The organism is Kluyvera genomosp. 2 (assembly GCF_036759865.1).
In the GTDB taxonomy this organism is placed as follows: domain Bacteria; phylum Pseudomonadota; class Gammaproteobacteria; order Enterobacterales; family Enterobacteriaceae; genus Kluyvera; species Kluyvera ascorbata_B.
This window is the reverse complement of sequence record NZ_JAPKIA010000006.1, coordinates 115,343-173,013: the sequence shown is the minus strand read 5'-3', so window position 1 is coordinate 173,013 and position 57,671 is coordinate 115,343. Positions and strand designations below refer to the sequence as shown.

The following is a 57,671-nucleotide window of genomic DNA, read 5'->3' as shown; positions in this document are numbered from 1 at the left end:
TACGGCTCGGTTGGGGGTGAATTTGACGTTGCCTACCGAATCGGTAAGCCATCGGATGATACCTGTATTGGGCGCCACCTTGGGACCTTTAGCCGCTTCATTGTCTGTACGCCAGCGTATCTGGCGCAGCGCGATATCTCGCGTCCGGAAGCGCTTCAACGCGGCGATCTCATTACCCATCGTACCTGGAAAAGCATCTCGCTGTTCCGGAACGATGAATCCTATGAGCTCATCATGCCGCTACGGCATACCAGCGACAACCTGACCTACATTCTGCAGCAGGCGCTTCAGGGAACCGGCATCGCTATCCTCCCGGAGTATATTATTAAGCCTTATTTGCAAAGTGGCCAACTGGTCACGTTATTGCCACAATGGGCTGTGCAAAAAATAGATCTGTGGATGATTTATCAGAGCAAAACGCATAATCCCGCAGTACTACGCGACTATATTAACTTTATCACCCAATATGACGTTATTCATAACGTCATATAAAAATCGATGCCACTGCATCACATATTCCACCCATCAAATTGAATAAGTAACAAAAATGACAACAACCTCTCTCTCTTTGGAAGAAAAATCGCTACTGATTTTCAACCAGCAAATTAAAATGGATAAATACTGGAATACCTATTCCATGGAGCTTATCACTCAAATCACCGCAACCGGCCGGGTATACCATCATCATATTCAGCCCAGCGAAAAAGGCCGCCTGTGCGTAAATGTCTTTAACGGCGTGAACATCAATATCATTCGTTCACGCGTTTTTGGTGAAATTCAGATTCGGTTCGAAGTGGAATCCGAGGAGCTGGGACGCATCGATTTGCAGCCGGCCTGCATTGACGTCCACGGTCATCTCGATCGGCATATCCCGGTACAGGATAAAGTGAAGGTCTTCGAGCACTATCTGGAACGCCTTCAGGTAGTGTACGACACCATTTTAGCGCTATCACCCGAGAAGGCATAAAACCATGATCGTCAGGCCGGAGCAAAGCTGGTTGCGCAAACTGTTCTCATGGCGCGGTTCCATCATGAGAAAAATCGCTCCGCAGCTTTGTTTCTTTATCGTACTCAATATTGCCTATCTGTACTTACTGCCGCTGCTGCATCTGCACGGCATTATTGCCAAAGAAAGCTCGTTCTATTTTATCGGCATCTCAATATCCATCTCAGTGTTTCTTGGATTTCGCAACAACACCGCGTGGCTGCGTTACTGGGAAGCCCGTAAACTGTGGGGCGACCTGCTGATCGTCAGCCGCTCGCTGATGCGGGAAGCAATCAATACCACGACGGCAAGTACGAAGGATAAGAAAGAACTGCTGGATTTGGTCGTGACTTACTGCATCACGCTAAAGTCCAGGCTGCGCCACGGCCCGGTGCCGGTTTCCCGCATGCTGGGCTATCAGCAGCTCACCACCCCCTGCAACGCGCTACTGCAAAATATCGGGCTATGGCTTTATCAGCACCGGCCAAACGAACTGGTGTACCGCAACTTTAACCACTATCTCAATCAGATGGGGACCATTCAGGGCGGCTGCGAGCGCATTAGCAACACGCCAATCCCCTACGCGTATTCGCTGCTTCTGCATCGTACGATAGGCATCTTCTGCGCGATCTATCCGCTGCTGCTGATTCATGACTTCGGTTTTTTGACGCTGCTATTCTCCATCTTCACTACCTACGCGCTGCTGGCGCTCGACGCAATTGCCACCGAGCTGGAGGACCCTTTCGGTACCGAAGATAACGATCTGCCGCTCAGCGCCATTTGTAATGCCATCGAGATAGATCTGCGGGAGATGCTGCATGACGGACTCATCCCGCCGAAAATGAAACCGGACGCAAACTATCGCCTGCTGTAAGTGCGTTACGCGACGACGTCGCGTAACTCCGGTTAACGAATGACCTCGTAAATCGCCTTCTGTATCCTCAGCCATTTTTTACTCTCGGCATCGCCCGTCGCCTTGCTACGTCGCTGCGCGTTATCCACTGCCAGCCGCTGGCGGGCCACTACCGCCGGCGTGGTGCAAAAAGCCTGCAGATAGGATTTTCGTACCGTATTCAGCGGCGCGCCCTGAGACAGCTCGTGGGTCAGCGTGTTGATAAAGCGTCGACACGGCTTCGGCTCATTCATCTGGCGCCGATAACGCAGCAGCAAATTCAGCACTGTCTCGTGCCCTGCGGACATGGCCAGCTCGGTCCATGACACCTGCCAGTTCATGCCGCCGCGTAAAAACAGTTCGGCCACTTCGATATTGTTGCTATCGATAGCCGAACGCAGGGCGTTGCTGTCCCAGAGAATACCGCGGCGGGCCAGTATTTCCCGAGGAGAGACCGCTGCGAGCGGCTCGGCGACGATCGCTGCGCTGGCGACCGCTAGCGGCTGCGTTGGCTCCGGTTCCGGCAACGCCGTCAGCAACCCAATCGCCCCCAGCGTCATTCCCAGCACCGTGACCCCCACTGCACACCACAGCGTCACCGCGATCATCCGTTCACGCACATCAGAATGCCGTCGCGGCTGGTGTAACTCGCGCTCAATACTGTCTGGGATCGGCCGCGTATCCGGCCCATAAGCGTGTACGTAGTCCTGCGCCCGAGCCCAGAATTGCTGAACCTCACCGCCACCGGCAGCCATTAAACTTGTCGGGTTAACGCGGATGCGCCCCTGTTCATAGGCTCGCTGCACCGGCGCGGTGATCTGCTGGGCATAAAGATCCAACAGCAGGCATTCCATTTCACTCAGCGAATGACGGGCCAGCGCAGAATTGCGCATGCGGCGGATATCATCAAGAAACAGATGCAGCGTTACGCGCTGCTCAACCAGAAAAGTCAGCGCCGTCGCATAGTTAAACAGCGCGGCGTAATGGCGAGAGAACACCTTTTTATCGACAATCAGCAGCGCCACCTCACCGAAAGTCATGCCGCCCAGGCTCTCGCCCGACGGGCTACGAGAGGACCAGCGGGCGCAGGCCTGCGGGCCAAACAGCGACTTTAACGCATTGTGCAAATGCGCTTCGTCGGGCCAGGCCTGAACCACCAGGCCGCGCAGCGTCAGCTCGATAGTACGAATCTGGCGCAGCGCATGTTCCTGAAGCTGTTCGGCATCGTCGTCATAGCCCGTGTTATACATCAGCAGCGGCTGCTGCCGTTTGATGTGCTCTAACGTCACGACAAAACGCAGCGCGGCAATCAGCTGATTTTCCGTGGCCCCCTGCCCGTGTTCGTAGGAGGGAATGCCCTGTTGCAGATGGCGAAGTTGCAGCATAAATTCGCTCAGCTGGCTGTCGTTAATACGCAGCTGTCGGGCCACCGCGCCCCAGCCGCCAAGGTTCATCCGTGCCTGGTCTAACTGTTCCAGAAACCAGCGGGGATCTTTGCCTTCCGTCACGCGAAGCTTAAGCAGTGTGAGTATTTCAATGGAGGCCTGACGAATGATGCTCAAGCAATGTTCGAAGTGCTGAGCAACCTGACGCGATGACGTCGACATCTTCACGTTCCTTAACCAACAGCAAGGCCATTTCGCCTTTGGATTAATATGTTTTTTTTTTGTTATTTTTGTCGTTACACCATAGACCAAATCAGGCAAATTAGCAGTCCTGCCCCCTCCATGAGAATGTGAAATTATGACCGCGCTCACCACGAAACGATTAGTCTGCACTCCGCTTGTCGACAGCGACTGGCCTTTCTTCCTCTCTCTGCAGCAGGACCGTCAGGTGATGCGCTTCGTGGCAGACGATCGCCGCGAGCAGGAGATCCGCGCCGCCTTTGACGCCCGACTGCCCCACTGGTCCCCCGGCGATACGCACTGGCTGTGTCTGCTGGTGCGCGACGCGCAGAACAAGCCGCTGGGCATTACCGGCTATATCCATCGCGACGTCGACTGCGCAGAAGTCGGCTTTTTATTTGCACCGGTCGCGCAGGGCAAAGGCTACGGCAGCGAATCGCTGCGCGCGGTGTGCGATTTCGCTTTCAGTACGGGCGGTATACGCCGCCTGACCGCCACGGTGACGGCGGGCAATATCGCCTCCCGCCGCACGCTGGAAAGGCTTGGTTTCCGTCTGGAGGGCGAGCTACGAGAAAGCTATTTCCTTGCCGGTGAGTGGCGCAACGACTGGCTGTTTGGCCTACTCAGTCACGAATATGATAGTTCACCGTCATCCGGCCAATAGTCGGGGGCGCACGACTCTTTTACACTCCTTTCTTCACCAGAAGAGAGGGCTTCATGTTCACAGGCATCACCACGCCCAGCGCACAGGGGCTGGCATTGATTAAGCGCTTTCAGGGACTTTCGCTGGAAAAGTATCGGGACGCGGAAGGGATATGGCTGATCGGCTACGGGCATCTTATTCGCGACCAGGAGCGTTTCGACACACGCTTAACCTGCTCGCAGGCCGAAGCGCTGTTCCTGCAGGATGTGGAAGCCTATCGGCAGCGGCTTTGCCAGTGCATCGACGCGCCGCTGGCGCAGCATCAGTTCGATGCGCTGCTGTCGCTGGCCTTCAGCCTCGGGCCAGAAGGCATCGTGCGTTCGGCCATCGTACAGGCTATCCAGCGACGGGATTTTCACGCGGCGCGGGTAGCCTGGCAGCAAGAAGGCGAGCGGAAAACCAGCCTGGCTGTACAGCGCCAGGCTGAAGCTGTGTTATTCCAGACAGCCCGGTGGTAAATCCTGACAATGGTTGAGCATCATCGCCGCCTGGGTGCGGTTTTTCACATCCAGCCGGCGGTATAGCGACTCAAGATGCGCTTTTACCGTACCGGCGCTGATATTCAGGGTTCGGCTAATCTGTTTATTGGTTTCACCGTTCGCCAGCAAAATTAATATTTCCCGCTGGCGCTGGCTTAAATGATATAGCCCCTGCCGGGTTTGTTCTTCATTCACCTGCCAGTCGCCCGGCAGGCAAATTAAGCCGCGCAGCACGCTTTTTATCGTCTGCACAAACACTTCCACGCTGGCGTCGCGCGGAATAATAGCCTGCACATTCAACGCCAGCATATTGCTGAGCCATGCCTGGCGGTATTCATTAACAATGATGATGCCTTTCGATTCCGGAAACTGCTGGAACTTCTCTTTTAACAGCCACTGACAGAAATCGTGGTCTATCTCGCCGTCAAGGATGAGCAGCGCATCCGGATTCTGCAGCAGTTGCCGCCACAGGTCATCGGCCTGGCTGACGGCGAAAATATCAATTCCCGGAATATGTTCCTGTAAGCTAACTTTCATTCCATGAATAAATATTGACTGCCTGTCAAACATGACTACCTGCATAACGCTTTCCCCATAGAAAAATCAACGCGTCTTATTGGCCGAAAGAGTAATCCTCGCGGTATAAAATAAGAACTCGCCGTTTGGCCTGGGGCATTCTACGTAGATATTGAGTAATCTAAACATTACGATTATGAATGCTTACAACCCTTGCTTTGCAAGCATACATTCATATAGCTCATTACATCTGAATTAAGGAAAAGATTAAGGCAAGGGCAAGGAATGAATATTAATTTTGAGGAATATAGCGAGTAGCCGGGCAAATAAAAGCCGGAGGCTGAAATAAATCCGGTTTCAGACTTATTTCAGCACAATTCGTTCAGCTAGCCCGATAACAGGGCCTGTGACCGTTTACAGGAACATGCCGCCCGAAACTTCAATCCGCTGCGCGGTCATCCAGCGTAGGTTATCGCTCAACAGCGCGGCAATTGCACCACCAATATCATCCGGCAAACCGGCGCGTCCCAGCGCCGTTTGCGAGGCGACGTATTTGTTGAGTTCTTCGTTATCACGCAGACGCCCGCCGCCGAAGTCGGTTTCAATCGCGCCCGGCGCGATACTGTTCACCGAGATTCCGCGCGCGCCCAACTCTTTCGCCTGATAGCGGGTCAGTACCTCCATCGCCCCTTTCATCGACGCATAGGCCGCATACCCCGGCAGAGCAAAGCGCGCCAGGCCGGTCGAAACGTTAAGAATTCGCCCACCGTCGGCCATCAGCGGTAGCAGCTGCTGAGTCAGGAAAAACGGCCCCTTAAAGTGGATGTTCATCAACTCATCAAACATGGCTTCCGACGTCTCGGCAAACGGGGCGTACAGGCCGATACCGGCGTTGTTCACTAAATAATCAAACGTCTCGCGTCCCCATACCTGCCGGAGCTGTTCTTTAACCTGTTGGGCAAAGCGAGAAAAGTCTGCGGTATCGCTGACGTTCAGCTGTAATGCCGCCGCTTTCGCGCCCATTTGCTCCACTTCGGCGACGACCTGTAGCGCAGCATCGCGCTGGCTGTGGTAGGTAAAAATAATATCCGTGCCCTGTGCGGCGAGCTTCAGCACCGCATTTTTTCCCAATCCGCGGCTGCCGCCGGTCACAATCGCAATACGCTGGTTCATAGGAAACCTCATTTCAGGTGGTGTGTACGTTGAGAACAAGCTTATTAGGTGATAAAAAAACAATAAATGCCCAAAATTGCGCTTCACTGTCTCAATTACGACAACAATAGGTCATCCTGATGGATAAAATTCACGCAATGCAGCTGTTCATCCGCGTGGCAGAGCTGGAGAGTTTTTCACGCGCGGCAGAGACCCTGGGCCTTCCTAAAGGTAGCGTATCGCGGCAGATTCAGGCGCTGGAAAACCATCTGGGCAGCCGCCTGCTGCACCGCACCACCCGGCGTGTGCTGCTGACCCAGGACGGTATGGTCTACTTTGAGCGCGCCAAAGATCTGTTGAGCAACCTGGAGGAGCTGGACAGCCTGTTCCAGACCGACCCCAGCAGCGTTAGCGGACGTCTGCGGGTGGATATGCCGGTTGCCATTGCGCGCAACGTCGTCATCCCCCGGCTGCCAGATTTTTTACAGCACTATCCGGGCATTGAGCTGGAGCTCAGCAGCAGCGATCGCCTGGTGGATGTCATCCGTGAAGGTTTTGACTGCGTGGTGCGCGTCGGAGCGCTGAAAGACTCCGGGCTTATCGCCCGCCCGCTGGGAAAACTCACCGTCATTAACTGCGCCAGCCCGTCGTACCTTGCCCGCTTCGGGTATCCTGAATCACTGGAAGATCTCAGTAGCCATGCGCTGGTACACTATGCGGTAAATCTCGGCGTGCGGCCGCAGGGCTTTGAAGTGGCAAGAGATAACGGCAGCCAGTGGGTCAAAACCGGCGGCGTACTGACGGTGAACAGCACCGAGACCTATCATGCCGCCTGCCTGGCGGGGCTGGGGATTATCCAGGTACCGCGCGTCGGCGTACGCGAGGCGCTGCACGGCGGTAAGCTGATCGAGATACTACCGCAGTATCGGGCAGAGCCAATGCCCGTATCGCTGCTCTACCCGCACCGCCGCAATTTGTCGCGCCGGGTACATCTGTTAATGGAATGGTTAACCGAGGTGCTGCGAGACTATGTTGATTGAGCTTTTCCGGATGGCGGCGTAAACGCCTTATCCGGTCTACAACCCCGTAATGCGCCAGCGTAGGCATGATAAGCGAAGCGCCACCAGGCGAGCCGAACGAGCCGTGCACGCACCGACGTCGGGGAACCCTCTATACTTAAGTAAACGCAATAAAAAGGACATTCTTCCTGATGACGTCGGAAAACAACGACAAACGTCTACAGCAAAAGGCCAGCAAAGCGCTGGATACCGTCACCAGCACGGCGCAAAAAGTTCAGCGCAACCCGGTTATCGCCCACCTGCTCCGCGCCGCCGAGCGCTTTAATGACCGCATGGGCAACCAGTTTGGCGCGGCAATCACCTACTTCTCGTTCCTATCGATGATTCCGATTCTGATGGTGTCGTTTGCCGCTGCCGGTTTTATCCTCGCCTCGCACCCGACGCTGTTGCAGGATATCTTCGATAAGATCCTCAACAACGTGAGCGATCCGACGATGGCGGCTACGTTAAAAAGCACGATCAACACCGCCGTACAGCAGCGCACAACCGTCGGGCTGGTCGGGCTGGGCATTGCCCTTTATTCGGGCATTAACTGGATGGGCAACCTGCGCGAAGCTATCCGCGCGCAGTCGCGCGACGTCTGGGAGCGTACGCCGCAGGATCAGGAAGCGATTTGGCTTAAATACGTGCGCGACTTTATTTCGCTGATTGGTCTGCTGATTGCGCTGATCGTCACGCTGTCGATTACCTCCGTCGCCGGATCCGCCCAGCAGATGATTATCTCTGCGCTGTATCTCGACAGCATCGAGTGGCTTAAGCCTGCCTGGCGACTGATTGGCCTGGCCATCTCTATTTTCGCCAACTACCTGCTGTTCTTCTGGATTTTCTGGCGTCTGCCGCGCCATCGGCCGCGAAAAAAAGCGCTGCTTCGCGGCACCTTTATCGCCGCCATCGGCTTTGAGGTGATTAAAATCATCATGACCTGGACGCTGCCGACGCTGGTGAAATCCCCCTCCGGCGCGGCGTTTGGCTCGGTACTGGGGCTGATGGCCTTCTTCTACTTCTTCGCCCGCCTGACCTTATTCTGCGCCGCATGGATTGCCACCGCCGAATACAAAGACGACCCGCGCATGCCGGGAAAACCCCAGCGTTAACGGCGCCGCTGGGCTGAAAATTTCAGTCCAGCGCTTCGTTTTAGCATATAAATCCAGTTAGTAACTTTTATTTAACCAAAAACCAGTTTTATCATCCAAGTTATAAAAAATGTGAAGCATTTCATGGATGCTAAATTCCCGGTATAAAAATTATCCACTTTTTCGCCCGTTATACGCCATTTTACAATCCTGTTACAGATTGAAATGTCGCTTTTGCTATGTCTAATATGGCCTTTCGTTCGCTATAAATATTAGAAATCACTATGACCAGCACAACACTCGACAACGAACAGGCCACCGTACCGGTTAACTCGCGTAATAAGGTCGTCGTCGCTTCACTCATCGGCACTGCCATTGAGTTCTTCGACTTCTATATCTACGCTACCGCAGCGGTAATCGTATTCCCCCATATCTTCTTCCCGCAGGGCGATCCGACGGCGGCAACGCTGCAATCGCTGGCAACGTTCGCTATCGCCTTCGTCGCTCGCCCTATTGGCTCCGCGCTATTCGGCCATTTCGGCGATCGCGTGGGGCGTAAAGTCACGCTGGTTGCCTCGCTGCTGACCATGGGCATTTCAACCGTGGCGATCGGCCTGCTGCCGAGTTATGAAACCATCGGCATCCTGGCACCGGTACTGCTGGCGCTGGCGCGTTTTGGTCAGGGCCTGGGGCTGGGCGGTGAATGGGGCGGCGCGGCGCTGCTGGCCACCGAAAATGCCCCGGCGCGTAAGCGCGCACTATACGGCTCATTCCCTCAACTGGGTGCGCCAATCGGCTTCTTCTTCGCCAACGGGACCTTCCTGCTGCTTTCATGGCTGCTGACCGACGAGCAGTTCATGTCCTGGGGCTGGCGCGTGCCGTTTATCTTCTCTGCGGTGCTGGTGCTCATCGGCCTGTACGTACGCGTATCGCTGCACGAAACGCCGGTGTTTGCCAAAGTGGCCGCCGCCGGGAAACAGGTCAAAGTGCCGATGGGCACGCTGCTCAGCAAACATGTCCGCGTGACCGTACTCGGCACCTTCATCATGCTGGCGACCTATACGCTGTTCTATATTATGACCGTCTATTCAATGACCTACAGTACGGCTGCCGCACCGAACGGTCTGGGGCTGCCGCGTAACGAAGTTCTGTGGATGCTGATGCTGGCGGTGATTGGTTTTGGCGTGATGGTGCCAATTGCAGGCCTGCTGGCGGACCGATTTGGCCGTCGCCCAAGCATGATCGTCATCACCAGCCTGATCATCCTCTTTGCCCTGTGCCTCTTCCAGCCGCTGCTGGGCTCCGGTAATCCGGCGCTGATTATGCTGTATCTGCTGGTGGGCTTGAGTCTGATGGGTCTGACCTTTGGTCCTATGGGGGCGCTGCTGCCGGAGCTGTTCCCGACAGAAGTCCGTTATACCGGAGCCTCCTTCTCCTACAACGTGTCGTCTATTCTGGGCGCATCCGTGGCACCGTATATCGCGGCCTGGCTGCAAAGCAACTACGGATTGTTCTACGTGGGTGTGTATCTGGCCGCCATGGCGGCACTGACCTTAATCGCACTGCTGTTGACGCACGAAACGCGTCACGAATCCCTGTAGGCACCTCTCCGCTGGCCTACGACGGCGTGGGCCAGCGTCATCCTAAATCAATCATCAGCGTGTCCAGTGTCGACATCGGCACCGGCCGGGACAGAAAATAGCCCTGTGCCGCATGCGCCGGCGATTGCTGAACTTCTCGCCACTCCTCCAGTGTTTCAACGCCTTCAACGATAACGCCTTCGCAGTAGCGGTTCATCAGCTCCAGCAGCAGGATAAACAACTTGCGACCTTCCGGGGTTTTGCGCAGCATGATGAACAGATCGCGCGCCACCTTGATATAGTCGTAGCGCACCTCATTGAGCGCCGAGAAGTTCGCCATCCCGGTACCAAAGTCATCCAGCCACAGCGGGCCGAATTCGCACAGCGACGCAACCGTTGAGTCCTGCGGCAGCGGCATATGTTCAACCAGCTCAAAACGCAGCCACGGCAGCGTTTCAATCATCGTTCTCAGGATCCTGTCCTGGCGCATTTCCAACAGCGTCGGCGCGTCGACGTTAACCGACGCCAGCACCTTGTTCTGCACAAAAAAGTGTTTCTTTTTTGCCAGCATCGCCACCTGTTCTTTGATGACGTGGATCCGCTGGCCGATAGAGACGGCGGCAAAGTAACGATCCGGGGCAATACGCTTTTGCGGTTGAGAGGGATGGGTCACTATCGTTAGCACTTCGATCGCCATCAGGCGGCCTTGGGTGGTGTAGATAGGCTGGTAGGTATAGACGCGCTCACACTCTTGCCAATAACGCAGCTGCTCGAGGCTTTCTCGCTCCGCATCAGGAACTCTCGCCCGCTGGCTCACCTGCTTTAACGTCATTTAAGCTTCCTGTGAATAGAGGGTCAGAGGGTCTGGTGTTTAGGTTATCGGCGTGCCGATTGAGAACTTTATGTTCAATGTCGCCATTTTATTTTTCGTAGACGATGACAAATACGTCGTAATACGCGCTAGCTCAAAAAAAATAATGGAACGTTGTTTTAATATAGTTGACCACCGATTAGCCACAGCGCACACTACGAAAAATTTACCGAATCAGGTTGATGACTATGTCTAAAAAAATTGCCGTGATTGGCGAATGCATGATTGAACTGTCCGAGAAGGGCGCACAAGTTAACCGCGGCTTTGGCGGCGACACCTTAAATACGTCCGTCTATATTGCGCGTCAGGTCTCCCCTGCAGAACTCAGCGTCAGCTACGTCACCGCGCTGGGTACCGACACTTTCAGCCAGCAGATGATGGACGCCTGGCAGGCAGAAAACGTTAAAACTGACCTGATTCAACGCATGAATGACCGTATGCCGGGCCTGTACTACATCGAGACCGATGACACCGGCGAGCGCACCTTCTACTACTGGCGTAACGAAGCCGCCGCCAAATTCTGGCTGGAGAGCGAGCAGTCTGCCGCTATCTGCGAGCAGCTGGCGAACTTTGACTACCTGTATCTGAGCGGCATCAGCCTGGCGATCCTCAGCCCGTCCAGCCGTGACAAGCTGCTGGCGCTGTTGAAACAGTGCCGCGCCAACGGCGGTAAGGTTATCTTCGACAACAACTACCGTCCGCGTCTGTGGGCTAGCAAAGAAGAGACCCAGCAGGTTTACCAGCAGATGCTGCAATGCACCGATATCGCTTTCCTGACCCTCGACGATGAAGACGCGCTGTGGGGCGAGAAGCCGGTAGAAGAAGTGATTGCCCGCACGCACGCCGCTGGGGTGAGTGAAGTCGTCGTGAAACGCGGTGCAGATTCATGCCTGGTCGCCATCAAGGGCGAAGCGCTGGTCGATGTCCCGGCAGTTAAGCTGCCGAAAGAGAAAGTCGTCGACACCACCGCCGCTGGCGACTCCTTCAGTGCGGGCTACCTGTCCGTGCGTCTGACCGGCGGCGATGCCGCTGCGGCGGCAAAACGCGGTCACCTGACGGCGAGTACCGTGATCCAGCACCGCGGAGCGATTATTCCACGCGACGCGATGCCTGCTTAAGGTTTCGGGTATAAAAAAACCTCTTCCGGTTGGGAGAGGTTTTTTTTCGTCTGGAGGGAGTGCCAGGAATTTGCACGCTCGGTTCCCTCTCCCCTTTGGGGAGAGGGTTAGGGTGAGGGGATACCGCGTGCTCACTGCGCCGGCGGAATATCCGTCACATCCAGGTGGCTATCCTCCGTCACCGCCCCGCCTTCCGGTTTGATGGCCAGCATGATCTTGTTCCAGGTGCTCTGTAGATCCTTCATATTGAACTCGGGCTCACCCGTCGGCTGCTGTAAAATCAGCGCCATATCCTGCGACAGCTGCTGGCGAAGATCCTGATTCAGCATCTCCAGCGTCAGCGAGTCAAGGAAGCTCTGACGCAGCTTCTGGTACTGCTCCGGCGCGATATCCACCACCTGATTTTGCAGCGAACGCATACGCTGGCTAATCAGCACGTCGGTATCCATACGCGCGTAGGTCGTAAACAGCTTTTGCAGCTCCAGCTTTTTCTGCGCCACCAGCGCATCAAACTCATCTTCCGGCAGGCCGTTCTCACGGACCTCAGCCAGCTCGCGCGCCACCAGCCCCAGATTGCCTTCCAGTTTTTCACCCGGAGAATCGAGATTAATACCGCACTGCGCACGCAGGTACAGCACGCGGCAGTCAAAGCCGAGGCCGATATCCTTCATGTTAGTGCGGCTCAGCTTCTGCTGAACGTGCCAGAACAGCGCCTCGCGGGCCAGGTCTGCGCGCCAGTAGCGCAGCAGCGCTGCCGACTCACGAATCGGTTGCCACGGCGCATCCCACATAATCGAGAGACGGTCCTGGCGCACGGCATTGGTCATAATGCTGACCGCTTCCGGGCGCAGCGGTGACAGCGTCGGCACGGCCGCCGGCGTTTCGCGTTTGCCCTTCAGCCCGCCGAAGGCTTTGCTGATTTGCTCGATGGTTGCACGGCTGTCGACGTTACCCACCACGATCAGCGTCATCGCGTCCGGGGTGTACCATTTCTGGTAAAACTCCGCGACCTGTTTGGCATCCACCGGCATTTTCAGCGGCTCAGCCGGATCGTGCCCCAGCATGGTGGAGCCTTTCAGGCGATAGCGCCACCAGCCTTCTTTGGTATCCTGCGGCCAGGTTGCCACCATATCCTGCACGCCCAGCGCGTAGCTGACGGTTTTCTGGTCGATCTCGAGCTTACCCAGCGAACTGGACAGCCAGTTCAGCGCCTCTTTTTGCAGGTCGCTGCGGCTGTTAGGCAAGCTCAGGTTAAAACGGGTGTAATCATACGAAACAATCGCCGGCGGCAGCGGGCGCTTTGGGTCAATGCTCTGCTGCCACAGAGAACGCGCCTGCATGGTTGGCAAACCGCCGCTTTGCGTCAGCGCGATACGAGGAATAAGGTGGCTGTAGCCAATTTGCTGCGCGCTTTCATTAAGCGAGCCAATATCAACCGAGAGCCGGATTTCGACACGGTCACTCGGGCGCTGCGGCGTGGCCAGAACCTGCCACTGGAAGCCGTTAGGCAGCGTACCTTGTTGCCAGGCCGGGTCCGGCTGGAGCGTTTCTGCCTGCACATAGCTGGCTGCTGCCATCATCAGCAAACCACCGGCTAAAAGTCGAATTTTTGTGCCCTGCATGTGAACCCCTGATGAACGTTCCTGGTTACAAAGGCAACCGCACGCGGCGATTGCCTAAAATAATGAAGTAAATACGTCAGTTAGACCACACGATCGCGAAAACGTCACATGGCTGATAAAAATAAAATGCGCGACAGCCCCAGGCTATCACGGCCAATCAATGACGCCGCCTAATTATGCGCAGGAGCCCGCACTCCAGCAAGGGAGTACGGGCGTAACAGGAGGGATTAAGAGGATAATTCGTGCGATTTGTTCGCGGTCGGACGGTTATTGAGCACGTCGTCCATCTGTTTCGCATCAAGCTGCTTCACGCGCTTGGCAACGACGATGGTCGCCACGCCGTTACCAATCAGGTTGGTCAGCGCACGCGCTTCAGACATAAAGCGGTCAATCCCCAGAATCAGCGCCAGACCCGCCACCGGCAAATGCCCTACCGCCGAAATGGTGGCCGCCAGTACGATAAAGCCGCTGCCGGTAACGCCCGCCGCGCCTTTTGAAGACAACAGCAGCACCACCAGCAGCGTCACCTGGTGGAAGATATCCATGTGGCTGTTGGTCGCCTGGGCGATAAACACCGCCGCCATCGTCAGATAAATCGAAGTGCCATCGAGGTTAAACGAATAGCCGGTTGGAATAACCAGCCCCACCACCGACTTGCGGCAGCCCAGCTTCTCCATCTTATCGAGCATACGCGGCAGCGCCGATTCCGAAGACGAGGTCCCCAGCACAATCAGCAGCTCTTCTTTGATGTAGCGGATAAATTTGAAAATGCTGAAGCCCGTCGCCCGGGCAATAGAGCCCAGTACCACGACCACAAACAGGATACAGGTGATGTAGAAACAGATAATCAGCTGCCCCAGTTGCACCAGCGTACCCACCCCGTACTTCCCGATGGTGAAGGCCATGGCGCCGAAGGCACCAATCGGCGCAAGGCGCATAATCATGTTGATAATGCCGAAGATCACCTGTGAGAAGCTTTCAATCACGTTGAAAATCAGCTGACCTTTACTGCCCAGACGGTGCAGCGCAAAACCAAACATCACCGCGAACAGCAGCACCTGCAGGATGTTACCGCTGGCAAACGCGCCGATGACGCTTGACGGGATAACGTCCATCAGGAAAGCGATAATTCCCTGATCTTTCGCCTGTTCCGCGTACATTGCCACCGCTTTTGCATCCAACGTCGACGGATCAACATTCATGCCTGCGCCGGGCTGAATCACGTTAACAATCACCAGGCCAATAATCAGGGCAATAGTACTGACCACTTCAAAATACAGCAGCGCCACCGCACCGGTACGGCCCACCGCCTTCATGCTTTCCATGCCAGCGATCCCGGTCACCACGGTACAAAAGATAACCGGCGCGATAATCATTTTAATCAGTTTGACGAAGGCATCGCCGAGCGGTTTCATTTGCGCGCCAATTTCCGGGTAGTAGTGACCGAGCAGCACACCGATCACTATCGCGGTCAGCACCTGGAAATAGAGGCTTTTGAAGAAAGAGGTTTTCATAGGATGTCCTTAAGCTATAGACACAGGAAAAGTAGGGTTTATTTTCGCCTGTGCGCACAAAATAACATCCAAGAAACATAATCGAAATATTTGTACGTTTATTTGATACTTAATTGTTAAATCTTTGAGCTGACACGCACAATCACAATCTTCAGTCGCTCGGCAGCAGTGATTTCTCCTGGCCCAGATAATCCTGCTCAAACACCTCCATCGGCACCGCGCGGGCAAATAAGAATCCCTGTAGGACATCGACATCTGCGGCACGCAGCCAGGCATATTGTTCTTCGTTTTCAACGCCTTCAGCAACCATTCTCAGGTTAAGGCTGCGCCCCAGCTGGATGATGGCCGCGACCATGCTGGCGTCCTCCGGCAGCGTATCAATAAAGATTTTATCAATTTTCAGGATGTCGACCGGAACCGACTTCATATGCTGGAGCTGACGCAGCCCGGCATAACCCATGCCGAAATCATCCAACGCAATGCGTACTCCGGCATTGCGTAACGGACGCAGAATAGCGACCGCTGCTTTCGGATCGTCAATGCGGCGGCTCTCGGTCACTTCCAGTACCAGAGTGCCCGGCGCGATGCGGTAGCGGTTAAGCAGCGCCAGCATGTCGGACACCATATCGTGATGCAGCAGCTGCAAAGCAGAAATATTCACCGACAGCGGCAGCATAATCCCGCGCGATTGCCATACCGCCAGCTGACGACAGGCTTCTTCCAGCACCCAGTGACCAACGGTAACCATCAGCCCGCAGGATTCAATGCTATCAATCAAATCGTTCGGCAGCGCCCAGCTGCCGTCCGGCTGGCGCTGGCGCAGCAGCACCTCGGCGCTACAGACTTTACCGGTGGCCGTTTCAACCTGCGGCTGAAGCCAGAGAGAAAACCGCTGGTTATCGAGCGCCGTCAGAATATCGCTCTCTTCGGTGAGCCGTTTCTGCGCATTGGCCATCTGTTCCGGGTCGAAGAATTCAATCTGATTCTTCCCCTTGCGCCGCGCGGTAAAGGCGGCGGAAAGCGAGCGGCGATAGAGTTGCTCCGCCGTCAGGCCGTCGTTGTACATGGCAATACCAATGCTGGCGCTCGGGCGTAGCTGAATGCCCTGCAGCGGCAACCGTTCATTTATGGTAGTGAGCACTTGCTGACCTAACGTAATTGCATGCCACGGTTCTTTGATGCCGTAGGCCAGAATCGCAAAATCGTAGCCGCTGACCTGTGCCAACACCATACGTGGGGTGATCACCTGCTTAATTTTCTCAGCCAGCGTCAGCAGCAGCATCTCGCGCTGCGCCTCTTTCAACACGCCAGCGGTGTCCTGCAACGTTTCGCAGGCGATGGCCAGCAGCGCAACCGGCGATTTGCGTGCCAGACTCTGCTCCAGCAGCCCCAGCAAGAAGGCTTTATTCGGCAGATCCGAAACCGGGAATCGCGTTGACTGACTGCTCAGCTCGTCATACTGGCGCAACAGCGCCTGCTGGTTGCGGTTATAGCTGCGTACCAGCGTACCGATCTCATCGTCATGGTGCAGGCGCGGCAGCGCGAGCTGGTGCCCGATACGATCGGCCCCCGGCAAATCGTGAATTTCATAGGCAATGCTGCGCAGCGGCCTGACGATCAGCCTGTTGATGCACCAGGTCAGCGCAACAGTGAGGATCAGTACTAAAAGGAAGTAAGCAGTCACTATCGTTGCCAGGGCGCTCATCACAAACTTATACATGCGCCAGGAGTCAGCCTGAAGCACCAGATACGCCAAGGGCTGCGGATTTGCCGGGCGTTCCAGCGAATAGAGCGGCAGCGAAATCTGCACCGGCAGCTCGAAAATTCGCGTGATGTTCACCGGCACGGGACGCTCCGGAATAAAGCTCATGCGCAGCGCCTGAAACTGGTTGGGCAGGACGACATCCGCCCGGCTGACAATACCCGACGGCTGAATACGGCCAAGAATGGCTTCGGCTTCGGGAATATCAGCCTTAAGAATGGCAGCCGACAGGGGCTGGCGTACGGAGCGCGCGATACTCTCTAACTGCGTGGCCGTGTTATAGCGATCCTGCTGCACAAAGTGGAACAGTAAAATGAAGCAAAAAATAAATAAAAACAACATGGTAACCACAGCTACCATGGCCATTTGTTTTATAGTAAGTGAACGGCTGACGCGCAAAAGAGCTCTCCACAGGTACGAACGTATTGCTCAGGCATTGAGAATAACGAGGCTGGCGCCAAAGTCAAAATGGACTCCGGCGCAATAATTATAACCCGGCGTGATGCCGGGTTATATAAGACGAATACCTAATCCGGGTAGACGAATTACCAGTCGGCGTAAGGCACAAGCGGCTGGGGCGGCATATCGAGGTCACCCTGCCAGCCTGCGGCAGAGTAACGGACGTACAGCAACGCATGGCTTGGGGTGTAGTCTTTCGCCTGCTGAATATCCACGCCGGCGCCGATAAACCAGTTGGACGTCACGCGACGTTCGATAATCGCCCGCGCGGTATAGCCATAGCCCTGGCTGCTGCCGCCGTGGTTGACGTCATCGCTGGCATCTTCCTGCCACTGCGAAGGTATCAGATTCATCAGCGGATAACGCGGTTCAGTACGGGTACGCGAATGCGACCAGGAGACGGAACCGCCCAGCTCCCACGACCAGTTTTCCGTACGCTGACGCCAGTTTATCGGCACGGCGAAGGAAACGTACTCCTGCGGACTGTAGTAACCGCCCTGACCTAACGTATAACCGCTCAGATCCTTCTGGTAGTGCCAAATCATATTGTTCAGCCCAACGGTCACCCGACGGTTATTCTCATTAATGACCTTGTAGTAATAGCCGGTCATCCAGCGCACGCGCCAGTTGTCGGCAACGTTCTTGCCGGTTAACTGGTCGCCGCTTAGCGAGGCCCACACGCCGTTGGCTTCGCCTTTATCGTAGCTCAGACTGACGCCACCGCCGTTAGCGCGTACCCCGCCCCAGGTGGTGCCGGGATGGTCGCCGCTGCTGTTATCTTTTTGCCCGCCGAAGGCCAGCAGCGAGCTGGAGACCGGGCGACGATGCGCGTTCAGCGTATAGCCAAACGGGCCCAGATCGTTGCTGTAACTCAGGCTACCGACGATATCCACCACGTTAAAGCCAATCGGCGTGGTGCCAATGTCGGCGTTCCAGGTGTCATTTTTCCAGCCCACGGCCACGCTGGCCCCGCTGTCGCTCTGATTGGCCGAGCCATTACAGCGGGCCAAATCACAGGTCCCCCACTGTTCTTTGTGGTAGCCATTTTTGTCGGTCGAGAAGCTGCCGGCATCCATATTCACCAGATCGGAACGGAAGAACATGCGGCCATCGGCCAACGGCGCATCGACCTGAAGCATGGTGGTGTGCGCTTTCAGGTCCGAATAGCCGCCGGTGCCCTTGGAGCCCCAGTAATCGTGCTCCAGAGTCACGTTGAGATCCTGCTGACGGTACAGATCGGCGGCGTCGCTACGCACGCCGCGCTTGAGCCAGTCATCTTTCTCATCGTTGCGCGTCAGACGCGTAAAGGTGTCGTTATCCTGCGGGCGCGTTGGCGTAATGCCCGTTGCTACCATCGCATCTTTATACGTTTCCAGCGCCTGCTGCGGGTTACCGTCCTGCGCCTGATAGCGTGCCGCATCGCGCAGCACCATAGCGCTTTCCATCGACGGCGGCTGTGCTTTGGCCTGCGGCACTATCGCCGTCAGCATTTTCTGCGCCGTAGCGGTGTCACCCAGTTGCGCGTTCACCAGCGCGATACGGCGCTGGGTATTGAGCGAACGCTGCCCTTCCGCGGGGACTTCCGCAAGCTGTTGACGCGCCGCCAGACGGTTGCCATCAGCGGCATAGACTTCGGCCAGCCCCAGATGCGCATCTTCATCATGCGGATCTTTTGCCAGCACCGCGTTGTATTCAGCAAGCGCGGTGGCGCGGTCGCCCCGCTGCTGCGCCCAGTCGGCCAACGTCGAATGAATGCGCGCAGATTCCGGCTGTTGTTTCAGCAGCGCAATCGCCTGCGCCTCCTGTCCGCCGTCACGCAGGCGGTTCGCCTGCGCCAGCATCTGGTCGCTGCGCAAGCGCTGATCCAGCTCGCGAATGTTGTCGGTCCACTGCGATGACGGCAGCGCGGCCAGATGCGTTAGCGCTGCCTGGTCCTGACCGTTTCCGGAAAGATACAGTCCGTTGGCGTAGACCTGATCGGCATCGGTCGGTTTTTTACGCGCCAGGTTGAGCATCAGACGGTCGGCTTCGCCGCGCTGCCCTGCGCTCACCAAATCGCGTGAGAGACGATAGGTGATCCACACATCGTCAGGCGACAGCGCCAGACGCTGACGCTGTAGCGCCGCCGCCTGCGCCCACTGCCCGCTGTTTTCCAGCGCTTCCGCCTGCTGCGAAAGGCGATCGTTGGTCAGGCTGCGTTCAATATCATCAATACTACGACGCTGGCTGGCCGAGAGTCCGTTGATAAAGGCGGTGGCTTTCTCCGGTGACTGGGCGCGATAGATATTAGCCAGACCACGTACCGCGCTGCTGTTGCCGCGATCGAGACGCAGCGCCTGCTGGTAGTAGCGCTCCGCGCTGGCGCTGTCCTTACGCGCCATCGCCACATCGCCCAGCCCCAGCACCGCATAGCTGTCGGTCGCATCCAGCTTACGCGCCTGCTGATAGAAGCCCTCTGCCTGCGCCAGGTTGTTGGCCTTCAACGCCGCATCGCCTTTACGAATCAGCGGCCAGTACAGTTGCCAGGTTTGCGGTTTGTTCGCCTCGGCTTCGGCCTCTTTGGCTTTCGCGAGGAAAACCGGGTCCGCCAGCTGTTTTTGCTGCTCCGCCAGCAGCGCCCGTGCGCTGTCCGCCGATTCGCCGCTGGTAAAAATCAACAGATAGCGCTGAAGCGCCTGTACGCTTGACGGGCTGGCGGGCTGAGCTTTGATAGCTTTAAACCAGATATCGCCTGCCGGCCCGCGGCCGCCCGCCGATTTCGCCATCTGTTCCAGCACCGCAAACGCCGCGTCGCGCTGGTTATCGCCCAGCAGCGTATTTGCCAGCGTCATTTGCAGGCCAACATTTCCCGGGTTTTTCTGGTTCAGCGTCTGCAGATGTTTGAGCGCCTCATTGTGGCGCGCGGGCAGCTTCACCACCGCGGTCCAGTACTCAACGGCATAGTCGCCGTCCGGCGGCGGGCCGTTGAATGCTTTCTCATATTCGGCCAGCGCTTCCGGCACGTGGCCGGTGGTCGCCAACAAACGCGCCTGCTGTAGCGCCTGGCGCCCGGCATCCGTATTGAGGCCAATTTCTGCGCGCGAAGCGTTATATTCAGCCGAATCTGGCGCCACCTGCCCCAGTTTTTTCAGCTGCTGCTGCGCGCCAGCGGTATCGCCCTGACGCAGCATGTAGCGCAGGCGAGCCGCCAGCACCTTCGGATTATTGGGGTTAATCAGCTCCAGACGATACAGCGACTGCTGGACCAAATCGTCGCGCTTACTGGCTTCCCCCAGGCGCACCTGGTTGAGCAACTGCTCTTCTGCCGACGTATCCGCGAAGGCCGGCTGCACCAGCGACAGACCCAGAGAAAGTGTGAGTAAACTTAGTGTGAATTTGCGCATTCCTGGCCCCAATCAGGTAGGAGTTCGCCGCGGGCGCTGAAGCGAAAACGATGTTGATCCCAGCCCTGACCAAAGAGGGTCAGAACATAGCTGTAATAAGCATCCGCGCTGGGAAAATGGTCGGCAACGCGCTGGCGCTGAGCGGCCTGGACGTCACGATCTTGTAAGAACGGCAGAAGGGAAGCCGAAAAGCCCACCGGGCCATCGCCGGTCACTTTGCCCGTGGCGATCGCCACTTTTTCCGGCGGGAGCCCCTGTCTGGCGGTCTGCGCCGCCATGGCGTTAAAGCGTTTAAGCAGGCGCGCTTTTTGCGGATCGGCATCGTGCATCATGCCCACCCACAGGTAGACGCGAATGGCATCATAGCTGCCGATAATATTCGCGTCTTTCAGCTGCCAGCCCTTCCCTTTTTCGTAGCTCACCCAATCCGGGGAAAAGCCTTTCGGCGCGGTGTCGAGCAGCAGTTTGAGGTTAGTATCGCGCAGCGTCGTCCACGGCGCGCCGAAGCGGCTGAAGTACTGCGCCAGCTGCGGCGGGAGGTAGCTCGGGTTAAAGCGCCAGCGCGTCTCTTCGGCAAAGCCGACGCGGCCGGGCAGCAGCATCAGCCCCAGCCCCGGCACCTTCACCACTTCGTCGTCGGCAATCTTCGCCAGCAGCGCTTTGCCGGTCGCCGTATAGTCGTCGTTTTTCCACAACCGACCGGCTTCCAGCAGCGTCCAGGCAATCCAGACATCAGAGTCAGAGGCAGAGTTGCTGTCCAGCACCGTCCATTCCTCATTGCTCTTTTTACCCCACAGCCAGGCCGGAAGTCGCTCGCGCAGCGAACCCTGCGCGAGGTTATTCTGCGTCCAGCTCAGCAGGGTGGCGAACATCTGCCGATCGTTCGCCGCCAGCGCAAAGAACAGCGCGTAGCTTTGCCCTTCCGAGGTCGTGATTTTGCGCGCATCGCTGGGATCGATCACGCGCCCTTCCGCGCTAACGTAATCCTTTTTAAACTGCTCCCAGGCAGGCCAACCGCAGGCGGCCTGCGCCTGGCCGCCCAGGGCGCACAGCAGAACGATCCAGCTCAGTATTTTCATTGTGGCTTACTCGTCTTCTGGATCCAGACGACGACGGCTGATGATACGCAGCAGACGCCACAGTACCCATGCCAGCAGCACAATGCTGATCGCCGCAAAGATAGCCAGCAGCACCGGATGGTTGGAGAGCGCGAACCAAACGCGTTCAAACCACGGCAGGTGCCCTACATAGTAAATATCGCCCACGCGCAGGCTGCTGACGCCCGATTCACGTATCACCGACACCGAACCGAACATCGCCGCACGTTTGCCGCTGTCGTTGAGCGCGCTGTTCAGCAGGCTGTAGCCGCTGCTGCTGTCGGCCAGCAGCGCGACGACGCTGCGCTGTTTGTAATACGGTGATTCAAAGCCGACGATGGCCGCCATTGGGCCGTCGGATGTAATCCCCGTCTTCACGCTTGGCTGGCGGTCATCCGCATCCAGGTAGATGCTCGGCAGATCGTTGTGGCGCACCGGCGTTTTCACCCAGCTCTGGGTGGCGTTCACCAGCAGGTCAACGTGTTTGTCATCCTTCAGCTGCTGCGGAATAGAGCCAATCAGCAGCAGGTCGGCGTCTTTATCCTTAATCTGGCTGCCGTCATCCACGATGGTCATGCCGGTCCCGGCGAGGCCGGTCTGGCCGCCAATCACGCCAACGGTATTCAGCAAGGTGCTAACCTGCGCTTCAGACGGCGTCTTCGGCATCACAATCACCGTATCAGACAGGTCAGCCATACGAGTGAACGGGAAGCCAGCGTTAGCAAAAGTACGCAGATCCGGCATCGGCAGGAAGTGATAGTACTGGGAGAAGTCAATGGTGGAGTCGTCGCCGATAACCACATGATTCAGCACCGGCTGGAAGGTCACGCAGTTATCGACCGAGCCGCCAGGCATCGGGTTCATATACTGGAAGTCAAAGCGCAGCTGGTTCATGGCCCCCAGACGCAGCGCCGGAATGCTGACGTCGTTTTTACCGTCCAGCAAACCCTGCAGAATAGGCAGACGCAGCAACAGTTTGTTGACGTCCTGAGTGCTGTCCAGGTTAAACGACTGTAAGAACTGGTTGTTGAGGCTGATATCCATGCGCGAGCTGTCTTTGACCGGCGGCATGGTGTAACGGTACTTCAGATCCATATCGATGCCGGTGCTGCGCAGCAGATACAGATCCGGCGGCAGATTCAGCGACAGGTTGATAGATGCAGGCTCCAGACCGCTGGACTGAAGCTGCTGTTCGTAGGTTTTCAGCTCGCCAAAGGTCACCGGACGGTCGGTGCGCACCCAGTTCGGCGCATCGTAAGGCACGCGCGGCTGCAGCGGCTTCACATCGTCCACCGTCACGCTATTGCCACGGAACAAAATGTTGCCTGACGCAATCCCCTGCGCCGCTTTCAGCAGGTCTTTATCATCACGCCCGAAGACCACCAGCAGCTTCAGGTACGGATTGTTCGGGTGGTCGATCATTTCGATCGTCGGCGCCTTCACCGCCGGATGATCGCGCAGGAAATCCGGGCGACGATCGTTCGTGGCAAAGACGATCGCGCTGCGCTCCGGCAGCGTGTTGTACAGCACCGGGAAGCTCCACCGCGCCAGCCGGCTTTCGCGCCGAACCAGGAGGCAATAACCCCCGCAGCCTGCTGTTGCTGCAGGTCAGGCGATGCGGCGAAGACCATCGGCAGATCCAGCGTACGATTATCGCGGGCGTCAAAGAACGGCACCGGGAAATGCGACAGATCGTTGCGAACCTTCAGCGACTGATAGGTTAAGTCCAGCGAACTGCTGCGCCCGACGTCCAGCCAGACGGTCGTGTTTGCCGGGTTTTCACACACGTCGCGATAGTGGCCAATAAACTCGAGGCGCACGCGGTTAAAATCGGTGATGTAAAGCGGATCGACGGCAATCTGCGCCGTGACCTTTTTGCCCAGCTGTTCTTTGGTAACCGGCAGCACATCCATCAGCTCATCGTTCAGATAAACCTTCAGCTGCGAGGTGACCGGCAGCAGCGACGGCGACGGCGTGTAAATCAGATTGAGCAGCGCCTTCGACACCACTTCGTCGCTGCGCATGCCAAACTCGATTCCGCCATCCGGGTTAGCACCGCGCAGCACCATACTTCCCGGCGGCGGCGCGATCTGAGCGAAAGACAGCTTAACGTCACGAGTCGGCGCATCTTGCACGACGACGGGTGCCGTATCGGCTGCTGGAGCCGCCGCATCCTGCTGAACGGACGGCGCAACCGACACATCAGTCGTCGGTGCTGAATACGTCGTGAGCGGCAGTAAACTGCCCATGCCCATCGCCACTGCACAAATCCAGGAAAGGTTTCTTTTCATCGCATAATCATCATTATTGTTGAGCCAAAGCCGATAGCGGGTGCTCGAGAGCCGCCTCACGTTCCGGACGACGCGGTACAAACGAGGCCACCCACGCCACCAGCAAGGTGAGCGACCGGAAAATTTCCTTCGCCACCGGCGGCGCAAACTCGGCCAGATGACGGTAACCACGGAAGCCTAACTTCAGAATATCGAACAAACTTTCCAGCGGTTTGTCTTCCGGGAAGCTGTCCTGCCACAGCGCCCACGTATCCGCGCGCGCAAAGGTACACTGTACAAAATCAATATGCTGACGCGTGCTCATCGGCAGCAGCTTAAGCCCGACTTCGCTGCCCAGTACGCGCACGACCTGCGTTGGGAAGACGTATTCCTGCTGGCCGCGTTTAAGCAGCAGATTCACCTTCTGCTCTTCCAGCACCTGCGCGTCGCCGTTAATGCGAATGCCTACGCCACCGTCAGAGAAGTCGTGCACCGTACAGGAGAACAGGTGACCATCTTCGCGAGCAATCGCGCCCGGCATTTTGATCTCCACGCGATGTGAGCGGCGAACCTGTTTACTTTCCACCGACACGGCCACCGCGCCGCCAAGAATAATCAGGTTATAGAACACCCATATCAGGCTGATCCACACGGTGAGAACCTCGTTCTCCGGGCCATACATATAGCGCCAGATACCAAACGCCACGCCGACCAGGTTTAGCAACACAAGGAAGATATACGGCCGCGAGATAACCCAGTCGACGTACTCTTCCTCCACCAGCCCACCCTTGGCGGTAACGTTGAATTTACCTTTATGCGGGTTGAACAGCGCCACCATGGTGGGGGGCGCGATATACCACGCCAGCACCGTTTCATAGATTTCACTCCAGAACGAGTGGCGGTATTTGCCCTGAATTTTCGAGTTGGTCAGGCTGGCGTGAATCATGTGCGGCAGCACGAACAGGGCGATCATCAGCGCAGGCGCATAGATGATGTAGGCGTGCAGCAGCAGGAAGGCCAGCGGTGCGGTCAGGAAGATCAGCCGCGGCACCCCCGATAAGAAGTGGAACATCGCATTAAGGTAGCAAAGCCGCTGCGGCAGCTTCAGTCCTTTGCCCAACAGCGGGTTATCGAGGCGGAAAATCTGCACCATTCCGCGCGCCCAGCGGATTCGCTGGCCGATATGCGCCGACAGGCTCTCCGTCGCCAGCCCCGCCGCCTGCGGTAGACGCATATAGGCGGAGGTGTAGCCAAGGCGGTGCAGGCGCAGCGAGGTGTGCGCATCTTCGGTGACCGTCTCGACAGCGATACCGCCGATTTCATCCAGCGGTTTACGACGAATAACCGCACAGGAGCCGCAGAAGAAGGTGGCGTCCCACATGTCGTTACCGTCCTGAACCAAGCCATAGAACAACGTGCCTTCGTTCGGCGTTTTACGGAAGCGCCCCAGGTTACGCTCGAACGGATCCGGCGAGAAGAAGTGGTGCGGCGTCTGCATCATCGCCAGCTTTTCGTCCTTCAGGAACCAGCCCATGGTCATTTGCAGGAACGAGCGCGTCGGCACGTGGTCACAGTCGAAGATAGAGACAAACTCACCTTTCGCCAGCTTCAGCGCATTGTTGATGTTCCCGGCTTTTGCATGTTCATGCGTGGCACGCGCAACGTATTCAACGCCAACATCTTTGGCGAACTGACGAAACTCCTCACGCGCGCCATCGTCGAGGATCCAGATTTTCACTTTATCTTTCGGCCAGTCGATGCCCAACGACGCGTAAACGGTATTTTTCACCACGTTCAGATCTTCATTATAGGTCGGGACAAAAATATCGACGGTCGGCCATGCGTTCATGTCTTTCGGCAGCGGCACCGGGTGGCGGTTCAGCGGCCAGACAACCTGGAAATAGCCCAGCACCAGCACAATCCAGGCATAGGTTTCCGCAAACAGCAGAATCAGGCCGCACACCAGGCTCACCGGATCGTTCCAGTTCAGCGTAGACGTATAGCGCCACCAGATGTAGCGGCAGGAAACCGTCAGCGATAGCACAATCAGCATCAGCGCGGAGAAACGACCGGGAATGCGGCGAACCAGCAGCGCCACGCCCCACAGCAGCATCAGGAAAATAAACTGAGACAGTGGGTTAAACGGTTGGGTAATGCATACCAGCGCCAGCAGCAGCGACAGCCCGACCACGACGCCGAGAATAAACTGGCGCAGCTTCGGATTGAGGTGCGCCAGCTCCTTTTTATGGTCCAGATGGTCGGTTTGCGCATTGATGCGGCCAGGAAGCGCATCCGCCCACTGGTTGTAACGCTCGCGCAGGCGTCCTACGCTCGCGAATGGCCGCCAGCTGATTGGTTTACGCGTCTGCGGCGGTTTACTGGCAATAAGCCAGAATGCCTGTAGCATAAAGCGCAGCGGATCTAACGGCCGCGGGCGCGCGAAATGAATATGCGGGAACAGTTCGTCCTGTCGCGCGCTCAATGCCTGCCAGCACGGGTTCTCCAGCGGCAGGAAAATCCACGCCAGGCCCGTCCACCAACAGGCCAGCGTTGCGGCAAGCCAGGACGCACCGGCGCGCCGATAGCCGACGTAACGCTCGCGCAGACGCGCATAGACCGGCGGAGCAAAAATCACGCGGCCAAGGCGAATCATGATTCGCTCTCTTGCGCAGGGCGATGGCCGGCATAGTGCATCAAACACCAGTTCGCGAGGGTAATCATCTCTTCGGCAGCAAGCGAGTCGTGACGATACTCACCCAGCGGCTGCTTGCTCGCCAGGCTCTCAGCCATCGCTTCGTCGCGATGAACCACGATAGGTAACAGATGACGCTGCGTTTGTAGCCACACCTGGTAGAGGTCTTCCTGTAGCTGGCTGTTAACGCGCAGGTCATTGATAAGAATGTGCGTATTCTGCGGAAACACCTGCTGATGCAGACGAATATGACAGTTGGCATCAGGCTTGACGACGGTCAGCGTATAGTGACAGGCTTCAACCAGCGCAGGCATCCACGGATAGAATCCGTACGGCAGGTCAATCAGGATCCACTGATAGCGCCCTTCACGCTCCAGCGTTTGCGCAAGCGTCGTCACGATAGCCAGCGTTTCGCCCAGCGCCGCAATATGCTGCTGCTCTCCCGCGCGCAGTTTGCCAAACGGCAGTATGTCGATTTGCGCGGTATAGCGCAGCGCAGCATCCCGCCAGTCCTGGCCGTCCAGCGTCGCACGCGCCCAGCCGCTTTCACGAGCGATATCGTCGTTGAATGACAGGCGCAGCATATTATCAGGGCAAGCGTCAATGACCAGCACCGACTCCCCGAGCAGTTGCAATGACCACGCCAGGGCCGCCGTGATTGACGTTGTGCCTACACCACCTCGCACGCCCTGTAATCCCAGAATAGCCATGAGGCTTCCTTATTTTTGTTCTGCAAACTCTGATAGCAGCGGCCAACGCTTAAACGCCGCAGCTAATTTTTCACGCTGGGAAATATCAGTGTAATCTATATTAGGTAGAGAGAAAGCCCGGCTAAGCGCGAGAAAATCGTTCTGGAAAGTGTATCCGAGCTCCGAATCAACGGATGTCGTCGTTTCGTTATCTGGCATTGTTTACTCCCTCTGAAATCAAAGTACGAACGCACCACATCTGTTGAATGGCAACCTTTCCATGAAATTCGTTTATACTGATCATACTTCAGATGGCAGATGAGCCCGTCCGTTTTTACTCATTCCAGCCACATAGTTATGCAATTTTCAGGGGATTTACTCACTTATCGCCTGACGATAACTCGAATTATTTAGAGTATACATGCTAAATCTGATGCTATTTAATTTCAATATTAGGTTTATTCTAGCGATGACACTAGTAAACTTATACTCAGGATTTTCGTCGATAAGAGGGACACGATGAACCCCATATTTTCTATTGGTATCCAGTCACTGTGGGATGAAGTGAGTCATATGCCTGCGGGTGGCGTGTGGTGGGTGAATACTGACCGCCATGAAGATGCCGTGAGTCTGCTGAACCAGACGCTCAGCGCACAGGCCGACTCGGCCAAAGTCGCCGTGGTGAGTATGGGAGAAAATCCTAACGAGCTCATAGCGTTAAAGGAAAATGCTGGCCCGAAACAAATTTCGCTTTTCGCCATGCATAATAGCCAGAATGGTCTAGACTTTATGCGCCGCGATTTGCTCTGTACGCTCGAACCAAAAGATTATTTCGTTATACTTTTATGCTCTCACAATGCCTGGGAGAATATATCAGGTGAAAAACTCATCGATTGGATAAACAAATCTCAACGATGGGCTAAATACTACCATTGCACTCTTTTAGTTCTAAACCCCGGCAACAATGCGGACGCTCTGACTTCGCTTTTGTTAGGGGGATACGGATCTCTTTCCGGACTTGCGAATTTACGTTACCAGGGTGATAGTCAACTTCTGGATATATCTTATTGGGCGAATGAAAAAGGCGTTAGCGCTCGTCAACAGCTTTTAATTAAACAGAATGACAACGGCTGGCATTTAGCGCAAGACGAGGTCGCAAGCGTTCAACCGCGCAGCGATGAAAAACAAGTATTGAGTAACATCGATATTCTTGAAGGGGCGCCAGCGCTTTCTGAACACTGGACGTTATTCGATACCAACGACGCGGTATTTAATGCTGCGCGCACGGCGCAGGCCGCCACGGTCATATTCTCACTCCGCCAGAATAGCCAGGTGGAACAGCTTGCCCATTATATTCACACCCTCCGTCGCCAACGCGGCAGCGCATTAAAAATCATCACCCGTGAAACCACGCCAAGCCTGCGCGCTACCGATGAACGTCTGCTGCTCAGCTGCGGCGCTAACCTGGTCATTTCTGCCAGCGCGCCGCTGTCGCGGAGCCTGACGTTAATTGAAAGCGTGCAAACACAGCAGTTCAATCGTCACGTTCCCGAAGACCTCACCACCTTATTGGCCAATACGGAGCCGCTGAAGCTTAAGGGCTATCAGAAGTGGGATGTATTCTGCGATTCGGTACAGAAGGTGATTAATAACACGCTGCTGCCCGCGGACAGCAAAGGTGTGATGGTCGCGCTGCGTCCTGCGCCAGGGCTGCGCGTCGAACAGGTGCTGACCCTGTGCCGGCCTCACCGCATGGGCGATATCGTGACCATTGCCGACCGGCGGCTGGTGATGTTTTTACCCTTCTGTCGGGTCAACGATCTTGATACGGCGCTGAACCATATTTTCCCGCTGCCTACCGGCGATATCTTCTCGAACCGTATGATTTGGTTTGAAGATAAGCAGATTGCCTCCGAGTTACTGATGATGCGTGAGGTCACGCCGGAACGGTGGACCCAGCCGCTTGATTTAGCGCCGAAACCCAAAAATGTGATTAACGCGACCTACGAAGGTAATAGCTGGCGACGCTACCCAGAACCTCATCATTTGTCCGCCGATACCGAAGAGAAATCGTCATGATGTCGATAAGCGATATTGTTCAACTGGTTGTGCTATGCGCGCTGTTCTTTTTCCCGCTGGGGTACCTGGTGCGCCATCATCAACATCGTATTGAAAACACCTTCCGTTTGCTGTTTCTTAAACCCCGTTATGTTAAGCCGGTAGGCGTATTACGCCGCGATCTGGCCGTCAGGGCAAAATCAAAAAATGACTAAATCGACGAAAAACGCCGCCGCTACACCGTCCTCATCCTGGCACTACTGGCGGGGTCTGTCAGGCTGGAACTTCTATTTCCTGGTCAAGTTTGGCCTGCTGTGGGCGGGATACCTCAATTTTCACGCCATGCAGAACCTGGTTTTTATGGCCTTCCTGCTGTTCCCACTGCCCAATAGCCGGCTGCACCGCTGGCGGCAGTGGATTGCCATCCCGATCGGTATTGCGCTGTTCTGGCACGATACCTGGCTGCCGGGGCCGGAAAGCATTATGAGCCAGGGCTCGCAGATTGCGGGCTTCAGCGCTGACTATATCTGGGACCTGATCACCCGCTTTATTAACTGGCAGATGGTTGGCGCATTCTTTGTGCTGCTGGTGGCGTGGCTATTCCTCAATCAATGGATCCGCATAACGGTCTTCGTGGTTGCCGCCATGGTATGGATTAACCTGAGCACCCTGGTAGGCCCGTCCTTTAGCTTGTGGCCGACCGGGGAAAGCAGCAGCAGCGCCTCCGCCTCCGCGGCTCCCGCCGGTTCCGCCCCGGCCGCTGCGGCCAGCAGCGCGGCAACCAGCGCCGATATCCCAGCACAAACGGCAGCGCCGACGTCTGACAATCTCAACGCCTGGCTCAATAGTTTTTATGCGTCGGAAAGCAAACGCGCGACGGCCTTCCCGGCACAACTGCCCGAAGATGCCCAGCCGTTTGACCTACTGGTGATCAACATCTGCTCACTGGCAAACTCTGACCTCGAAGCCGCGGCCCTGATGCAGCACCCGCTGTGGTCGCACTTTGATATTCGCTTTAGCAACTTTAACTCCGCAACGTCCTACAGCGGTCCGGCGGCGATTCGCCTGCTGCGCGCCAGCTGCGGCCAGCCGTCGCACACCAGCCTGTATCAGCCTGCGGGCAATCAGTGCTACCTGTTCGATAATCTGTCGAAGCTGGGCTTCACGCAGCATCTGATGCTGGATCACAACGGCGTATTCGGCGATTTCCTCAAGGAAGTGCGTGAAAATGGCGGTATGCAGAGCCCGCTGATGGATCAGAGCAAACTGCCGGTCAACCTACTGTCCTTCGACGGCTCGCCGGTGTACGACGACCTGGCGGTTCTCAACCGTTGGATGCAGTCGCCGGATATCAAACCAGGCGGACGCTCTGCGACCTTCTATAATATTCTGCCGCTGCACGACGGTAACCACTACCCGGGGCAGAGCAAAACGGCCGACTATAAGGCTCGCGGGCAGAAGCTGTTTGACGAGTTGGATGCCTTCTTTACCGAACTGGAGAAATCGGGTCGTAAAGTGATGGTGGTGGTCGTGCCAGAACACGGCGCTGCGCTACAGGGCGATAAAATGCAGGTTTCCGGTCTGCGCGATATTCCGAGCCCGTCGATTACTCACGTCCCGGCCGCCATCAAGTTCTTTGGCATGAAGGCCCCACATCAGGGAACCGCTATCGACATCAGCCAACCAAGCAGCTATCTCGCCATTTCCGAGCTGGTAGCCCGTGCGGTAGACGGCAAAATCTTCACCGAAGACAGCGTCGATTGGTCGGCATTCACTAGCAATCTGCCGCAAACCGCCGCCGTTTCGGAGAACTCCAACGCGGTCGTAGTGCAATACCAGGGTAAACCGTACGTTCGCCTGAACGGCGGTGCCTGGGTGCCGTACCCGCAATAACCACATGGCCCGGTCAAGTGATGTACCCCCGGCCGATGCACCTCACGAAAAAGGCCGCAGAGTTTCCCCTGCGGCCCGGTTCGGGCGCATGTTGCCATTACAGCAGCCACAACGCCCCGTCAGGTTAGAACTTGAAGAAGTGACGAATCAGCGCCACTACCAGTGGACCGACGATGGAAGTCACCACCGCAAGTGCTAACGCCTCATTGAGCGTCATATAACCGCCTGCGTTGCAATGGCAACAGTTCGCGGCTATTCTCTTGTTGTTCAGGCAAGTGATAGCCCCCGTTATGTTGCCGGTTTAGACCAGTCAACGTGCGGGGGTTTTCTCTTTCCAGCAACGTATGCCGCCGGGGATCAAGCCCCCGCAACATTGCGCCTCACCGGGAAGACCCGGCTTATATCCGATACTACTGCAAACTGTCCCGTCGCTCGCCGCCACCCGCTTACTTTCAGAATTGCGCCCGAAAACGAAAAAGGCCGCAGAGTTTTACCCCTGCGGCCCGGTTCGGGCGCATGTTGCCATTACAGCAGCCATAACGCCCCGTCAGGTTAGAACTTGAAGAAGTGACGAATCAGCGCCACTACCAGTGGGCCGACGATGGAAGTCACCACCGCAAGTGCTAACGCCTCATGGAGCGTCATATAACCGCCTGCGTTGCAATGGCAACGGTTCGCGGCTATCCTGTCTTTGTGAAGAGATGTGGATGCCCTCGTAAGTTGCCAGGTTAAAACCAAACAACGTGCGGGGGCTTTCTCTTTCCAGCAACATATGCCGCCGGGGATCAAGCCCCCGCAACATTGCGCCTCACCGGGAAGGCCCGGCTTACGTCCGATACTACTGCAAACCGTCCCGTCGCTCGCCGCCACCCGCTCACTTTCAGAATTGCGCCCGAGAACGAAAAAGGCCGCAGAGTTTTACCCCTGCGGCCCGGTTCGGGCGCATGTTGCCATTACAGCAGCCACAACGCCCCGTCAGGTTAGAACTTGAAGAAATAACGAACCAGCGCGACCACAATTGGGCCGACGATGGACGTCACTACCGCAAGTAATAACGCCTCATTGAGCGTCATATAACCGCCTGCATTGCAATGGCAACGGTTCGCGGCTATCCTCTTGTTGTCTAGCAAGTGAATGGCCCTCGTTATGCTGTCGGTTTATACCCGTCAACGTGCGGGGGCTTTCTCTTTCCAGCAACGTATGCCGCCGGGGATCAAGCCCCCGCAACATTGCGCCTCACCGGGAAGACCCGGCTTATGTCCGATACTACTGCAAACCGTCCCGTCGCTCGTCGCCACCCGCTCACTTTCAGAATTGCGCCCGAAAACGAAAAAGGCCGCAGAGTTTTACCCCTGCGGCCCTGATACTGCGTCTATAGCAAGTTAGAGGCTTTTTTCCGGATTTTCATCCTGATCGACGGCGAAACACGCCACCAGCTGACCGCCATAATCTTTCAACTGCGGCTGGAGCTGTGTACATGGCCCAAATCGGCGGCGGCAGCGGGCGTTAAACGCGCAGCCCGGCGGCGGGTTAAGCGGGCTTGGCAGCTCGCCGGTGAGTTTAATGCGCTCACGACGTTCGTCCGGATTCAGACGCGGCGTTGCCGACAACAGCGCCTGGGTGTACGGGTGCTGTGGATTATTGAAGATCTGATCCTTACTCCCCTTCTCCACGCAGCGGCCCAGGTACATCACCATGACTTCATCAGCAATATGCTCTACCACCGACAGGTCGTGGGAGATAAAAACATAGGACAGCCCCAGATCCTGCTGCAAATCCATCATCAGGTTCAGCACCTGCGCGCGCACGGAAACGTCGAGTGCGGACACCGGTTCATCGGCAATCACCACATCCGGATCCAGCATCAGACCGCGGGCGATAGCAATACGCTGGCGCTGACCGCCGGAGAACATATGCGGATAGCGATCGTAGTGCTCGGTTTTCAGACCCACCTTCGCCATCATCGCCAGCGCTTTTTCACGACGCTGCTCTTTGCTGAGCGGGGTGTTAATCAACAGCGGCTCTTCCAGAATCTGTCCCACTTTTTTACGCGGGTTCAGGGAACCGTACGGATTCTGGAACACAATCTGGATCTTCTGCCGGCGCAGCTTTTGCGCATGCGGGTCGTGCTTGAGCAAGTCCTGCCCCTGGTAATACAGCTCACCGCCGGTCGGCACTTCAATCATCGTTAACAGGCGACCCAGAGTGGATTTACCACAGCCGGATTCCCCCACCACCGCCAGCGTTTTACCGCGTTCGAGGGTAAAGGAGACGCCGTCCAGCGCCTTCACCAGCCGTTCCGGGGCAAACATGCCCTTCTTCACCGGGTAGTGTTTTTTCAAGTCAATGGCTTGCAGCAGCGGCTGCTGCGAGGTGGCCTCGTGCGTACTCATAGTGTGGGCCTCCCGGCATCATCGAGTGGATAGTGACATTTCGACTGGCGAGCACCGTCAACGGTGTTCAGCTCAGGCTCTACGCTGCGGCATTTTTCCGTGGCATACGGGCAGCGCGGGTTGAGCAGACAGCCATTCGGGCGGTCGTACTTACCCGGCACCACGCCCGGCAGGGAAGCCAGACGCGCTTTGTCCTGAGCAAACTCCGGCAGCGCGCGCAGCAAGGCCTGAGTATACGGATGGCGCGGCGCGCGGAAGATATCGCTGGCGGCGCCCGTCTCCACCACCTGACCGGCATACATGACGATAATTTTGTGCGCCGCTTCGGCCACCAGCGCCAGATCGTGAGTAATCAGGATCAGCGCCATATTCTCTTTTTGCTGCAATTCAAGCAGCAGCTCGATGATCTGCGCCTGGATGGTGACGTCCAGCGCGGTCGTCGGTTCATCGGCAATCAGCAGCTTCGGACGGCAGGCGATCGCCATCGCGATCATCACGCGCTGGCTCATCCCACCGGAAAGCTGGTGCGGATAAACATCCAGACGCGAGGCCGGATCCGGAATACCGACCTGGTTGAGCAGATCAATCGCCCGCTGGCGACGCGTTTTCTTATTGCCGCCCTGATGAACTTTAATCGCTTCCATAATCTGGAAACCGACGGTGTAGCACGGGTTCAGGCTGGTCATCGGATCCTGGAAGATCATCGCCACTTCGGCACCGACCAGGTTACGACGCTCCTTCTCAGAGATTCGTTTCAGATCCTGGCCGTTGAACTGCAGGCTTTCCGCCATTACGCGGCCCGGGTAATCAATCAACCCCATAATCGCCAGCGAGCTGACCGATTTACCGGAGCCGGACTCACCGACGATACCGACCACTTCCCCCTGGCTCACGCTATAGCTCACGCGATCCACGGCCTTAAACGGTGTGCCTTCATCGCCGAAGTGCACCGATAATTTATCTACATTTAATAACGCCATCTCGAACCTCTTACTGCTTCAGTTTGGGATCGAGCGCGTCACGCAGACCGTCACCCATCAGGTTAAATGCCAGCACCGTCAGCAGGATTGCCAGCCCCGGGAAGGTCACGACCCACCAGGCGCTTTGCGCAAACTGCAGAACGTCAGAGAGCATGGTGCCCCATTCCGGCGTAGGCGGCTGTGCGCCCATCCCCAGGAAGCCGAGGGCAGCCATATCGAGAATGGCGTTAGAGAAACCGAGCGAGGCCTGAACAATCAGCGGCGCAAGGCAGTTCGGGAAAATATTGACGAACATCTGGCGCATTGCGCCAGCGCCCGCGACGCGTGAGGCCGTAACGTAGTCGCGGTTCACTTCCACCAGCACGGCAGCACGGGTTAAGCGAACGTAGTGCGGCAGGGCCACAAACGTCAACGCCAGCGCGGCGTTGCCAATTGATGGGCCGAAGATGGCCACCAGCACCAGTGCCAGCAGCAGGCTTGGCAGCGCCAGCATGATGTCGACGACGCGCATAATGATGTTATCGACCAGCCCGCCGAAATAACCGGCAACCAGCCCAAGAACCACCCCCATGATCAGCGACAGGACAACCACCAGGCACCCGACCAGCAGCGACAGGCGCGCGCCGTACATCAGCCGCGACAGTACGTCACGCCCCACATCATCGGTACCAAATAAGTGTGCCCACGAGCCGCCCTCCTGCCATGCAGGTGGCGCTAGCAGCGTATCGCGGAACTGATCCGCCGGGTTATACGGCGCAATCCAGTTGGCGAAAATGGCAATAAACAGCACGATGACCACGTACACCAGGCCAACGACCGCGCCCTTATTGCGTTTAAAGTAGTGCCAGAATTCCTGTAACGGGGTCATCGGCACCGGTGCTTTATTCTCAGTAACTTGTGACATGACGGCCCCTTACTTCTTATGACGAATGCGCGGGTTCACCACGCCGTACAGCAGGTCTACCAGCAGGTTGACGAGAATAATCATCGTCGCCACCAGCAGCACGCCGCCCTGCACTACCGGATAGTCACGGCGCTGCAAGGCATCAATCAGCCAGCGACCCAGACCCGGCCAGGAGAAGATGGTTTCCGTCAAAATTGCGCCTGCCAGCAGCGTGCCGACCTGCAGACCGATAACGGTGACAACCGGCAGCATGGCATTGCGCAGCGCGTGGACGATAATCACACGCATGCGGGTCAGCCCTTTGGCGCGCGCGGTACGGATGTAGTCTTCGCCCAGCACTTCCAGCATCGAGGAGCGCGTCATACGCACGATCACCGCCAGCGGAATGGTCCCCAGCACGATGGCGGGCAGAATCATATGCGCCAGCGCGTCGATAAAGTTGCCCTCTTCCCCCCAGATGGCGGTATCAATCAGCATAAAGCCGGTCAAAGGGTTTGAGTCGTCGAGAAACACCATGTCACTCACGCGCCCGGATACCGGCGTCAGGTTCCAGTGAACCGACACCAGCATAATCAGCATCATGCCCCACCAGAAAATCGGCATGGAATAGCCGGTCAGCGCAAGGCCAACGGCGGTGTGATCGAAGATAGAACCGCGTTTAACCGCAGCCAGTACGCCCACCGGAATCCCCACGGCGACGGCGAAAATCATGGCGCAAATACCGAGTTCCAGCGTCGCTTTAAAGCGCGGCACGAACTCATCCCACACCGGGAGTCGGCTCTTTAATGAAATGCCTAAGTCACCGTGCAGTACGCCCCAGATATAGTGGAGGTACTGTTGCCACATCGGCTTATCCAGGCCGAGTTCGGCCAGAAGCTGGGCATGGCGCTCAGGGGAAATACCACGCTCGCCGGCCATAATCATCACCGGATCGCCGGGGATCATATGCACGAAGGCAAACGTAAGGAGGGTGATACCGATAAACGTTGGGATCACCAGACCCAACCGTTTGAGGATGAACTGCAACATAACCCTGATTCTCTCTAATGACGTCCCGCCTGGTCACAGGCCGTCTGTATTGCTCACAAATCTGCCGCCCTCGCCAAACGCGAGAGGCGCAGATACGGCGCGGCTTCCCACCCCAAGGGGGGCAGGAAGCATGCGCTGCCTGTTAAGGCGTCGTCTTTATTATTCGATAGATACGTTGTCGAAGTGGTGCTTACCTAACGGGTCAACCACATAGCCTTTGACTTCTTTACGCACCGGCTCGTATACGGTGGAGTGTGCAATGATCAGCGCCGGAGCCTGATCGTGCATCACCACCTGCGCCTGCTTGTACAGTTCAACGCGTTTCTCGTGGTTATCGGTCGCACGTGCCGGCTGAATCAGGTCTTCAAACGGCTTGTAGCACCAGCGAGAGTAGTTAGAGCCGTCTTTCGCCGCCGCGCAGCTGAACAGCGTCGCGAAGAAGTTATCCGGATCCCCGTTGTCGCCGGTCCAGCCCATCATCACGGCCTGGTGTTCGCCCGCTTTCGCGCGCTTGAGGTATTCGCCCCACTCGTAGGTGACGATTTTGGCCTGCACGCCGATCTTCGCCCAGTCAGCCTGAATCATCTCCGCCATACGGCGCGCGTTCGGGTTGTACGGACGCTGTACCGGCATCGCCCACAGCTCAACGGTGAAGCCTTTATCCTGACCCGCTTCTTTCAGCAGCGCCTTGGCTTTTTCCGGATCGTAGCTGTAGTCTTTGACGTCGTCGTTATAGCCCCACATGGTTGGCGGGATCAGGTTTTTCGCGGCTACGCCAGCGCCCTGATAAACGGCCTTGATGATCGCTTCTTTGTTGACCGCGTAGGTCAGCGCCTGGCGCACTTTCACGTCATCAAACGGTTTTTTCTCGGTGTTGAAGGAGAGGTAACCCACGTTCAGGCCAGCCTGTTCCATCAGGTTGATGCTCTTGTCTTCTTTCATGCGCGCGATGTCGGCCGGGTTCGGGTACGGCATCACCTGGCACTCGTTCTTCTGCAGCTTGGCATAACGCACGGACGCGTCAGGCGTGATGGAGAAGACCAGACGGTCGATCTGCGGCTTGGTGCCCCAGTAGCCCGGGAACGCTTTGTACAGAATACGCGAGTCTTTCTGGTATTGCTGCAGCTGGAATGGACCGGTACCGATTGGGTTCAGGTCAACTTTCTCCGGCGTGCCGGCTTTCAGCATGTTGTCAGCATATTCTTTGGACAGAATAGACGCGAAGTCCATCGCCAGGTCAGCCAGGAACGGCGCTTCCGGGCGAGTCAGCACGAACTGGACGGTGTTATCGTCGACTTTTTTCACTTCGCTAATCAGGTCTTGCAGGCCCATACCTTCGAAGTATTCATAGCTGCCGCCAGAGACTTTGTGGTACGGGTTTTGTGCGTTTTTCTGACGGTCGAAGGAGAAGACGATATCGTCGGCGTTCATATCACGCGTCGGTTTAAAGTCTTTATTGTCCTGCCACTTCACGCCCTGACGCAGGTGGAAGGTATAGGTTTTGCCGTCCGGGCTGATGTCCCATTTCTCAGCCAGACCCGGGACGATTTCCGTGGTACCGGTTTTGAATTCAACCAGACGGTTATAAATAGGTACGGAGCTGGCATCATAGGTGGTACCAGACGTAAAGAGCTGTGGGTTAAAGCCTTCCGGCGAGCCTTCTGAACAATAAACCAGGGTTTTGGCCTGTACGCTGGCAGCAACGGTCATCGCGACCAGGCTGAGGCCCAGCTTCAGCATCCCTGACTTCTTCAAGGAAATACTCATTATTCTGCTCCAATGTGATATGTGTTGTTTTTACCCTTTGCATTGGGTTACACCGCCTGGCCTTATTTATTTTTTACCCGGCTTGGTCGATGCGTAGTAGAGGCGGGATTCCTTTCACTGGAACATCTGAGTTGCAGCGCGGATTCTCCATGAAATGCCCCTCATGCCCTACAATCTGTCAACAGAATGTGAAAACGTCAATACAGTTAACCGGGATTTGTATTGAAGGTGAGAATGGATGGGCAAAGATTAAAAAAACCCCGAAGCGCTATTTTCAGCAGAGAAATTTATGCTATGGGCGATAAGGCAGAGTTATCCACTTAATAATTTGCAACATTCAGTGATTAACAATTAGCCATAATGAGAAAAATTTCTTTCGATATGCTGATTATCTGAGCGATTAATGCCGCGAACGTTAAAACGCACAGGTGAAAATGCTGAGGTTACCCATAAGCAGCGTAAAAAAAGATCCCGCTATGCATATAAAAATACAATGGAATATGTCACAGAATTGTGAACAAACAGGTTAAGAGTTTGCGGCGAAGAGCGGGCCGAATGGGAGGTTGTTGCCGGATGGCGGCATGAATGCCTTATCCGGCCTACAGACTACAGATGCAAAAAAGCCGCTCATTGAGCGGCTTTTTCTAATTTGGTCGGTGATAGAGGATAACTCGCCACTTCGTGGCTCGCCCTGCGGGCCGTTGCTGACGCAACGTTCTCTCGCTGCGCTTGGGTCGAACCTCTTACCCCCGGAGATTCTCATCCTCTATCCGGGCTACAGATGCAAAAAAGCCGCTCATTGAGCGGCTTTTTCTAATTTGGTCGGTGATAGAGGATTCGAACCTCCGACCCCTTCGTCCCGAACGAAGTGCGCTACCAGGCTGCGCCAATCACCGAATGCGGCGCATCTTACTGCTGCGCCCCGCCCTCGTCAATCCCTTATTTTACAAAAGCCCTTCGTTCGGCCAGAAAGCCATCACTGCGCCGCTTTTTTCGCCTCGGGGACATGACACCAGTTATTACGCTCGTTGATACCGCCATCCGGGGAAGTGTACCCCAGACAGCCCATGATAGTGTCATAAAGCTCAACGTGGCGCTTCGGCTGTTTCATTGCCGCCTGCTGTTGCAGGTAAGCGAATGACTTCGCATGGTCCGGGTTTTCCAGATACTTATCAGACATCCAGACCAGCATCGGGACACGGAACTGCTCCGGCGGAGCCATCTTACGCGGCGTACCGTGCAGACGCTCGTGGTTGTTAATCGACTCGCCGTGGTCTGCGGCATAGAAGACGATCGCCTTCTTATCGCGCAGCTGATCGAATATGTTCACCAGGAAATGGTCAACGTAAGTGATCGAGTTATCGTACGAGTTAATCAGCTCCGCTTTGCTGCACTTATCGTCCACGTTCACGCACTCCGGCGTCCACTTCGCAAAGCTGCGCGGGTAGCGCTGGGTGTAGTTAAAGTGCGACCCCTTCGTGTGGATAATAATCAGATGGTTACCATCAACGCCGGTGCGCGCCAGCACGTTTTTCATTTCGTCCGCCAGCAGCATGTCATCCACTGCCTTACCACGGTTACGCGGTTCGGCACCGATTTGCTCACGGTAGGCGATGTTATTCGCCATGGTGTTGCTGTAGAACCACAGCTCGCTCTGCATGGCCAGGAGATCGCCGGTAAAGCCTAGCTGATGGAGTACTGCAAACACGTTCTGCTCTTTCAGCGTCCGCTGCGGGTTATCGCTGGCCCCGCCCTGACGGACGAACATACAGCGCAACGAGAGCTTGGTAGCGGTGTCGCAGGAGTAGCCGCGGAACGCCACCAGATTTTTTTCCTTTGCCAGCCCCGGCGTGGTATCTCGCCCATAGCCAAACAGGCTCATATGATCCCAACGGGTCGTTTCGCCGATGACAAACACCAGATAGGTGTCATCAATATCTTTCGGCGCAAGATAGGTAAACTTTTTCGCCGGATCGATAAGCTCGTTAGTATCAAGGGACTCATCGACCTGCGTCCAGCCGTACAGGCTCAGCGCAGAAACCCAGTTGCTCGGCAGATAAGAGTTAGCCAGTACGCCGCCATAGCTCGGCATATCCACCTGTGACAGCCGCTCAGTATCTTTCAGATGCGACTCCATCAAGCGAATAGGGCCCCATACCAGCAGTGCCGTCACCAGCACAATACCGACGCCGCGTAAACGCTGCCCCCGCGTCATAAGCTGATGGAGCAGCGTGTCACGCACCTGGTTAAACCAAATAAACACCAGCGGTACGATGCTGGTCAGCACCAGCCAGGAAATAAAATGCCAGCCCACCACCTCTTTGGAAAGATCGATATCGGTGGTCATAACCGAAGCAATAATGCCATAGCCAATCACGACATTAAGGTTGGTCATGTAGTAGCTGGCACCGGAGGAGATTAGCACAACGGCCGTTGCCAGCACTTTCCACATCCGGCGTCCACCGAGCGACAGCAGGCGCAGTAAAAAGAACGTCACCAGCAGCGTGCCGACCAGCTCAATGACGATAGAAATCCCTTTCTCGACATTAAAGTCCGCAAGGTAGCCGCCAAAACGGCGAACCAACACGGAATAGTTCATAAACCAGCCGATGTACACTGCCAGCAGAAGGCTCAGCTTCTGCTGGGACATCGCTTTGATATATCTCATTCGAAAAACCCTGGAAAAAGGGGAAAAAAAACCAGTTACAAATCACAGAATTAGTAAGCCAGTTAATAATATGCGTCATACCCACCGGGCCGCATTTGCAAGCGCGCTAAGTAGACAACAGGAAAGGGGAAAAGTATTCGCTACGAATGTGATCAGGCCAAATATTTACAAAAATATTTGGCCTGAATCATTTTATTGAGGAGGGCAATACGATTAGGCGTGGGCCTGATGCAACATTTCGGTTCGCGGCTGACGAATGGTGGTGGACAGCGCCAACGAGATAATCAGCAGCGCGAAAATCACGCAGAAGGTCACGTAGAAGCCGCCGAACAGGGAAGCAATCAGCGAACCGCAGATGCTGCCGATACCGAAGCCTAAGTAAATCACGCCGTAGTTTTTCGCCAGATTGTTCAGGCCGAAGAACTCGCTCACCAGCGATGGGAATACGGTGATAGTCCCGCCGAAGTTAAAGGCGACACAGGCGATAGCGGCGAAGAAAGTCACATCATTGAGCGGAGCGAATAGCAGCGCCGCCATGCCCACCAGCGAGATAACCTGACCGATAGTAATCACGCGAATTCGTGCGATTTTATCGGACAGGATACCCAGCACCAGACGACCGCTGAGGTTAGCAATGGAGATGACGGTGACAGCATTTGCCGCAGTCGCCAAATCCAGATGAACCATGCCCTGAGCAATATCTTTCGCTACGCCAATGACATACAGGCCGCTCATGCAGGCGGTCAGGAACATAACTGCCAGCATCCAGTACTGTGGTTTACGCATGGACTCAGCCAGCGTAAAGTCGTTCGCCACCACGCCATTGCTGCTTTTCACTTCCTGATTTGGCGCATCTTTCATCAGCATCGCGCCGAAGACAATCATCACCAGCACAATCGCGCCCCAAATCATAAAGGTATTTTCCAGGCCGACGGTTGCCAGCAGGTGGCTATCGATAAATTTAAATCCGAGGCTACCCAGGCCATACGCACCGATAGCAAAGGCGGAAATTAACCCTTTACGTTCCGGGAACCATTTCACGCAGTTGGAGAGCGTGAGCAGATAACCTGCACCGTCCGCCAGGCCAACAATGATCCCTGCGCTGAGCCACAGCATCATCAAGCTGTTCGCATGGGCAGTCAGGAAGAAGCCCACGCCTAACAGGATGCCGGAAGCAATGGTGACATTCTTCACGCCAAAGCGTTCTTGCAGTTTACCGGCAACGGAAGAGGACAGCGCCAGACCCAGGCTTAGCAAACCGAAAGAAAATGCCACCTGGCTGACCGACGCGTCCAGCTTGCTGGACAACGCGCTGTTAAACAGGCTCCAGGTATAAACGGAACCTAAGGCAAACTGAGTAATAATGGTGCCGAGCAATGTCAGCCAGCGGGTGTGATTTTGGGTTGCAGCGTTCATGATGAAGATGCCTTCTTGAATTAACTGCTGCTAACGATAACGAAGTTAGCATTTTCGCAGGTCCAAAAAGGCATGAAATGCATTCAGAGCGGAATAAAATGCATCAGCAGCGGAATGAATGACATTGAAAAAACAATTACTCCACTGAATATATCGCGTGTTTAAAAGCGCGCGCTAACGCCCATGGTATAAAGATAATTCGCCCCCGCCGCCATATTGTCCGCCTGCGACAACGCCGCATAGGCCGCCAGATGTGAGTTCAGTAACATGTCGGCCCCGACGGTCACATCAACCCAGTTACCGTCCTGCGTCGTCGTGGGCATCCGATTGAGGCCGGACTGCGCTTTCCACTGATTCTCGCCAAACTGCTGGTTGTAGCTGATCTGGGCCCACGGGCGAATGCCCAGCCACGGGTGCGAATCAACGCGCCACCCGAGCGTACTGACGCTCGCATGCCAGAGCGGATCGGTCTGGCTACCGGCATTCGCCGTATCGCCAAACTCATTCCACATATAGCCCGGCGATCCGTCATAGTGCCACGTCACAACCGGCCCGGTGGTCATGCTCTCGGTCAGCGGAAAATTCCAGCCAACGCTCATGGTTTTGGTCGCATCCAGCGGCGTCGTATCCGGAAGGTTCATATTCAACCCCGCGCCGGTTTGCACGGCTTCAATACGCTCAGCCAGAATGTCATCGTACCGCGGTTGGTGATCGCTATCCCATGTATAGCGCGCCGCAGTATTACTTTTCGCATCAGTCACGATATATTCCTGTTGCCAGGCATTCGCATGTGGTGATAGTAACATCCACACGAAAACCGACGCTGGCGCAGCACATCGCCAAAGGCCATTGCATTTCTTATTATTCATTAAGTGACTCCAGAAAAGAGCCAGTTTTGGCAGTTATTGTTATGTTTTTAGGGATAAAGCGCCCTGTATTAACTATTGTCGCTTTATGAGCGACGTCAAGAGCAGTACAGAGTTTTATTATCAGACATGCGTGAATGACAAAAAGGGAGAAGCACATGCAGCGCTGTGGTTGGGTAAGCCAGGATCCGCTTTATATTGCGTATCACGATAACGAGTGGGGCGTCCCGCAAAGAGACAATCAAAAACTGTTCGAGATGATTTGCCTGGAAGGCCAGCAGGCCGGGCTTTCCTGGATAACCGTGCTGAAAAAGCGCGAAAACTATCGTCGCGCCTTCCACGATTTCGACCCGGTAAAAGTGGCCGCCATGAGCGAAGAGGACGTCGAACGATTGGTACTGGACGCCGGTATCATTCGCCATCGGGGAAAAATTCAGGCCATTATCGGCAACGCGCGCGCCTTCCTGGCGATGGAAGCTCACGGTGAATCCTTTAACGACTTCGTGTGGTCGTTTGTCGATAACGCGCCCATCGTTACTCAGGCGGCGACGCTTGGCGAAATCGCCACCTCAACGCCGGCGTCAGATGCGCTATCAAAAGCGCTGAAAAAACGCGGTTTTAAATTTGTTGGCACCACCATCTGTTATTCCTTTATGCAAGCCTGCGGGCTGGTCAACGATCACGTGACCGTCTGCTTCTGCCATCCTGGAGTTCAGCATGATCAGAAAATGGAACACTGACCAGTTCGATCCCTTGCTCACGCTGTGGCTGGACAGCACCACCTTTGCGCACCCGTTTATCCATACGCAGTACTGGCAGGAGAGTTTAAGCCTTGTGCGCGATACCTACCTTCCCGCAGCCGAAACCTGGGTGTGGGAAGAGGGGCCTCGCTTGCAAGGGTTTATCAGCGTGATGGAGTCGCGTTTTGTCGGCGCGCTGTTCGTTGCCCCGGATGCCATCCATCGGGGAATCGGCCGGGCGCTGCTCGATGTCGTCAAGCAGCGCTTCTCCGACCTCAGTCTTGAGGTGTACCAGAAAAACGGTCGGGCGGTGAATTTCTACCACGCGCAGGGTTTTCGTATTGAAGACAGCGCCTGGCAGGATGAGACCCGACATCCCACGTGGATCATGCGTTGGCAGGCGGATCAAACGCCGTTAGCGTAAGCGCCGGGCCATCATATTTCTCAATCCACGCCAGCGCGGTATTCCCTGCGCAGCCGTTCCCCAGCCGTGAGCTGGGGATGTCTTTCGTCAGCACGTTAACCGCCCCATTCTTACAAATGCCGCCCGCCTCCGGCGCGAAGTCGGGCCACGCCCCTTCGTGCAGGCAGATGACGCCGGGTTTGATGTCTTCACTCACCGCAGCCCCCGCCAGCACCTGGCCACGGGCGTTCCACACGCGCACCAGGTCGCCATCGCGAATCTGCCGCGCCTGCGCATCCTGTGGATGCAGCGTAATCGGCTCGCGCCCGGCCACCGCGTAACGTTCACGCAGGGAAGTATGATTAAGCTGACTGTGCAGGCGGTGCGCCGGATGCGCCGACAACAGCTGTAGCTGCCCAGGCTGCGCGTTACCGTGCCATTCATCCGGTGCCAGCCACATTGGGTGCGGCGGACAGTCGGAGTACTGGAAGCTAGCAATACGCTCAGAGTAAATTTCGATTTTCCCGCTCGGCGTTTTCAGCGGGTTAGCCAGCGGATCGGCGCGGAAATCGCTAAAGCGCACAAAGGCGGCATTCTGCGCGTTTTCCGGCATTTCAATCAGTTCATTATCCTGCCAGAAGCGCTCAAACGACGGCAACGTTACCCCCATGGGTGCACCGCGCTGCCCGGCGATGTTGTAGAACGTTTCCAGCCACTGCAAATCATTCTTGCCTTCGGTAAAGCGCGCCCGGCCGCCCGGTTCCCAGCGCTCGCTCAGTTCGGCAAAAACCTCAAAATCGTCTCGCGCTTCATCACGCGGTGCCACCACACGCTTCATCGGTACCAGATGCTGGTTGCTGTAATCTCCGGTCATGGTCAAATCGTTGCGTTCGAACGAGGTCGTCGCCGGCAGCACGATATCGGCATGTCGGGCCGCCGCCGTCCAGTTGCATTCGGATATCACCACCAGCTCGGGCTTCTGCCAGGCGCGAATCAGCCGGTTGGTATCCTGATGATGGGTAAAGTTAGCGCCGCCCGCCCACCAGACAAAGCGGATATCCGGGAAGTGGCGATCCATGCCGTTATGCTGATACGGCGCGCCGGGGTTTTCCAGCGCCTCGACGATACGCGCCACCGGGATTTTATCGACGGCATCAACGCCGCCTTTCACGGTGCCCTGCATCGATGCCAGCACCGCCGCGCGCCGTGTCGGGTTGCCGCCGTTTGCAAAGTGATAAGAGAGGCCAAAGCCACCGCCCGGCGTACCAATCTGGCCCAGCATGGCGGCGAGCGTCACCAGCATCCAGTGCTTCTGTTCGCCAAACTGCTGGCGCTGCATTCCCCAACCGGACATCAACATCGTGGTATTTTTATGAAAAATATCCGCTAGTTCGCGAATTTTATCCGCGCTAACGCCGCAAATCGCTGCCGCCCACTCGGCGGACTTCGCCTCACCGTCTTTTTGACCCAGCAAATAATCGGCAAACGTCGGGAAACCGGTGGTACACCGCGATAAAAACTCGGCATCGTGCCAGTTATTGGTCAAAAGCGTATGGGCGATGCCCAGCATCAGCGCCACGTCCGTGCCCATATGCGGCGCAATCCACTCCATCGATTCACCGAAAAAGGCGACGGTTTCCGATCGCATCGGATCGATGCAGATCAGGCGTTTACCGCTGTGCCGCAGCTGTTCAAAATAGGGCAGCCCCTGCTCGTCGGAAGCATTCCAGGCAATTTTCAGCGTATTCATTGGGTTGGCGCTCCAAAGCACCACCACATCGGTATGTTCGAGCACCATCGGCCAGCTGGTTTGCTGTTGATAGACCTCATTGCCACCGACCACATGCGGCATGATCGCCTGCGCTGCGCCGGTGGAGTAGTCCCCCAGATGGCCGGTGTAGCCGCCAGCCAGGCTCATATAACGCTGCAGCAGCGTCGCCGCCTTATGCAACACTCCGTTGGAACGCCAGCCGTATGATCCGGCAAAAATCGACGCCGGCCCGTAACTTTCGCGAATACGGCGGTGCTGGCGATCGATCAATGCCAGCGCGTCATCCCAACTGACCCGAACAAACTCATCCTGCCCGCGTATGCCCTGCGGGCTCTCCGGCGAGGCGAGAAAACCCTTACGTACCATCGGATAACGCACGCGGGTTTTGCTGTGCACCTGGTCGCGTACCACGCTTTGCAGCGAGTTGGTAAACGAAGTCTGTAGCGCACCGCGTGAGGCGAGCACCTGCTCGCCGTCGGTGTCGACAAGAATCGGGCCCCAGTGGGCAGCGGTTAAAACGGTATAGGGAGAAGATGGCGTAGACAAATGAGCGCTCCTGCAGGTGGCGTCGGTTATATATTGCGCCGTTCAATGTTACTTACAAATTTCAGAGAGTTCCCAAGAATTTTCGTCTGTTTCGCACGTCATAATGACGCGCCACGGTCGCTGTGGCGAAAAATAAGAACGTCATTAAGGAATTAAGATGAAAAAACGTGTATTTGCGATTGCTGCCATCGTCAGCGGCGCGCTGGCAATCTCAGGCTGTACCACCAACCCTTACACCGGCGAGCGCGAAGCGGGTAAATCCGGCATCGGCGCGGGCATTGGTTCACTGGTCGGCGCAGGCGTCGGCGCCCTTTCGTCGTCGAAGAAAGATCGCGGTAAAGGCGCACTGATTGGCGCGGCAGCAGGCGCTGCGCTCGGCGGCGGCGTGGGTTACTACATGGACGTGCAGGAAGCGAAGCTACGCGAAAAAATGCAGGGGACCGGCGTCAGCGTCACCCGTAACGGTGACAATATCGTGCTGAATATGCCGAACAACGTCACCTTCGACAGCGCTTCCGCCACCCTGAAACCGGCGGGTGCCAACACGCTGGTTGGCGTGGCGATGGTGCTGAAAGAGTACGAGAAAACGGCGGTCAACGTCATCGGCTATACCGACAGCACCGGCAGCCAGCAGCTCAACATGAAGCTGTCTCAGCAGCGCGCCGATTCGGTGGCCAGCTCGCTGATTACCCAGGGCGTAGCCGCTACACGCGTACGCACCTCCGGTATGGGCCCGGCGAACCCTATCGCCAGCAACAGTACCGAAGAGGGTAAAGCGCAGAACCGTCGCGTGGAAATTACCCTAAGCCCGATGCAGTAATGCCATTGCCGGGCGGCCATGCCGCTCGGCAAAATGCTTGATTAGCCAGATTTTCGCGCTAAGGTGTTGTCACTTTCAGGCGAGAGAACACTCATGGCAAAATCAGCGCGACCTACCATCAGCGATGTGGCGAAAGCCGCGAAAACCGGCAAAACCAGCATTTCCCGCTACCTCAATGGCGAAAAGCACCTGCTTTCCGACGCGCTGCTGGCACGTATTGAAGCGGCGATTGCCGAGCTCGACTATCGCCCCAGCCTGATGGCTCGCAGCCTGAAGCGCGGCCGCACCCGCCTGATTGGCCTGATTATCGCCGACATTACCAACCCTTATTCCGTCAACGTGCTCAGCGGTATTGAAGCCGCCTGCCGTGAAAAGGGATTCACCCCGCTGGTGTGTAATACCAATAACGAGGTTAACCAGGAGCTGCATTATCTTGATCTGCTGCGCAGCTACCAGGTCGAGGGGATCGTCGTGAATGCCGTCGGCATGCGGGAAGAAGGGCTACAGCGCCTGCAACAGTCCGCACTGCCCATGGTGCTTATCGACCGTAAAATTCCTGATTTTGCCTGCGACGTCGTCGGGCTGGATAACGCCCAGGCCGCCACAACCGCCACTGAGCATCTGATTGAGCAAGGCTTTGAAGCCCTGCTGTTTCTCAGCGAACCGCTGGGCACCGTCAATACCCGCCGCGAACGACTCAGCGCCTTCCGGGCAACGCTGGCCCGCTACCCAGGCGTCGTGGCAGAAAACGCCGAAGTGCCGCTTGCCGAGAACGCACAGTTGGATAACACCCTGCGTCAGTTCCACCAGCAGCACCGCGGCATGCGTAAAGCCGTGATATCCGCCAACGGCGCGCTCACGCTTCAGGTGGCCCGCTCGCTAAAACGCATCGGCCTGAACTGGGGCAGCGATATCGGCCTGCTGGGGTTTGATGAGCTGGAGTGGGCAGAGCTGGCGGGCGTCGGCATTACCACCCTCAAGCAGCCCACCTGGCAAATAGGCTATGCCGCCGTCGAACAGGTCGTGCGCCGCATTGAAGGTGGCGCAGATGCTATTCATGAGCAGGTTTTTTCCGGTGAACTGATCGTTCGCGGATCGACTGCACGTTAATCTTCCTTCGTGATAGAGATCATAAATTCAACACAGCATGATTTTCTTTGGAACCGATTCCATTTAGCGTATTAGACATAGCGTTAAATTCGGAGTACCTATGCAAAGAAAAATTATGGTGGTGACCGCCGCGTATGGCCATGACGCCGTCCGCGCGGCCGGTGGACAAGGGGCAATGCTGCCGGTCATCGCCGATGCCGGGGCCGACGGCGTTGAAATCCGTCGCGAACTGTTGACCTCCGCCGAGCTTCAATCACTCCCAGCCCTGGCCGCCGCCATCGCCTCATCCAACCTGACCGCCTGCTATTCCGCGCCCGAAGCGCTGTTTATGACCGACGGTACGCTCAACCCCCAGCTTCCGGAATTACTGCGCGAAGCCACAACGCTGCGCGCACAGTGGCTGAAAGTATCGCTCGGCCACTTTAGCCACACATGGCAGCTCAGCACGCTGCGCGACTGGCTGGAGAGCAGCGGCATGAAACTGGTGGTAGAAAACGATCAAACCCCCTGCGGACGGCTGCCGCCAATGCAGCGCTTTAGCGCCGCTTGCCACACCCAGAAGCTGCCAGTGCAGCTCACGTTTGATATGGGTAACTGGCTGTGGGTCGGCGATTCCCCGGAAGCCGCCGCTGAACAGCTGGCGCCGTCAGTCGGCTATATCCACGTCAAGGCCGCGATCGCGCACCGCGACAGCTACCGGGCCGTACCGCCCGATACCGCCGATGCCCGCTGGCTGGCGTTACTGAATCAGTTACCCATCGACGTGCCGCGCGGTATTGAGTTCCCGCTGGAAGGGGACAATCTGACCGCCGTGACGCGCCGCTATGTTGAATTGTTACGTAAGGAGTAAGCGATGAACCCTTCTCTGGATGTCATCACCATCGGCGAAGCGATGGCCATGTTTGTCGCCAGGCAGACCGGCGATTTAGAGGACATTGAACAGTTTATTAAGCGCGTTGCCGGGGCCGAACTTAACGTCGCCACCGGGCTGGCGCGCCTTGGGTTGAAGGTAGGCTGGGTCAGCCGCGTGGGCAACGACAGTTTTGGCCGCTTTGTACTCAATAGTCTGCGTAAAGAAGGCATTGATGCCTGCGCCGTGACCGTCGACAGACAGCACGCAACCGGCTTTCAGCTAAAATCCAAAGTCGAAAATGGAACCGATCCCATTGTAGAGTATTTCCGTAAAGGCTCGGCGGCAAGCTACCTGTCGGTTGAGGACTACAACGAAACCTACTTCGCCAGCGCTCGCCATCTGCACCTTAGCGGCGTGGCGGCGGCCCTTTCCGCCAGTTCCTATACGCTGCTCGACCACGCTGCGCGCACGATGAAGGCTCAGGGTAAGACCCTCTCCTTCGACCCAAATCTGCGCCCGGTGCTATGGAAGAGCGAAGCAGAGATGGTCGAAAAACTCAACCAGCTGGCCTTCCAGGCCGACTGGGTTCTACCGGGATTGAAAGAGGGCATGATCCTGACCGGGAAACAAACCCCGGAAGGTATTGCCGATTTCTATCTCCACCGCGGCGTGAAGGCCGTCGCCATTAAAACCGGCGCCGACGGAGCCTGGTATAAAACCGTCGACGGCGAGCAGGGTCACGTAGCCCCCGTCAAAGTCGACAACGTGGTTGACACCGTTGGCGCTGGCGATGGTTTTGCCGTTGGCGTGGTCAGCGCGTTGCTCGAGGGGCGCACGCTGCATCAGGCCGTGGCTCGCGGCAACAAAATTGGCGCACTGGCGATTCAGGTTCAGGGCGACAGCGAAGGTTTACCCACCCGTGAAGCGTTAGGCGAATAACGTCACGTTACGATAACAGCCCCCCCTGTACCCTACATGCAGCGGCGGCGAAGCGACAATAGAGGCAGGCCTATGAACAGCTCAACAAACGCAGCAAAACGTTGGTGGTACATCATGCCGATCGTGTTTATCACGTACAGCCTGGCGTACCTTGACCGCGCGAACTTCAGTTTCGCCTCCGCAGCCGGAATTACCGAAGATCTCGGCATCACCAAAGGGATCTCTTCCCTGCTGGGCGCCCTCTTCTTCCTCGGCTACTTCTTCTTTCAAATCCCCGGCGCTATCTATGCCGAACGCCGCAGCGTACGCAAACTGATCTTTACCTGCCTGATTTTATGGGGCGTTTGCGCTTCGCTCACCGGCATGGTGACCAACATTCCGGCGCTGGCGGCGATTCGCTTTGTTCTGGGCGTCGTGGAAGCCGCCGTTATGCCCGCAATGCTGATTTACATCAGCAACTGGTTTACCAAATCCGAACGTTCGCGGGCCAACACCTTCCTGATCCTCGGGAACCCCGTCACCGTACTGTGGATGTCGGTGGTGTCAGGCTATCTGATTCAGGCGCTCGGCTGGCGCGAGATGTTTATTATCGAGGGCTTCCCGGCCATTATCTGGGCCTTCTGCTGGTGGGGGCTGGTCAAAGACAAACCATCGCAGGTCGGCTGGCTGAACGCATCGGAAAAAGCGGCACTGCAGGCCCAGCTGGAACAAGAACAACAGGGTATTAAAGCGGTACGCAACTACGGTGAAGCCTTCCGCTCACGCAACGTGGTTCTGCTTTGCATGCAGTACTTTGCCTGGAGCATCGGCGTATATGGTTTTGTACTGTGGCTGCCGTCAATCATCCGCAGCGGCGGCGCAAACCTGGGTATGGTTGAGGTCGGCTGGCTCTCTTCCGTACCTTACCTCGCCGCGACGATAGCGATGATTCTGGTGTCCTGGGCATCCGACAAACTGCAAAATCGTCGACTGTTCGTCTGGCCGCTGCTGCTGATCGCTGGCTTTGCGTTTATTGGCTCCTGGGCCGTTGGCGCAGACCATTTCTGGATCTCTTATAGCCTGCTGGTGATCGCTGGCGCGGCCATGTACGCCCCGTATGGCCCGTTCTTCGCCATCATTCCGGAGATGCTGCCGCGCAACGTCGCGGGGGGCGCGATGGCGCTAATCAACAGCATGGGGGCGCTGGGCTCGTTCTTCGGTTCCTGGTTCGTTGGCTATCTCAACGGTGCCACCGGCAGCCCGTCTGCATCATACATTTTTATGGGGGTGGCGCTTTTCGCCTCAGTATGGCTAACTCTTATTGTTAAGCCTGCTAATCATCAGCCGCTGCCCGTTGGCGCACGCCACGCTTAAACTTTTAACTTACGGAGATTCGCATGAAGCCGTCTATTATTCTCTATAAAGCGCTACCTGACGATTTACAGCATCGCCTGGCAGAACATTTTACGGTCACCCAGGTACCGAACCTGCGCCCGGAAACGGTCGCGCAGCATGCGGAGGCTTTCGCCAACGCGGAAGGTTTGCTGGGCTCTAGCGAAGCCGTCAATACCGCCTTGCTGGAGAAAATGCCCAAGCTTCGCGCAACGTCCACCATCTCCGTGGGTTACGATAACTTTGACGTCGAGGCCCTGAACGCTCGCCGGGTGCTGCTGATGCACACGCCGACGGTGCTGACGGAAACCGTGGCCGATACGCTCATGGCGCTGGTGCTCAGTACCGCCCGCCGCGTGGTTGAAGTGGCGGAGCGCGTGAAGGCCGGCGAGTGGACCAAAAGCATCGGTCCGGACTGGTTTGGCACCGACGTGCATCATAAAACGCTGGGTATTATCGGCATGGGCCGCATCGGCATGGCGCTCGCCCAGCGCGCCCACTTTGGTTTCAACATGCCGATTCTCTACAACGCGCGCCGCCGTCACGAGCAGGCGGAAGAGCGGTTTAACGCCCGCTACTGCGACCTGAACACGCTGCTGGATGAAGCGGATTTTGTCTGCCTGATCCTGCCGCTGACCGACGAAACGTACCACCTGTTCGGCGCCGAGCAGTTTGCGCGCATGAAGTCTTCAGCCATCTTTATCAACGCCGGCCGCGGCCCGGTGGTGGACGAGAAAGCGCTTATCTCCGCGCTGCGTAACGGTGACATTCATGCCGCAGGGCTGGATGTCTTCGAGCAGGAGCCGCTGCCTGCCAGCTCCCCGCTGTTGAAGCTGCCGAACGTTGTTGCGCTGCCGCATATCGGGTCCGCGACGCATGAAACCCGCTACAACATGGCGGCCTGTGCGGTGGATAACCTGATTGATGCGCTGCAAGGGAAGGTAGAGAAGAACTGCGTGAATCCGCAGGTTGCGGGATAAAACAAAACAGCCCGGCGGGTGCCGGGCTGCCATTATGGCTTATTTGGTCGCGTTAACCGCCGCCGTCCACGCCTGGCTAAAGGCCTGATGCTGTGCGGCCAGCGGGCCAATCAGCGCATTGTACTGGCTTGCCTGCTGTGAGGTCGGGAACTGAATGCCGTTGGCCACAAAGCTCACCTGAGTGCCTTGCTGAGCCACAAAATCGCCCACCTGCACCAGCTGCTGTGTGAACACCTGCGCGGCAGGGATCAGCGGCTGCAGCGCGTCGGCCGGGCCGGTAACCACTTTGCTGTAAACCTGGTCGAAGACCGGCTTCAGATCGTCTGCCTGCTTCAGCGCGGCGTGCGCAGCATCTGCCTGCATTTTGGCATTTTGCAGCTGCTGGCTCAGTACGCCCAGCGAACCATTTGCCTGACGCAGCGGCTCGCGCTGGGTCATGTAATCCTGCGGTACGCGAATGGCGTTAACGCTATCCACCACCGGACGCAGACCCGCGTCCATTGCCTGGCTCACCTGCTGTGAATAGCCATAAATGACGGCGTAGTCGGAAACAAACGGCCCGAACTGTTTTTTCTGGTCAGCCGTCAGCGTTGGCAGGCGTTCACCGCCGCGCATTACCGTATTCTGCAGGAAATCGACGAATGCTTTACGCTGATCGCCTTCCTTATCAAAACACCCACTCAGGCTAACAACCATCAATAACGCCGCAACAGGCGCAAACCAGCGAGAGCAGGACTTTCCTGTCGCCATTTTCTTACTCCTTCAGCCAAAAAAAAGCGCAAACCGGCACACGCGTGCCTAACGCTGACAAGGATAGTCCAGAGCCGCGCCGCAAGATACCTTTTTCATACGTTCTGCCGCGCTTCCGTTGAAATGTTAACAAGGTGTTGCATCCATCACATTTATCGCAATGCAATCATGCAAGAAAAGAGGAACTAACGTAATGATATTCATCTTTTTTTAGCTAAATCATCGCGGCAACAAAAACGGAGCGAACGATAATCGCACACTTCCGCCCGGCGGCACGTTGTGGGAAGGCCCGCTAAATGATTTGATTTAATGAACGATTAACGACAATACGTTCGATAATCGCCCAAAACCTCAATACCCGTGAGAGAGACAAGAGGATAAATCCCGCTCTCTCGCCTCGCTTAGCAGGAATTACCGCATGACAACACAGACAACAACGGATATTCAGGCTTTTATCAACCGCCATCCCTTCTCAAAGTACCAGTGGATGATTCTGGTGCTGTGCTTTGTGACCGTCGCTATGGATGGATTTGATACCGCCATTATTGGTTTTATCGCCTCCGATTTGATCCAGGAATGGGGGGTACAAAAATCCGATCTCGGCCCCGTGATGAGTGCCGCGCTGGTCGGCCTTGCCGTGGGCGCATTAACCGCAGGCCCAATGGCCGACCGCATTGGCCGTAAAAAGGTGCTGGTCCTGTCAATTCTGGTCTTTGGCGGCTTCAGCCTGATCACAGCCTTCGCCACATCGCTGACGCAGCTGACCGTCCTGCGCTTCTTAACGGGCCTGGGGCTCGGCGCCGCGATGCCGAACGCCGCCACGCTGATGAGTGAATATGCTCCGGAGCGCCGCCGCGCGCTGCTGGTGAACCTGATGTTCGTCGGGTTCCCCATCGGTTCATCAATGGGCGGCTTTGTTTCAGCATGGCTGATTCCGCACTACGGCTGGCAAAGCGTGCTGATTCTTGGCGGCGTGATGCCGCTGGCGCTGGCCGTGGCGCTGATCTTCCTGCTGCCGGAGTCCGCTCGCTATCTGGCGGTGAAGAACAAATCTCAGCAACAGATTGCGCGGATTTTACGCCACATTGCCCCTCTGCCGGATAACACGCACTTTGTATTGCAGGAAACGGGTCAGGTCAAAGAGCAGTCGGCGCTGGGCGTCATCTTCTCGCCACGCTATCTGGTGGGCACCATTATGCTGTGCCTGACCTACTTTATGGGCCTGCTGATCTTCTATCTGCTGACCAGCTGGCTGCCGCTGTTGATTCGCGAAACCGGCGCAACGTTGAGCCAGGCTTCGGTTATTACCGCCCTCTTCCCGCTGGGCGGCGGCATTGGCGTACTGGTGCTCGGCGCGCTGATGGACAAAATTAACCCGAATAAAGTGGTGGCGGTGGGCTATTTGCTGACCGGCGTCTTTGTCTGCCTGGTGGGCTTCTCAACCAGCAGTCTGGTATTAATGGGCGTAATGGTGTTTATCGCCGGCACCATCATGAACGGCGCACAGTCGTCCATGCCGGCGTTGGCCGCCGGTTTTTACCCGACTCAAGGGCGCGCCACCGGCGTTGCCTGGATGCTGGGCCTGGGTCGCTTCGGCGGGATTCTCGGCGCCTTCAGCGGCGCTTTCCTGATGCAGGCCGAGCTCTCCTTTAAGACCATTTTCGCGCTGCTGGCTATTCCTGCCGTGCTGTCAGCTATTGCGCTGATGATCAAGCACGCGGCGAGTAAACGGCAGCCGCTTCAGGGTGCCAGCGGCCCGTCGTCGCTGCCAAAAGCGGCACAAAAAGTGTAATGCCACGCCCCGGCAGGCCCGCTGCCGGGGCGCTATGACGCTTTTTTACAAAGCAGAGATTTCCTTAAATTTTATTTATATATCATTATATTAAACAAAATTACCACCGTAAGCGCACCCGTTGCATAGCCGGATGGGCACAGATAACGTTTGCTTTTGAGCCCGGAAGTATGCGTTAATGATTCCACGGTTTGACATACAGACCACAAAGCAGTTGAGTAAAGCAGTTCCCTTCAAGGTTATCCATTGGTACCCCTCGTAGCGACATTTCCTTTACGCTTTAAATTCTGTAAAGCATGCCATATCGCCGTAAGGCTCAATTAATTTTTAAAGGTAATTTCTATGTCCGGTAAAATGACTGGTATCGTAAAATGGTTCAACGCTGACAAAGGCTTCGGCTTCATCACTCCTGACGATGGTTCTAAAGACGTGTTCGTACACTTCTCTGCTATCCAGAACGATGGCTACAAATCCCTGGACGAAGGTCAGAAAGTTTCCTTCACCATCGAAAACGGCGCTAAAGGCCCGGCAGCTGGCAACGTAACTTCTCTGTAAGTTCACGCCGCTAAAAATTCGAAATCCCTGCCTTACGGCGGGGATTTTTTTATTTATAACGCCTTAAAAATCCAGCCGTTCTCCTGCCACGTCAGACTATGCGTCAACTTCAACGCCTGTAAAAACGCCTCATCGTGCGACACCACCAGCATCGCGCCGGGAAATCCGACTAGCGCCGCTTCAATTGCCTGAACAGATGCCAGATCGAGATGGTTGGTCGGCTCGTCCAGCAATAACAGTTGTGCCGGTTCCCGACGCCACAGCACGCAGGCCAGCGCGGCTTTTAAGCGTTCACCGCCGCTCAATGCCGCCAGCGGTAGATTGACCTTATCGGCGTCGAGCCGAAGCTGGGCCAGGCGGGTACGCAGCTCCCCCTCCACTAACGGCGAATCGCCTGCCCTCAAATGCCCCATCACCGATTGCGATAAATCCAGCTGCGTAAGATGTTGATCGAGCCAGGCCGCGCTGACCGACAATCGGCATTCACCGCAGAGCGGTGATTCAATGCCCATCAGCGTTTTCAGCAGCGTCGTTTTGCCGCAGCCATTCGGGCCGCGCAGCGCCACTCGCATCGGGCCATCCAACCGCAAGGTGAGCGGGAACGCCGACGAATGCGCTAAACACAGCTGCTCAGCCACCCATATCTGCTTGCCCGCCGCGATACGGCTTTCTGGCAAGGTAAACAGGATGGGCACATCTTCTTCCACGCGTTCCCGCGCCTGTGCTACCGCATGATTTAGCGTCGCGTTTTGCTCCCGGTGCTGAGTGAGCAGCGTCCCTGGCCGCTCGCGCGCCGCGCCTTTGTACTTCACACGCTCAAAAGAGGCGATGTTCAGGCTATCGACGGTCCTTAATGTTTTAGCCGAGCGCCGCTGACAATCGTCATGTTCCTTTTGCATCCGCGCCCGGACGCGGCGTCGTTCAGTTGCAGCATGGCAGAGCGCGGCCCGTGCCGCGGACTGTTCGGCATCGCGCTGCTGCTGATAATCCGCATAGCTGCCACCGTAGCTACGTAGCGCTGAGGGGGTCAGCTCGAGAATGCGCGGCATCCGCCCGAGCAGCTCGCGATCGTGGCTGGCAATCAGCGCCCCGCCTCGCCAGCTTTCCAGCTGCCGATAAAGCCATTCGCGCCCGCCGCTATCAAGATGGTTAGTCGGCTCATCCAGCAGCAAATACGCCGCATCGGAGGCAAACGCGGCACAGAGCAACGCTTTCCCCCGTTCTCCGCCGCTCAGAGAAAGCGCTGGCCGCGCGGGGTCAAACTCACCCAGCCCTGCGGCCAGAAACGCTGCGTTTAATCGCTCAGGCAGTTCCCAATAACCGTCCAGGCATTCAATATCATCAGCCAGCGCGTGGCCTGCAGCGAGACGCTGTAAAGCGGAAAAAATCGCCTCATAGCCAAGCAACATTGCCAGCGTCATCTCTGCGGACACCGCATGCTGCTGCGCCACATACGCACAGGAGGAAAGTGGTTCAATATGACCAGAAGAAGGACGGTCTTTCCCC

44 protein-coding genes, 1 tRNA gene, 1 other RNA gene and 2 pseudogenes (2 of these 48 running past the window's edge) are annotated in these 57,671 nt (G+C 56.5%); 22 read left to right on the top strand and 26 right to left on the bottom strand.

The window, feature by feature from the left end; translation table 11 throughout:
* The 3 genes in view from V6942_RS08380 to V6942_RS08370 are tightly spaced (at most 55 nt apart) and all read left to right on the top strand, a layout consistent with a single transcriptional unit that may run on beyond the window.
* On the top strand, positions 1-492 hold the 3' portion of the coding sequence (locus V6942_RS08380) for a LysR family transcriptional regulator (RefSeq protein WP_182929866.1). It extends 396 nt beyond the left edge of the window; 492 of the gene's 888 nt are visible here — the last part of the coding sequence; the start codon falls outside the window, past its left edge; its stop codon occupies positions 490-492.
* 55 nt (positions 493-547) lie between these two features.
* Positions 548-967: a hypothetical protein gene (locus tag V6942_RS08375; RefSeq protein ID WP_106925046.1), complete on the top strand. Its 420-nt coding sequence runs from the start codon at positions 548-550 to the stop codon at positions 965-967.
* A 4-nt stretch (positions 968-971) separates the two neighbouring features.
* A complete protein-coding gene (locus V6942_RS08370) occupies positions 972-1,859 on the top strand; it encodes a bestrophin family protein (RefSeq protein ID WP_106925045.1) in 888 nt (295 codons plus the stop codon).
* 32 nt (positions 1,860-1,891) lie between these two features.
* On the opposite strand, the gene V6942_RS08365 is transcribed toward V6942_RS08370, so the two are convergent.
* Positions 1,892-3,484, bottom strand: a complete 1,593-nt coding sequence (locus tag V6942_RS08365; RefSeq protein WP_182929865.1) for an STY4199 family HEPN domain-containing protein — start codon at positions 3,482-3,484, stop codon at positions 1,892-1,894.
* Between the two features lie 136 nt (positions 3,485-3,620).
* Here V6942_RS08365 and V6942_RS08360 point away from each other — a divergent pair, with 136 nt between their 5' ends.
* Positions 3,621-4,166: a GNAT family protein gene (locus V6942_RS08360; RefSeq protein ID WP_333501093.1), complete on the top strand. Its 546-nt coding sequence runs from the start codon at positions 3,621-3,623 to the stop codon at positions 4,164-4,166.
* 53 nt (positions 4,167-4,219) lie between these two features.
* Positions 4,220-4,663, top strand: a complete 444-nt coding sequence (locus V6942_RS08355) for a lysozyme (RefSeq protein WP_333501092.1) — start codon at positions 4,220-4,222, stop codon at positions 4,661-4,663.
* Here V6942_RS08355 and V6942_RS08350 read toward each other — a convergent pair.
* Together V6942_RS08350 and V6942_RS08345 are read right to left on the bottom strand one after the other, a co-directional pair.
* Entirely contained in the window at positions 4,640-5,266 is a 627-nt protein-coding gene (locus tag V6942_RS08350; RefSeq protein ID WP_333501091.1) for a response regulator transcription factor, read from the bottom strand. The two genes, V6942_RS08355 and V6942_RS08350, sit on opposite strands and share 24 nt — an antisense overlap.
* Positions 5,267-5,614: 348 nt before the next feature.
* Positions 5,615-6,373 (bottom strand): SDR family NAD(P)-dependent oxidoreductase, encoded by a 759-nt coding sequence (locus V6942_RS08345; protein ID WP_182966812.1) that lies wholly within the window; start codon positions 6,371-6,373, stop codon positions 5,615-5,617.
* Positions 6,374-6,492: 119 nt separating this feature from the next.
* Here V6942_RS08345 and V6942_RS08340 point away from each other — a divergent pair, with 119 nt between their 5' ends.
* The 3 genes and pseudogenes from V6942_RS08340 (at position 6,493) to V6942_RS08330 (ending at position 10,105) form a co-directional block, all read left to right on the top strand.
* Positions 6,493-7,392 carry a LysR family transcriptional regulator gene (locus tag V6942_RS08340; RefSeq protein ID WP_106925039.1) on the top strand — a complete coding sequence of 300 codons (900 nt, stop codon included), beginning with the start codon at positions 6,493-6,495 and terminating at the stop codon, positions 7,390-7,392.
* 185 nt (positions 7,393-7,577) lie between these two features.
* A pseudogene (gene yhjD, locus V6942_RS08335) lies at positions 7,578-8,525 on the top strand (inner membrane protein YhjD); the annotation flags it as partial.
* Between the two features lie 257 nt (positions 8,526-8,782).
* A complete protein-coding gene (locus V6942_RS08330) occupies positions 8,783-10,105 on the top strand; it encodes an MFS transporter (protein ID WP_106925038.1) in 1,323 nt (440 codons plus the stop codon).
* A 37-nt stretch (positions 10,106-10,142) separates the two neighbouring features.
* On the opposite strand, the gene pdeH is transcribed toward V6942_RS08330, so the two are convergent.
* Entirely contained in the window at positions 10,143-10,916 is a 774-nt protein-coding gene (gene pdeH, locus V6942_RS08325; protein ID WP_106925037.1) for a cyclic-guanylate-specific phosphodiesterase, read from the bottom strand.
* A gap of 227 nt (positions 10,917-11,143) precedes the next feature.
* On the opposite strand from pdeH, the gene V6942_RS08320 reads away from it, so the two are divergent.
* Positions 11,144-12,073 (top strand): sugar kinase, encoded by a 930-nt coding sequence (locus tag V6942_RS08320; protein WP_106925036.1) that lies wholly within the window; start codon positions 11,144-11,146, stop codon positions 12,071-12,073.
* A gap of 131 nt (positions 12,074-12,204) precedes the next feature.
* Here the strand turns inward: V6942_RS08320 and V6942_RS08315 are convergent, their stop codons facing one another.
* The 9 genes and pseudogenes from V6942_RS08315 to bcsR all read right to left on the bottom strand — a co-directional run bounded on the left by V6942_RS08315 (position 12,205) and on the right by bcsR (position 27,780).
* Positions 12,205-13,695, bottom strand: a complete 1,491-nt coding sequence (locus V6942_RS08315) for a M16 family metallopeptidase (RefSeq protein ID WP_182929861.1) — start codon at positions 13,693-13,695, stop codon at positions 12,205-12,207.
* A gap of 227 nt (positions 13,696-13,922) precedes the next feature.
* Entirely contained in the window at positions 13,923-15,209 is a 1,287-nt protein-coding gene (locus tag V6942_RS08310) for a dicarboxylate/amino acid:cation symporter (protein ID WP_182929860.1), read from the bottom strand.
* Positions 15,210-15,360: 151 nt separating this feature from the next.
* Entirely contained in the window at positions 15,361-17,370 is a 2,010-nt protein-coding gene (gene hmsP, locus V6942_RS08305) for a biofilm formation regulator HmsP (RefSeq protein ID WP_333501090.1), read from the bottom strand.
* A 146-nt stretch (positions 17,371-17,516) separates the two neighbouring features.
* Positions 17,517-20,813 (bottom strand): cellulose synthase complex outer membrane protein BcsC, encoded by a 3,297-nt coding sequence (bcsC, locus tag V6942_RS08300; RefSeq protein ID WP_182966807.1) that lies wholly within the window; start codon positions 20,811-20,813, stop codon positions 17,517-17,519.
* A complete protein-coding gene (gene bcsZ, locus V6942_RS08295; protein WP_106925031.1) occupies positions 20,795-21,892 on the bottom strand; it encodes a cellulose synthase complex periplasmic endoglucanase BcsZ in 1,098 nt (365 codons plus the stop codon). Before bcsZ ends, bcsC begins: the two co-directional genes overlap by 19 nt.
* 6 nt (positions 21,893-21,898) lie before the next feature.
* Positions 21,899-24,201, bottom strand: a pseudogene (gene bcsB / locus V6942_RS08290) (cellulose biosynthesis cyclic di-GMP-binding regulatory protein BcsB).
* 13 nt (positions 24,202-24,214) lie between these two features.
* Positions 24,215-26,833 (bottom strand): UDP-forming cellulose synthase catalytic subunit, encoded by a 2,619-nt coding sequence (bcsA, locus tag V6942_RS08285; protein WP_333501089.1) that lies wholly within the window; start codon positions 26,831-26,833, stop codon positions 24,215-24,217.
* Positions 26,830-27,582 carry a cellulose biosynthesis protein BcsQ gene (gene bcsQ, locus V6942_RS08280; protein ID WP_182929855.1) on the bottom strand — a complete coding sequence of 251 codons (753 nt, stop codon included), beginning with the start codon at positions 27,580-27,582 and terminating at the stop codon, positions 26,830-26,832. The genes bcsA and bcsQ overlap by 4 nt, the downstream gene beginning before the upstream one ends.
* 9 nt (positions 27,583-27,591) lie before the next feature.
* A complete protein-coding gene (bcsR, locus tag V6942_RS08275) occupies positions 27,592-27,780 on the bottom strand; it encodes a cellulose biosynthesis protein BcsR (RefSeq protein WP_333501088.1) in 189 nt (62 codons plus the stop codon).
* A 300-nt stretch (positions 27,781-28,080) separates the two neighbouring features.
* Here bcsR and bcsE point away from each other — a divergent pair, with 300 nt between their 5' ends.
* From bcsE to bcsG, 3 genes are read left to right on the top strand one after another with little or no spacing between them, the layout of a single operon-like run.
* A complete protein-coding gene (gene bcsE, locus V6942_RS08270) occupies positions 28,081-29,640 on the top strand; it encodes a cellulose biosynthesis protein BcsE (RefSeq protein ID WP_333501087.1) in 1,560 nt (519 codons plus the stop codon).
* Positions 29,637-29,834, top strand: a complete 198-nt coding sequence (gene bcsF / locus V6942_RS08265; RefSeq protein ID WP_106925025.1) for a cellulose biosynthesis protein BcsF — start codon at positions 29,637-29,639, stop codon at positions 29,832-29,834. Before bcsE ends, bcsF begins: the two co-directional genes overlap by 4 nt.
* A complete protein-coding gene (bcsG, locus tag V6942_RS08260; RefSeq protein ID WP_333501086.1) occupies positions 29,827-31,512 on the top strand; it encodes a cellulose biosynthesis protein BcsG in 1,686 nt (561 codons plus the stop codon). The genes bcsF and bcsG overlap by 8 nt, the downstream gene beginning before the upstream one ends.
* Positions 31,513-32,894: 1,382 nt before the next feature.
* On the opposite strand, the gene dppF is transcribed toward bcsG, so the two are convergent.
* The 10 genes from dppF to V6942_RS08210 all read right to left on the bottom strand — a co-directional run bounded on the left by dppF (position 32,895) and on the right by V6942_RS08210 (position 43,538).
* Positions 32,895-33,905, bottom strand: a complete 1,011-nt coding sequence (gene dppF, locus V6942_RS08255; protein ID WP_106925023.1) for a dipeptide ABC transporter ATP-binding subunit DppF — start codon at positions 33,903-33,905, stop codon at positions 32,895-32,897.
* Complete coding sequence (dppD, locus tag V6942_RS08250; protein WP_106925022.1) at positions 33,902-34,885, bottom strand: dipeptide ABC transporter ATP-binding protein; 984 nt, start codon at positions 34,883-34,885, stop codon at positions 33,902-33,904. Before dppD ends, dppF begins: the two co-directional genes overlap by 4 nt.
* 10 nt (positions 34,886-34,895) lie before the next feature.
* Positions 34,896-35,789 carry a dipeptide ABC transporter permease DppC gene (gene dppC / locus V6942_RS08245; protein ID WP_106925021.1) on the bottom strand — a complete coding sequence of 298 codons (894 nt, stop codon included), beginning with the start codon at positions 35,787-35,789 and terminating at the stop codon, positions 34,896-34,898.
* Positions 35,790-35,798: 9 nt separating this feature from the next.
* Positions 35,799-36,818, bottom strand: a complete 1,020-nt coding sequence (gene dppB, locus V6942_RS08240; protein ID WP_064541180.1) for a dipeptide ABC transporter permease DppB — start codon at positions 36,816-36,818, stop codon at positions 35,799-35,801.
* Between the two features lie 159 nt (positions 36,819-36,977).
* Positions 36,978-38,585: a dipeptide ABC transporter periplasmic-binding protein DppA gene (gene dppA, locus V6942_RS08235; RefSeq protein ID WP_106925020.1), complete on the bottom strand. Its 1,608-nt coding sequence runs from the start codon at positions 38,583-38,585 to the stop codon at positions 36,978-36,980.
* Between the two features lie 650 nt (positions 38,586-39,235).
* A non-coding RNA gene (locus V6942_RS08230) (RtT sRNA) lies at positions 39,236-39,369 on the bottom strand.
* 35 nt (positions 39,370-39,404) lie between these two features.
* Positions 39,405-39,481 (bottom strand) — tRNA-Pro (locus tag V6942_RS08225).
* Between the two features lie 80 nt (positions 39,482-39,561).
* Entirely contained in the window at positions 39,562-41,253 is a 1,692-nt protein-coding gene (gene eptB / locus V6942_RS08220) for a kdo(2)-lipid A phosphoethanolamine 7''-transferase (protein ID WP_333501085.1), read from the bottom strand.
* 213 nt (positions 41,254-41,466) lie between these two features.
* Positions 41,467-42,669, bottom strand: a complete 1,203-nt coding sequence (locus V6942_RS08215; protein ID WP_333501084.1) for an MFS transporter — start codon at positions 42,667-42,669, stop codon at positions 41,467-41,469.
* A 161-nt stretch (positions 42,670-42,830) separates the two neighbouring features.
* A complete protein-coding gene (locus V6942_RS08210; RefSeq protein ID WP_182929851.1) occupies positions 42,831-43,538 on the bottom strand; it encodes an autotransporter outer membrane beta-barrel domain-containing protein in 708 nt (235 codons plus the stop codon).
* 155 nt (positions 43,539-43,693) lie between these two features.
* Here V6942_RS08210 and tag point away from each other — a divergent pair, with 155 nt between their 5' ends.
* Positions 43,694-44,275 (top strand): DNA-3-methyladenine glycosylase I, encoded by a 582-nt coding sequence (gene tag, locus V6942_RS08205; protein ID WP_106925016.1) that lies wholly within the window; start codon positions 43,694-43,696, stop codon positions 44,273-44,275.
* A complete protein-coding gene (locus tag V6942_RS08200; protein ID WP_106925015.1) occupies positions 44,253-44,699 on the top strand; it encodes an N-acetyltransferase in 447 nt (148 codons plus the stop codon). The genes tag and V6942_RS08200 overlap by 23 nt, the downstream gene beginning before the upstream one ends.
* Here the strand turns inward: V6942_RS08200 and V6942_RS08195 are convergent.
* Complete coding sequence (locus V6942_RS08195; RefSeq protein WP_333501083.1) at positions 44,662-46,995, bottom strand: molybdopterin guanine dinucleotide-containing S/N-oxide reductase; 2,334 nt, start codon at positions 46,993-46,995, stop codon at positions 44,662-44,664. The two genes, V6942_RS08200 and V6942_RS08195, sit on opposite strands and share 38 nt — an antisense overlap.
* A 157-nt stretch (positions 46,996-47,152) precedes the next feature.
* Between V6942_RS08195 and V6942_RS08190 the strand changes: the two genes are divergently transcribed.
* The 6 genes from V6942_RS08190 (at position 47,153) to ghrB (ending at position 53,068) form a co-directional block, all read left to right on the top strand.
* A complete protein-coding gene (locus V6942_RS08190) occupies positions 47,153-47,815 on the top strand; it encodes an OmpA family lipoprotein (RefSeq protein WP_106925013.1) in 663 nt (220 codons plus the stop codon).
* A gap of 93 nt (positions 47,816-47,908) precedes the next feature.
* Complete coding sequence (locus tag V6942_RS08185; RefSeq protein ID WP_106925012.1) at positions 47,909-48,925, top strand: LacI family DNA-binding transcriptional regulator; 1,017 nt, start codon at positions 47,909-47,911, stop codon at positions 48,923-48,925.
* Positions 48,926-49,025: 100 nt separating this feature from the next.
* Positions 49,026-49,775 (top strand): sugar phosphate isomerase/epimerase family protein, encoded by a 750-nt coding sequence (locus V6942_RS08180; protein WP_106925011.1) that lies wholly within the window; start codon positions 49,026-49,028, stop codon positions 49,773-49,775.
* 3 nt (positions 49,776-49,778) lie between these two features.
* Entirely contained in the window at positions 49,779-50,717 is a 939-nt protein-coding gene (locus V6942_RS08175) for a sugar kinase (protein WP_106925010.1), read from the top strand.
* A 72-nt stretch (positions 50,718-50,789) separates the two neighbouring features.
* Positions 50,790-52,070: an MFS transporter gene (locus tag V6942_RS08170; protein ID WP_333501082.1), complete on the top strand. Its 1,281-nt coding sequence runs from the start codon at positions 50,790-50,792 to the stop codon at positions 52,068-52,070.
* A 23-nt stretch (positions 52,071-52,093) separates the two neighbouring features.
* The gene (gene ghrB, locus V6942_RS08165) at positions 52,094-53,068 is read left to right on the top strand and encodes a glyoxylate/hydroxypyruvate reductase GhrB (protein WP_106925008.1); all 975 of its coding nucleotides are present in this window, start codon (positions 52,094-52,096) and stop codon (positions 53,066-53,068) included.
* 39 nt (positions 53,069-53,107) lie between these two features.
* Here ghrB and V6942_RS08160 read toward each other — a convergent pair whose 3' ends face one another.
* Positions 53,108-53,818 carry a DUF3053 domain-containing protein gene (locus tag V6942_RS08160; protein WP_106925007.1) on the bottom strand — a complete coding sequence of 237 codons (711 nt, stop codon included), beginning with the start codon at positions 53,816-53,818 and terminating at the stop codon, positions 53,108-53,110.
* A 418-nt stretch (positions 53,819-54,236) separates the two neighbouring features.
* On the opposite strand from V6942_RS08160, the gene V6942_RS08155 reads away from it, so the two are divergent.
* Together V6942_RS08155 and cspE are read left to right on the top strand one after the other, a co-directional pair.
* Positions 54,237-55,610: an MFS transporter gene (locus V6942_RS08155; protein ID WP_182929844.1), complete on the top strand. Its 1,374-nt coding sequence runs from the start codon at positions 54,237-54,239 to the stop codon at positions 55,608-55,610.
* A 342-nt stretch (positions 55,611-55,952) separates the two neighbouring features.
* Positions 55,953-56,165 (top strand): RNA chaperone/antiterminator CspA, encoded by a 213-nt coding sequence (gene cspE / locus V6942_RS08150; RefSeq protein ID WP_035893107.1) that lies wholly within the window; start codon positions 55,953-55,955, stop codon positions 56,163-56,165.
* Positions 56,166-56,218: 53 nt separating this feature from the next.
* Here the strand turns inward: cspE and V6942_RS08145 are convergent, their stop codons facing one another.
* Positions 56,219-57,671, bottom strand: the 3' portion of a protein-coding gene (locus V6942_RS08145; protein ID WP_333501081.1) for an ABC-F family ATP-binding cassette domain-containing protein. It continues 167 nt past the right edge of the window; 1,453 of the gene's 1,620 nt are visible here — the last part of the coding sequence; its start codon lies beyond the right edge, outside the window; the stop codon is at positions 56,219-56,221.

What these genes read in the sequence shown, in the direction of transcription:
- V6942_RS08375 (WP_106925046.1), top strand. Translation starts at nt 548, where the DNA reads ATGACAACAACCTCTCTCTCTTTGGAAGAAAAATCGCTACTGATTTTC.
- V6942_RS08370 (WP_106925045.1), top strand. Translation starts at nt 972, where the DNA reads ATGATCGTCAGGCCGGAGCAAAGCTGGTTGCGCAAACTGTTCTCATGG.
- V6942_RS08365 (WP_182929865.1), bottom strand. Translation starts at nt 3,484, where the DNA reads ATGTCGACGTCATCGCGTCAGGTTGCTCAGCACTTCGAACATTGCTTG.
- V6942_RS08360 (WP_333501093.1), top strand. Translation starts at nt 3,621, where the DNA reads ATGACCGCGCTCACCACGAAACGATTAGTCTGCACTCCGCTTGTCGAC.
- V6942_RS08355 (WP_333501092.1), top strand. Translation starts at nt 4,220, where the DNA reads ATGTTCACAGGCATCACCACGCCCAGCGCACAGGGGCTGGCATTGATT.
- V6942_RS08350 (WP_333501091.1), bottom strand. Translation starts at nt 5,266, where the DNA reads ATGCAGGTAGTCATGTTTGACAGGCAGTCAATATTTATTCATGGAATG.
- V6942_RS08345 (WP_182966812.1), bottom strand. Translation starts at nt 6,373, where the DNA reads ATGAACCAGCGTATTGCGATTGTGACCGGCGGCAGCCGCGGATTGGGA.
- V6942_RS08340 (WP_106925039.1), top strand. Translation starts at nt 6,493, where the DNA reads ATGGATAAAATTCACGCAATGCAGCTGTTCATCCGCGTGGCAGAGCTG.
- pdeH (WP_106925037.1), bottom strand. Translation starts at nt 10,916, where the DNA reads ATGACGTTAAAGCAGGTGAGCCAGCGGGCGAGAGTTCCTGATGCGGAG.
- V6942_RS08320 (WP_106925036.1), top strand. Translation starts at nt 11,144, where the DNA reads ATGTCTAAAAAAATTGCCGTGATTGGCGAATGCATGATTGAACTGTCC.
- V6942_RS08315 (WP_182929861.1), bottom strand. Translation starts at nt 13,695, where the DNA reads ATGCAGGGCACAAAAATTCGACTTTTAGCCGGTGGTTTGCTGATGATG.
- V6942_RS08310 (WP_182929860.1), bottom strand. Translation starts at nt 15,209, where the DNA reads ATGAAAACCTCTTTCTTCAAAAGCCTCTATTTCCAGGTGCTGACCGCG.
- bcsC (WP_182966807.1), bottom strand. Translation starts at nt 20,813, where the DNA reads ATGCGCAAATTCACACTAAGTTTACTCACACTTTCTCTGGGTCTGTCG.
- bcsZ (WP_106925031.1), bottom strand. Translation starts at nt 21,892, where the DNA reads ATGAAAATACTGAGCTGGATCGTTCTGCTGTGCGCCCTGGGCGGCCAG.
- bcsA (WP_333501089.1), bottom strand. Translation starts at nt 26,833, where the DNA reads ATGATTCGCCTTGGCCGCGTGATTTTTGCTCCGCCGGTCTATGCGCGT.
- bcsQ (WP_182929855.1), bottom strand. Translation starts at nt 27,582, where the DNA reads ATGGCTATTCTGGGATTACAGGGCGTGCGAGGTGGTGTAGGCACAACG.
- bcsR (WP_333501088.1), bottom strand. Translation starts at nt 27,780, where the DNA reads ATGCCAGATAACGAAACGACGACATCCGTTGATTCGGAGCTCGGATAC.
- bcsE (WP_333501087.1), top strand. Translation starts at nt 28,081, where the DNA reads ATGAACCCCATATTTTCTATTGGTATCCAGTCACTGTGGGATGAAGTG.
- bcsF (WP_106925025.1), top strand. Translation starts at nt 29,637, where the DNA reads ATGATGTCGATAAGCGATATTGTTCAACTGGTTGTGCTATGCGCGCTG.
- bcsG (WP_333501086.1), top strand. Translation starts at nt 29,827, where the DNA reads ATGACTAAATCGACGAAAAACGCCGCCGCTACACCGTCCTCATCCTGG.
- dppF (WP_106925023.1), bottom strand. Translation starts at nt 33,905, where the DNA reads ATGAGTACGCACGAGGCCACCTCGCAGCAGCCGCTGCTGCAAGCCATT.
- dppD (WP_106925022.1), bottom strand. Translation starts at nt 34,885, where the DNA reads ATGGCGTTATTAAATGTAGATAAATTATCGGTGCACTTCGGCGATGAA.
- dppC (WP_106925021.1), bottom strand. Translation starts at nt 35,789, where the DNA reads ATGTCACAAGTTACTGAGAATAAAGCACCGGTGCCGATGACCCCGTTA.
- dppB (WP_064541180.1), bottom strand. Translation starts at nt 36,818, where the DNA reads ATGTTGCAGTTCATCCTCAAACGGTTGGGTCTGGTGATCCCAACGTTT.
- dppA (WP_106925020.1), bottom strand. Translation starts at nt 38,585, where the DNA reads ATGAGTATTTCCTTGAAGAAGTCAGGGATGCTGAAGCTGGGCCTCAGC.
- eptB (WP_333501085.1), bottom strand. Translation starts at nt 41,253, where the DNA reads ATGAGATATATCAAAGCGATGTCCCAGCAGAAGCTGAGCCTTCTGCTG.
- V6942_RS08215 (WP_333501084.1), bottom strand. Translation starts at nt 42,669, where the DNA reads ATGAACGCTGCAACCCAAAATCACACCCGCTGGCTGACATTGCTCGGC.
- V6942_RS08210 (WP_182929851.1), bottom strand. Translation starts at nt 43,538, where the DNA reads ATGAATAATAAGAAATGCAATGGCCTTTGGCGATGTGCTGCGCCAGCG.
- tag (WP_106925016.1), top strand. Translation starts at nt 43,694, where the DNA reads ATGCAGCGCTGTGGTTGGGTAAGCCAGGATCCGCTTTATATTGCGTAT.
- V6942_RS08200 (WP_106925015.1), top strand. Translation starts at nt 44,253, where the DNA reads ATGATCAGAAAATGGAACACTGACCAGTTCGATCCCTTGCTCACGCTG.
- V6942_RS08190 (WP_106925013.1), top strand. Translation starts at nt 47,153, where the DNA reads ATGAAAAAACGTGTATTTGCGATTGCTGCCATCGTCAGCGGCGCGCTG.
- V6942_RS08185 (WP_106925012.1), top strand. Translation starts at nt 47,909, where the DNA reads ATGGCAAAATCAGCGCGACCTACCATCAGCGATGTGGCGAAAGCCGCG.
- V6942_RS08180 (WP_106925011.1), top strand. Translation starts at nt 49,026, where the DNA reads ATGCAAAGAAAAATTATGGTGGTGACCGCCGCGTATGGCCATGACGCC.
- V6942_RS08175 (WP_106925010.1), top strand. Translation starts at nt 49,779, where the DNA reads ATGAACCCTTCTCTGGATGTCATCACCATCGGCGAAGCGATGGCCATG.
- V6942_RS08170 (WP_333501082.1), top strand. Translation starts at nt 50,790, where the DNA reads ATGAACAGCTCAACAAACGCAGCAAAACGTTGGTGGTACATCATGCCG.
- ghrB (WP_106925008.1), top strand. Translation starts at nt 52,094, where the DNA reads ATGAAGCCGTCTATTATTCTCTATAAAGCGCTACCTGACGATTTACAG.
- V6942_RS08160 (WP_106925007.1), bottom strand. Translation starts at nt 53,818, where the DNA reads ATGGCGACAGGAAAGTCCTGCTCTCGCTGGTTTGCGCCTGTTGCGGCG.
- V6942_RS08155 (WP_182929844.1), top strand. Translation starts at nt 54,237, where the DNA reads ATGACAACACAGACAACAACGGATATTCAGGCTTTTATCAACCGCCAT.
- cspE (WP_035893107.1), top strand. Translation starts at nt 55,953, where the DNA reads ATGTCCGGTAAAATGACTGGTATCGTAAAATGGTTCAACGCTGACAAA.